This window comes from Streptomyces sp. NPDC001348 (assembly GCF_053597535.1).
On the sequence record NZ_JBSFIK010000006.1, the window covers coordinates 243,329 to 295,706 of the forward strand.

A 52,378-nucleotide genomic window follows, 5' to 3' on the forward strand; every position below is an offset into this window, starting at 1 on the left:
GTGCCGATGATGCTGGTCCAGCTGGCCAGCACCGGACAGCTGCTGGCGTTCATCCTGGGTTTCTCCAGCACGGCCCTGAAGACCGGCTGCATCGTCGGAGCGGGCGCGTTGATGATCGTGTACGCGGCCATCGGCGGTATGCGGGGCACGGCGCTGCTGCACATCCTGAAGATGGTGGCGCTGCTGGGATCCGGTGTCGTGATCGCCGTGCTCGTGCTGCGCACCTTCGACTTCAGCCCCTCGCACCTGTTCGGCGCGGCCGCCGAACGGAGCGGGGCGGGCGGGGCCTTCCTGCGCAGCGGTCTGCAGTTCGCCGGTGGTCCGCATCCGCGGCTGGACATGGTGACGACCCAGTTCGCCATCGTGCTCGGCGGCGCCTGCCTCCCCCATGTCACCATGCGCATGTACACCGCCGACAGCGCACGCCAGGTACGGCGGTCGATGTCCTGGGCGGTGTCGTCCGTGGCCCTGTTCGTCCTCGTCGTCACGGTGATCGGGGTCGGGGCGACGGCACTGGTCGGCCGCGCCGGGATCGCGGCCCAGGACCCCCGGGGCAACACGGCCTACCTGCTGGCGTCGCGGGCGGTCTTCGGCGAGCACGTGTCCCGCCCGGAGACCCTGCTGTTCACCGCGGTCACCACCGCCGTCTTCCTCACCCTGCTCGCCTCGGTGGCCAGCATGACGCTCTCCTGCGCCAACTCCCTGGCGCACGACGTGATCGCGTCCCGTCGCTCGGGCATGTCCCCGGTCGCCGAGTCGACCGTCGCGCGGGTGTCGGCGGTCGCGGTCGGAGCCCCGGTGATCCTGCTCGCCGCACTCGTCCAGCACCGCAGCCTGCAACCACTGGCGACCCTCTCGTTCTGCCTGGCGGCCTCCGCCATCGCGCCCGCGCTGGTCTACAGCCTGTTCTGGCGCCGCTTCACCCGCACCGGCCTGCTGTGCACCCTCATCGGCGGCTCGACGGCGGTCCTGGTCCTGATGCCGGGTACCAACCTGGTCTCCGGCTCCCCCACGGCGGCGTTCCCCGGCGCCGACTTCAACTGGTTCCCGTTCACCACCACGGGCCTGGTGTCCATTCCGCTCGGCTTCGCCTTCGGCTGGATCGGTACGATGCTGCCGGGGCGGCGCGCCCGGCAGGAGGCACGCGCACGGTACGAGGCCGTCGAACCGCTGATCCTCGCCGGTCCACGGCGCAGACTCCGGCAGTAGCACCGCGAAGCCGCTGCGCCATGCCGCCCAGTGGAGCAATCCCCGGTGCGCCGGGGCCCGGCACTGCAGGCTGGACCTCTTGTCGAGATCGTGTGCCAGGAGTCCCTTGTGCGCAGGCCGCATGAGCCGAGCCGTCAGGCATGTCGTCCGCCCGCCGACCCGTGCGAGCGCGCACGCGGGAGCGCGGGGTGAGGCACGGTCGTGGCTCCCCCGCGGACCGTTCCGAGTCACCGGCGGGCAGCACGGCGCGGACCCGGCCACCCGCTCCCCCGGCCTGGATGCGCCGGCTTCCGGTCCTGTACGTCGTCGCCGTTCTGCTGCTCGAGCCCGTCACGCCCGTGGACTGGCCGGTGAGCTTCGTACTGATCGCGCTGCCCCTGGTGACCGCCTTCGCCCACGGGCCCGTGGTCGTCGCCGGTACCACGGTGTTCGCCATCCTCTTCGAAGGGGTGCTGGCCGGCACCCCGTGCTGCGCGGGCCGCTCCGTCGGCTACCTGTGGGACCGCCACTACGTGGCCGCCTACGTGTGCACCGCCCTGGTGGGCACCCTCGGCACCATCCTCGCCGTGCACCGCGTCCGCCGTGAGCGCACGCTCGCCGACGTGCGCTTCGTCGCCGACATCGCCCAGCGCGTCCTGCTCAGGCCCGTTCCGCACCGGATCGGCGACCTGCTGCTGGAAAGCCTCTACCTCTCCGCCACCGCGGAGGCCCGGATCGGCGGGGACCTCTACGAGGCCCTCCCCACCGCCCACGGCGTCCGGCTCCTCATCGGCGACGTCCGCGGCAAGGGCCTGCTCGCCGTCGAGACCGCGGCCGCCCTGCTGGGCGCCTTCCGCGAGGCGGCCCACGACGAACCCGACCTGCCCTCCCTGGCGGACCACGTGGAGACGAGCATGACCCGCAGGGCGGCACAGCTCGCCGGAAACGAGAAGGACGAACGGTTCGTCACCGCCGTCTTCGCCGAGATCCCCGCCGACGGCCACCAGGTCCGCGTCGTCAACTGCGGCCACCCGCCCCCACTGCTCATCCGCACCGGCGAGGTACGGGAACTGGACCGGGGGCGGTCCGCCCCACCCCTCAACCTGGGCATGCTCGTCGACGACCCGTACCAGGTCGACACCTACCCGTTCCGCCCCGGCGACCAGCTCCTGCTGTACACGGACGGCATCACGGAGACGCGTGCCCCGGACGGCTCCTTCTACCCGCTGCTCGAGCGCCTCCACACCTGGGGCCCGCTGCCACCCCGTGAACTCCTGCAGCGGCTCCACCACGACCTGCTCGTCCACAGCCAGGACCGCCTGCAGGACGACATCGCGGCACTCACCGCCCGGCTGCTCCCCGACGAGCCGCCCGCGCCGCCCGCGCCGCCCGCCGAAGAGTTCCGCGGGGGTGGCGGATAGCGTGCTGTCATGCGCGTCGACCACTCACCGGAATCCATGGACCCCGGCTCGTTCTACCGTCTGCTCACGGCGGTGATCGTGCCCCGGCCGATCGCCTGGGTCTCGACCCTCACGGCGGACGGCCGGACGGCCAACCTGGCACCCCACTCGTTCTTCACCGTCGCCTCCACCGATCCGCCCGTCGTCCAGTTCACCTCCGTCGGGCGCAAGGACTCACTGCGCAACGTGGAGGAGACCGGTGAGTTCGTGGTCAACCTCGCTCCCGAGCCGCTCTTCGAGCAGATCAACGCCACCGCGACCGACTTTCCCAGTGACGAGGGCGAGTTCGACGCCGTGGGCATCGAGCGGGAGCCGTCGCTGCGGGTGCGGCCGCCCCGTGTGGCCGCGTCCCCCGTGGTGCTCGAGTGCACGCTGCACTCGACGCTGGGGCTGGGCAACTCGACGGTGGTGTTCGGCCGGGTCGTGCACGCCGCCGTGAGTGACTCCGTCCTGGTGGACGGCCGCCCGGACATCGGGCTGCTGCGCCCCCTGGCCCGGCTGGGCGGGAACGAGTGGGCCACGGTCGGGGAGATCCGCGAACTGGCGCGCATACCGTACCGGGACTGGTCCCGACCGGATGCGGTCCTCACTCTGACTAGTCTTGCCCCGTGACCAGCTTCGACCAGGCAGGCAGCGCCCCCAGGCCGCAGTCGCTGATGCTCAGTTTCTTCGGCATCCACGTCCTCGGCCGGGACACCGCTCTGTCGTCCAGCAGCCTGATCGACGTCTTCGCGCAGGCCGGGATCACCGAGGAGGCCGTACGGTCCACGCTCACCCGGATGGTCAAACGCGGCCTGCTGGAGCGGCACCGGCGGGGCCGCAAGACGTACTTCGGTCTGACTCCACGGGCCGTCCGTGTCCTGCAGGAAGGGCACGACCGGATCTGGCGGACGGGGGCGGTCAACCGGACCTGGGACGGTACCTGGACCCTGGTGGGTTTCTCGCTTCCGGAGGCCTGGCGCAGTGAGCGGCACGATCTGCGCTCCCGGCTGGTGTGGAACGGGTTCGGCCCGCTGCAGAACGGTCTCTGGGTGGCGCCCGGAACCGTGGACGTGCCCGAGGTGGTGGCGGGCCTCGGCCTGGACCCGTACCTGCGCGTGTTCCAGGGGGCCGTGGCCGGGGCCCCGACCGAGGCACGGACCGTGCTTCTGACGGCGTTCGACGTAGAGGCCATCGCCAAGGGCTACGAGGAGTTCCTCACCCGGTGGGGCTCGGACGCCGAGGTCCCGGACGGCGCCGACGACACGGGTGCGCTCGTGCGCCAGCTGTTGCTGCACACGGACTGGCTGGAGCAGGTACGCCAGGATCCGCACCTGCCTGCCGAGCACCTGCCCGAGGACTGGCCGGCGGGCCGGGCGGAGCACTTGTTCCGGACGCTGGCGCGGCGTTACGAGGGACCGGCCCGGCGGCAGGCGGCCGGCGCCCTGGACACGATCACCCCCGGCGCCCCGCCGGAGTGAGCCCGACCGTATCCGGGCCCGCGGCCGAGTTCCGGCGCGGGCCCGCTTCGGCATACCCGCGCACCCACCGCATCGCTCCCACGTCGATCGACATTGGGCACTCTATTGACCGTGGTCGAAAAACTGCCCTACATTCATCGCGTTCCCGGCGCCGTCGTCCCCGCAGCTCTCGCGCCTGCCGCGCATACCTCGCATCTCCGCCGCTCAAAGGGGAGCCCCACGTGTCCACAGAAACGCGCACCCAAGTCGACTCCACCGCCGCCCGGCCGGCGTCCGGTGGCCTGCCCGTCGGCACCCTCGTGGCCGGCTGCTTCGCCGTCCTGCTCGCCCAGATCGCCCTCGCCATGCCGGCCACCCTCAACGGGCTCTTCCAGGAGGACCTGCACCCGGTCGGCTCCCAGCTCACCTGGATATCGGACGCGTTCCTGCTGCCCGTCACCGTCCTGGAGCTGACCTTCGGCGTCCTCGGCGACCTCTTCGGACGCAAGCATCTGCTGGTCGGAGGCGGAGCACTGCTGGTCGTCGGTGAGGCCCTGGCCGCCGCCAGCAACGGCATCCACATGCTCTGGGTGGGCCAGGCGATCGCCGGACTGGGCGCGGCCGCGCTGATCCCCACGTCGCTCGCGGTCATCGCGGCGGGCACCCACACCACCCGTGACCGGGCCCGTACGATCGCGATCTGGGCCGCGTGCCTGTCCGGCGGCGGTATCGTCGCCCCGGTCCTGGGCGGAGTGACCGGGAACTACGGCTCCTGGCGCTGGGCCTTCATCGTGGTGACCGGGCTCGCCGCCGTCAGCACCCTGCTCAGCCAGTTCCTCGCGCAGAACTCCAGCGCTCCGGAAGGCCGTTCCCTCGACCTCGCGGGGCAGGTGACCATCGGTGTCGGCCTGTTCGCCCTGCTGTACGCGGTGATCCAGGGCCCGTCGGACGGCTGGACCGCGACTCCGGTGGTCATCGCGTACGCCGTCGCCGCCGTCTTCATCGGTCTGTTCATCGTGGCCGAGCTGCGCTCCGACGCGCCGCTGCTGCGCCTGGACCTGTTCACCAACCGTGCTTTCGCGGTGGCGTCGTTCGTGGCCGTGGTCGGCATGTTCAGCTACCTCGGCACCGCCTACGCGACCAGCATCCGGCTCGGCCCCATCCAGCACCAGAGCCCGCTGCGCGGCTCCTTCGCCTTCGTCCTCCTCAACGCCTGGACGTTCGTGCTGCTGCCGGTGACCGCCCGGCTGCTGGAGCGGGTCAGCGCGCGCTGGGTACTCGGCTCCGGTCTCGCGCTGATGGCCGCCGGTGACTTCGTCGCCGCCACGATGCCGGTCGACGACCGCGCCCTGACCTCACTCGTCCTCCCTCTCGGCCTGGTCGGCATCGGCTTCGCGCTCACCGTCTCCTCGATCACCGTGACCGCCGTCAACACGGTCCCCGTCCACTACGCGGGCATGGCGAGCGCCTCCACGAGCCTGCTGCGCGACTTCGGCTTCACGCTCGGCCCCGCCGTCATCGGGGCGATCGCCCTGAGCCGCGCGGCCGACGAGTTCCACCAGAAGCTGGCCGCCTCCGGCCTGAGCACCCAGGTCAAGGCGGCCGCCGGCCAGGTCGCGGCCGAGGGCGGACCGCTCGCGGTCAACTCGGTTCCCCCGGCCTCTCCGCCCGGGGGCGCCTCACCCATCGCCTTCGACGCCCTCGGCCACGGCTACTCGATCGGCTACGTGGTCTGCGGCGTCGCCGCCCTGGCCTGCTGCTTCCTGTCGCTGATCGCCCTGCGCGGCAAGGGCGACGAACAGACCGCGGCCGGCATCGCCGCGGAGGAGCAGCCCGCGGTGGTGTGAGGACGGCCGCGCCCGCACGGCCGACGCGGCTCGACATCGGTACATGACCGCGTTGCCTGGACCTTCCCCTGGCAACGCGGTCATGTCGTTCAGCCGTTCCTGCGCGCTACACCGCCGTAGAAGCCGATCTCGCCGGACCGGGCCGGCGGGGTTGTGTCGGGGCGCCAGAACGGAACCTGGGCGATCCCGGGCTCGACCACTTCGAACCCGTCGAAGAAGCGCTCGACCTCGGCGCGGGTCCGCAGGTTCAGGGTGGCGGTGGCGTTGCTGTACACGGCCTCCGCTCCGCTGCGGTCGGCGAAGTCGCCCGTGGCGTGCGAGAGCACCAGGAAGCTGCCGGGCGGCAGTGCGTCGCGCAGGGTGGCGACGATCCGCGCCGGCTCCTCCGCGTCGGTGAGGAAGTGCAGGACGGCGACGAGGAGCAGGGCGACCGGCTCGTCGAAGTCGATGACCCGGCGGACGTCGGGATGTTCCACGATGGCCTGCGGGTCGCGCAGATCGGCGAGCACGACGCCGGTCGTGCCGGAGCGGCTGAGCAGCGCGTTGGCGTGCGCGCTGACGATCGGGTCGTTGTCGACGTACGCCACGCGCACGCCGGGCGCCACCTCCTGGGCGGTCTCGTGGACGTTCGGCGGGGTGGGCAGCCCGGTGCCGACATCGAGGATCTGGCGCACGCCACTGCCCACCACGTACCGGACGGCGCGGCGCAGGAAGGCACGGTTGGCCCGCACGCCGCTGCGCGCCTCGGGGGCCGCGGCGGCGAGTTCGTCGCCCGCCCTGCGGTCCACCTCGTAGTTGTCCTTGCCGCCCAGGAGGTAGTCGTAGATCCGTGCGGGGTGCGGCCTGCTGGTGTCGATCTCGACCCTCACACCGTCCTGTGTCACGCTGCGCTCCTCTCGACGGACCCACCACGGTCCCCGACCGCTGCGGATCCCGGCAGTTTGCCACACCAACTTGCGGACGGGCGCGGGTGGTTCGGGGTACGGCCGGTCGGTGTGCTACCCAACGCCCCCGGGATCGTCCGTGGTTGGTAACAGATGTGCTGACGGCCTGGCGTCACACCACAGACCGTGGGCCCCGGAATCGCCCGGGGCCCACGGTCTTGATGTGCTGACTCGCAGCGTCACCATCGGTACCAGCGGCCCTTGCGGCCACCGGTGTCCGCGGTGCGCACGACGAAGCCGAGCAGCCAGACGACCAGCACGACGACCGCGATCCACCACAGTGCCTTCAGCGCGAAACCCGCGCCGAAGAGGATCAGGGCCAGCAGCAGAACGAGAAGCAGGGGAACCATGTTTATCAACCTCCGCCGCTTCTGGTGCCCGGCAATTGGGGCAACACACAGTCGATTTCCCGGGTTTCTTCACCAATTCCACGGGCACCGGTTGGAGTTCCTTCACGACACGACGTGACGCCCCGTCCCGATCGGCAGGCATATCCGGCGTGCAGCCAGGAACCCGGTTGGTCCCCGACAATCGAAGGAGGAACACCATCGTGTCCCAGGTCGAAGAATCCATCGAGGTCAACGTCCCGGTCCGCACCGCCTACAACCAGTGGACCCAGTTCGAGACCTTCCCTGAGTTCATGGACGGCGTGGAGCGCATCGAGCAGCGCAGCGACACACTGACCCACTGGGTCACCAAGGTCGGCGGTGTGCAGCGTGAGTTCGACGCGGAGATCACGGAGCAGGTCCCCGACGAACGCGTCGCCTGGACCACCGTGAGCGGTGAGGCCAGGCAGGCCGGCGTGGTCACCTTCCACCGGCTCGGCGAGGACCGCACCAAGGTCATGCTGCAGATGGAGGTGGCCCCCGAGGGCGTTGCCGAGACCGTCGGTGACAAGCTCGGCTTCGTCAAGCGGCAGGTCACCGGCGATCTCAAGCGGTTCAAGGGGTTCATCGAAGAGCGCGGGGGTCTGGAGACCGGCGCGTGGCGCGGAGAGGTCTGACCCGACGAGGTCGTCGGAGTCAGCCGAGTCCGAGGGTGCTCAGGGTCTGCTGAGCCATCCTCGACTCTCCGAGGGCGTTGGGGTGGACGGGGACGATGTTGGTGCCGAACAGGAGTGGTTCGATCCACCGGGTGCCGGGCGGCCTGCAGGCATCGTGACCTTCGGACGCCTGGGAGAAGTCCACGAAGGTGGCGCCGGTCTCCTCGGTGGCGCGTTCCACGACAGCGTTGAGGTGCGCCTGGATTCCCCGCAGGTACGGCACGTCACCGGAGGCGACCGGCAGCTTCGCGAAGCACGACGGGTCGGCGTCGGCGGGCACGATCCACGGGTAACCCAGCACGGCCACACGGGCGTTCGGCGCCTTCGCCCGGACGCTGCGCAGTGCGGTCCGCAGCGCGGGATAGGTGTCCTTGTCGATCTGCTCGTCGAACGAGCTGCCGTGCTGGTCCTTGCAGGGGCTGCCCCGTCCGCCGCTGAAGACCCCCGCCGAACCGCAGGCGAGCACGGCGTTGATGAAGGTGCCGTTGTCGTTTCCACCGATCGTCAGTGTCACCAGGCCGGTGTCCGGTCCGACGGCGTCGAGCTGCGGCGGCACTCCGGGGTACTGGGCCCCGGTGAAGTCCTTGGTCTGCGCGGCGCCGCAGCTGACGTCCGTCAGCGCGGCGCCCGTCCGGGCGGCGACGACGTGCGGGTAGTTCGCCGTGGAGCGCAGGCACAGCAGGTTGGTGACATCCACCGGCAGGACGCCGGAGCCGGCGCTGTAGCTGTCACCCAGGGCGGCGTACTCCAGGGGCGCGGCCGCGTGTGCGGCCGGGGCGGCGAGGCTGAGTGCGACGGCACCCACGGCTGCCATTGTCGCGGTCATGACACTATGAAGGGCATGCATCGGCGTGTGCTCTCTTCTCGGAAGCGGACGCGGCTGGTTCGGGCACGGCGGTGCCCCGCGGGCGTGCTGGTGGCGAGAGTTCAGCGGCTCGGGCAGGGGGAAGTGCCGACGGCCGCGCCGTGGGCACAGGGCGCACACGCCGACGACCGCGGAGAACGGCGCGTGGGGTGACCGCACGTCCTACCGATTAGTAATGTGCGGCCGGTTGGACACCGCGTCAACGCTGTTGACGGCACTTCTTCGATCCCGCAGGTGACGGGTGACGGGGCTGAGCGTCCCTGCACGGGGTAACCGAAGTTCAGGGAAAGGCAAAGTCCGCAGTACGAGAGGGAGATGTCATGCCGGGTGTGGTGGAGCGCATCAAGGAATTCGCCAGGAGCCCCCAGGGGCGGCGTACGGCCGAGCAGGTACGCCGCGCGGCGGCCGACCCCCGGCGACGGGCCCAGGCCCAGCGGCTGCTGGGCAAACTGCGGGGGCGTGGCTGACTCGGGCCGCCGGCGGCGGAAGACGAACGGGCCGGTCTCCGGCGGGGCGACGTCCCCCGGAGACCGGCCCGATGCCGGACGGCAGACCTACTGTGCGAGCAGTCCCTCGCGCAGTCGGGCCAACGTGCGGGAAAGAAGGCGGGACACGTGCATCTGGGAGCAGCCGAGGTGTGCGCCGATCTGCGCCTGGGTCAGTTCCTCGACGAATCGCCAGTGCAGGATCTGCCGCTCGCGCTCACTGAGCGCGGCGATGAGGGGAGCCAGCGAGTTGAAGTCCTCCACGAGCCCCAGCGTCGCGTCCTCCGCGCCGATGAAGTCGGCCAGCACGCTCTCGCCGTCCTCGCTGCTGTTGATCGCGGCGTCCAGGGAGGCGGCGCTGTACCCGTTCGAGGCGAGCCGGGCTTCGATGACCTCGTCCTCCGTGAGGCTCATCAGCTCCGCCAGCTCCTTGGCGGTCGGCGTACGGCCCATGCGGCTGCGCAGTTCCTCGGTGGCGCGCGCCAGCTGGACGCGGGCCTCCTGAAGTCGGCGGGGCACGTGCACGGCCCAGGAGGTGTCGCGGAAGAACCGCTTGATCTCGCCGACGATGTAGGGGACGGCGAAGGAGGTGAACTCCACCTCACGGGACAGCTCGAACCGGTCGATCGCCTTGATCAGCCCGATCATGCCGACCTGGACGATGTCCTCCATCTCCTCCGGGCCGCGGCTGCGGAACCGGCCGGCCGCGTAGCGGACCAGGGACATGTTCATCTCGATCAGCGTGTTGCGCGCGTGCTGGTACTCGGGCGTGCCCTCCTCCAGTACCGCCAGCCGGTCGAAGAAGAGCCGGGAGAGTTCACGGGCGTCCTTCGGCGCCACGGCCGAAGGGTCGGCGACCTCCGGCACATCGACCACTGTCTGCGGACCGGCGTTCCTCACCGTCGCGGCCGTCATATGCCCCTCCCCATGCCGAAATGTCCGACGTACGTTCGTACTGCCGATGAGCCGCGGCTACCCGGGTCCGCAGCGGATATGCACGGCACGTCGACTTTGCCGCGTGCGTGGAGCGCCGACGGTGCTGCCGGAGATGGCGTGGGCGAATCGGCTCAGGGCGGAGCACATCGGCATGCGTCGTGGCCATTGCGGCATGGCGCAGGTGACAGGCACACGAGCGACGCTCTGAGCAGCCGCACCGTGAAGGCGGCGGACTGCGAAGGAGTGATCTCATGGGACGGTACGATCTCGCCCTCATCGGATTCGGCGGCGTCAATCGCGCGCTTGCCGAGCTCGTGTCCCACAGCGGGGAGCGCCTGGCCGAGGAGCTGGGCTTCGCCCTGCGGGTGGTGGCGATCACCGATCTGCGGGCCGGTTCCCTGGTGCTGAGGCGGACGTAGTGGCCGACGTTCTTGTGGGCGACGAGCAGGCGGCCGTTCGGGATGAGCTCCTTGGCGCGTGCCTCCCCCAGCGGCTCGGTGACGACGATAAAGCTGCCGACGTTGATCAGCCGCTTCCGGAACCACGGCATCGACCTGTCGGTGTAGGCGTCCGTCGCCGCCATGACCTGCTTGGCACGGACGGTGCCGTGCAGGGTCTCCACCAGGAAGCCACCGCCGGGGAGGCGGGTGAGGCCGGTGGCCGCGTTGCGCTCGTGGATCTCGGCACCGGCGCGTTCGGCGGCGTCTGCCAGGCCGCCGACGAACTTGCCCACGTGCAGGCCCGCGCTGAGCGAAGGGCAGGTAGCCGATGGGTGTGCCGTGCAGGAGGCTGAGGGTCTCCTCGATCCAGGTGCCGCCCATCAGCCAGTCGACGCCGAGTTCGGTGGCCGTCCGCGCGGAGGAAAGAGCCTGGTCCCGGTGGGTGCTGACGACTTCGAGCCAGGTGGTGGCGCCCATGTCCCTGATGCGGGTGTGGAGTTGGGCGAGGGTGCGGGGGCCGACACCGATGTCCTTGAATCCGATGTGGGTGATGCCCAGGTCGGCGATGCACCGGAGTCAGCGCGATGGCGGTGGCGGCCCTCGCCTGGCTCGGCCGCTGACCGAGCAGCCTTCCCGAGGCGGTGCGGCCCTCTCTCGCCGATCGTCACACGGCCAAGGCGGCTGCCCGACAGCTTCGGCGCCGACAAGGGCACCAAGTCCGAGCGTTCGGCCCGGTCGCGTTGTTCGTATGCGGCGGCATCGGGGACCGGACCGCCGGGCCCGCCGCCGGTGTCCGACGGCCTGGTCGGAGGGCCGAGGAACGACGGTGCGGATCCCGCGCCGACCCAGGTGGCTTCCGAGGGCGCGGGACGAATAACCGCGGTCCGCCCAGGACGGCGTCCGGTCGGACCCTCGGTCCGGCGGGGCCCGTTGCGCGGAACACGGATGCCGGCCATGACGGCCTCCGGCGCCGCGGCGTCCTGCCCAGGACCGAGCGAAGCACTACTAGGCTCGCGCCATGTCCAAGACCGAGATCGACCTGGTGACAGCCGACTTCTTCGCCGCCTTCGACAACCGGGGCGGCCGGGCGGCCGACGTGGCACGGATACGCCGGCTGATGCTCCCGACGAGCGTGATCGTCAGGACCGGCCCGGAATTCGCGGTGTACACCGTCGACGAGTTCATCGAGCCCCGTCGGCGCCTGCTGGCCGATGGCCGCCTGGTCGAGTTCCACGAGTGGGAGACGTCCGAGGAGACGAGGATCGCCGGCGACATCGCCTCGCGGTTCAGCACGTACCGCAAGTCCGGACGGCTGGACGGTGCGGCGTTCAGCGGTGACGGGAACAAGACCCTGCAGTTCGTCCGCACCTCGGCGGGCTGGCGGATCTCTGCGGTCGCCTGGCACGACCAGCCGTGAGTCCTCGGGTGCGTTCCTCGGGTTTGACGTGGTCGATCGCGTCAAGGTGGACAGTATGGGCCAGTCGACACGAGAGATCGAACGCAAGTACGCGGCACCGGCTGCGGACGACATGGCGTGGCTGTCCGCCCTGGCCGGGGTGAAGAGCGCCGCGTCCCTGAACGACCGCGGCATCCAGGACCTGGACGCCGTCTACTACGACACCGCCGACCTGCGGCTGGCCCGCAGGTCGGCGACACTGCGGCAGAGGACGGGCGGCACGGACGCCGGCTGGCATCTCAAACTGCCCCTGGCCGGCGACAGCCGCGAGGAGATCCGCTGTCCGCCGGCCGACGAGGTGCCCGGGGAACTGCGTGAGCTGGTGTTGTCCCGGACGCTCGGTGCGCCGCTGCGGCCGGTGGTGCGGATCCGCACCACCCGTTCCGTGCGCGAGCTCGCCGATGCCGAGGGCGGCGTGCTGGCCGAGATCTGCCTGGACACCGTCCGCGCCGACTCCCTCCTCGAGGAGGGCGGGCACGCCGTGTGGACGGAGATGGAGGTGGAGCTCGCCGAGGGCGCCGACCCGGCGCTCCTGGACGACGTGGAGAAGGTGCTGCGCAAGAACGGCGTCGACCGCGCGCCCGCGCCGTCCAAGCTCGCCCGCGCACTGGCCGAGACGGCACCGGCCGGGTACGCCGGCCGGGAACCGCGCACCACGGAGGCCGCCCGCGGTTCGGTCGGCGAGCATGTGTCCGCGTATCTGAGTGCCCAGGTCCGGGCACTGGTGGATCTGGACCCGGCGGTGCGTCGCGGCACGGCCGACTCGGTGCACCGGATGCGCGTCGCGTGCCGCCGACTGCGCGGCGCCCTGCGCGTCCACCGCTCCGTCCTGGAGCGCGAGGCGGTCGACCCGCTCCGGGGTGAGTTGCGGTGGCTGGCCGGTGAGCTGGGCGAGGAGCGCGACCACGAGGTGCTGGCCGACCGCCTGGCCGCGGGCGTACGGGAACTGCCCGACGAGCTCGTCCTCGGCCCGGTCGCCGCACGTCTGCGGGCCTGGGACGTGGCGCGCGGGGACGCGGCCCGCCGCCGGACCCTCGACGCGCTGGCCTCGGCACGCTACCTCGCGCTGCTGGAGCGGCTGACCGGGCTGAGCGATCGACCGCCGCTGCGCGCCAAGGCCTCCCGCAAGCCGAAGAAGGTGATGGCCAAAGCCCTGCTCAAGGAGTTCGAGCGGCTGCGGCGACGGATGGACCGCGCCCTGGAGCTCCCCCCGGGGCCGGACCGCGATGCCGCCCTGCACCAGGCCCGCAAGGCAGCCAAGCGGTTGCGTTACACCGCCGAGACTGCCCGTCCCGCCCTCGGTAAACCGGCCCGGCGCCTCGGCAAGCGCGTCAAGGCCGTACAGCAGGTGTGCGGCGACCAGCACGACAGCGCCGTGGCCCGGGACATGCTCCGCCGGCTGGCCGTCGCGGCTCACGCGGCAGGCGAGCCCGGTTTCACGTGGGGACTGCTGCACGGTCAGGAGCGGGCCGCATCGCACACGCGGGAGCAGGACCTGCCGGAGGTCTGGCGGCGGGCCTCGAAGGCACGTTCGCGCAAGGCGCTGCGCTGACCGGTCGCATCCGCGGTCCAGGTTCGCCTGTGCCGGGGGGCGCTTGCCTCGAACGGCCTCCGGGCATGCTCCAGCGCTGTCCCGAGACGCCCCCGGGGCGATGCCACCAGGTCCGGGGCCGGGCGTCGATCCCGGACGTGCTCCCGCGCACGGCACTGCGCCGACCGGACGCTCGCCGGGGCCGGCGGTCACCAGTCCGGGCTCGCGGAGGCGACTCCGGGCCCGGGGTCGCCGGCGCCTGGACCGACGGTGAGCCGCGCACACGCGTCCCGCGCGGGGCAGCGCGCCGCCCGGGGCCCAGTGACCAGTGCCGGACCGGGCGCAGGCCTCGAACGACCCCGGCGCGCTGATCGGTGACGCCCCCGGGGCCGCGGTCACTGGTGCCTGGGCCGGGGGTGGGGAAGCTGTTCGCGTGCGCTGCGCCATTGTGAGCGCGTCTGCTCGACGACGTTGTCCCACTCCCGGCGGATCTCGTTCTCGGACGGTCTGAGCCCCTGCCGGATGCGGACGAGCTCGTCACGGACCTCCCTTCCCACCGCTGCCGACACCACGATGACGAACATGGCCCCGAAGAGCGCCGAGATCATGGCGAAAACCGCGCCGACGGTTCCGTACCGCGAGACGTAGGTGTCGAAGAGACGCGGCAGATAGACGGAGGCACCCAGCGAATACACGGCGATCAGCACCGCCGCGACGACGGCGAACGACAGCAGGGCCCTGCCGCCGATCCGCTTCGCCGAGAGGATCCAGCCGCTCCAGACGAGGAACGCGGCGGTCAACGGCACCTCGCACGCCACGGCCGCCAGACCGAGCCGCCCACCGGACAGGGCCGCGTGGATCCACCCGCTGATCGCCATGTAGCAGCTGACGGACAGGAGCCACCACAGACCGTTCCGCGTGTTGCGCACGCTGAGCGGTCTCAGTTCCCAGGCCTGCTCGAACAGCCGCTGTGCCGCCCGTGCGAAGCTGAGAGCGGAGATCACCAGGAACACGGCTCCGACCGCCCCGACGCTCTCGGACCCTCCCCCGGCCGGGGAGAACAGATCCCGGACCGCTTCGGCGCCGTCACCGCTGAGGCCGTACCACCCGATGATCGCGTCCGAGATGTCCTGGCCGAGAGCGTTGCCGAAAACGGCGCCGACGAGGATCCCGAGCGGGATCAGGGCGGTCAGGGCGCTGGAGGCCAGGGCCATCGAACGATCGAACCCGACGATCCGCTGGAAGCGGTAGATCACGCGCAGCACGAAGGCGGGGCGCAGCCAGAACGTCAGGGTTCTGATGACGCGTTCGCGGTCGATCACGGCCGGTTCGTCCTCCGTCGGCGCGCCTGGCCCCTGGTCACAGACCGAGCGTAACGGACAGTCAGAAGGTGGTGCGGGACGACACGAGTGGCCTCAGGACGCTCGAAACATTTCGAGCCCGGGAACGAATGATGCGAGAACCATTGACGCCCACCGGTGTCCTTGGCAGCCTCCTAGTCCTCGAAGAGCCCGAATGTCATGGCCTGATCAAGACAGTCGGAAGCTCGTATCTCTCACCCCGCACCCGACCGCACGAGGAGAGCCATGAAACACTTGAAGCCCCCCGGCCGGCACCGCGCCCTGTCCCTCGGCCTGGTCGTGGCGGCCACGCTCACCGGGGCCGGGACGGCGACCGCCGCCACCCCCGCGGTGCGGGCCGGCACGCTGGGCGCCCAAGCAGCCCAGTCGGGCCGGTACTTCGGTACCGCGGTGGCATCGGGCAAGCTCGGCGACACCACGTACTCGACCATCCTGGACCGCGAGTTCAACATGGTCACCCCGGAGAACGAGATGAAATGGGACACCACGGAACGGTCCCGCGGCTCGTTCGACTTCAGCGCCGCCGACCGGATCGTCAGCCACGCCACGGCCCACGGACAGCGCTTACGCGGCCACACCCTGGTCTGGCACTCCCAACTGCCCGGCTGGGTCAGTGGTATCAGGGACGCGAACACCCTGCGCAGTGTGATGAACGATCACATCACCAAGGAGATGACCCACTTCAAGGGCAAGGTGTACGCGTGGGACGTCGTCAACGAGGCGTTCGCCGACGGCGGCAGCGGTCAGCACCGCAGCTCGGTGTTCCAGAACGTCCTGGGTGACGGCTTCATCGAGCAGGCCTTCCGCACCGCCCGCTCGGCCGACCCGTCCGCCAAGCTCTGCTACAACGACTACAACATCGAGAACTGGAGCGACGCCAAGACGCAGGGCGTCTACCGCATGGTCCGCGACTTCAAGTCGCGGGGCGTCCCCATCGACTGCGTCGGCTTCCAGAGCCACTTCGGCACCGGCGGCCCGCCGGCGAGCCTGCAGACGACGCTGTCGAACTTCGCCGCCCTCGGCGTGGACGTGCAGCTCACCGAGCTCGACATCGCCCAGGCACCGGCGGCGGCGTACGCCAACACGGTGAAGGCGTGCATGAGGGTGGCACGTTGCGCCGGCATCACCGTCTGGGGCATCCGGGACAGCGACTCCTGGCGCAGCGGGGACAACCCGCTGCTGTTCGACCGCAACGGCAACAAGAAGCCCGCGTACCAGTCCACGCTGACCGCTCTGAGCGGTACGGCGGCGACACGCGGCACGAGGGGCTGAGCCCGCCCATGAGGGTTCCCGCGGACCTCTACCCGGAGACCGAGCCGTACGACAGCGGCATGCTCGATGTCGGGGACGGCAATCGCGTCCATTGGGAGGTCTGCGGGAACCCGCACGGCAAGCCCGCGGTCATGCTGCACGGCGGGCCCGGCTCGGGGTGCGACGCGGGGTTCCGGCGGTACTGCGACCCGGCCGCCTACCGCATCGTGCTCCTCGACCAGCGCGGCTGCGGGCGGTCCACTCCCCATGCCGGCGCGTACGACACCGACATGAGCGTCAACACGACGGCCCACCTCGTCGCCGACCTGGAGCTGCTGCGCCGGCACCTCGGAATCGAGCGGTGGCTGGTGTGGGGCGTGTCGTGGGGGTCCGTACTCGGGCTGCGGTACGCGCAGACGCATCCGCGGGCCGTGTCCGAACTGGTCCTCGCGGCGGTCGGGACCGGATCGAACGCCGAGGTGGCTCTGCTGACCAGAGGACTCGGCCGGATCTTCCCCGAGGCGTTCGAGAAGTTCCTGGCCGAACTGCCCGAGGGAGAACGCGACGGCAACCTCGCGGCCGCGTACAACCGGTTGATCGAGTCTTCCGACCCGGCGGTGCGGGCACGCGCGGCGCGGGCCTGGACGGACTGGGAGACGGCGACGATCCCGGCGCCGCCGCGTTCGGTCGCCCGCTACGAGGACCCCCTGTTCCGCACGGGTTTCGCCCGGACCGTCACCCACTACTGGGGCAACGACCACTTCCTGGGCGCGGGCAACGACGAAGGGGTGGTCCTCAGGGACGCGCACCTCCTCGAGGGCATCCCCGGCACCCTGGTCCAGGGCAGCCTCGACTTCGGCAACCTGCTCGGCACCGTGTGGCGTCTCCATCACGCCTGGCCCGGCAGCGAGTTGGTCGTGGTGGACGAGGTCGGGCACACGATGGGCGCGCCTGGTGTGGTGGACGCGCTGGTGGCGGCGACGGACCGCTACGCCCACTGACGGCCCGTCCCCGTTCGGCAGCCGGCACACCCTCCCGGCTCGTTCATCATCATGAAATTAAATCACGTGCACGTCTATTGACGCACGCATGACACCTCCCTAGCGTCTCCGGAAAGCGCTTTCTGCCCGGAGTGGTGGACACTCGGCCGCAGGACGCGTTCACGCACTCGAACAGACCCATGTTGCCGCACACAACCTGGAGACGAACGATGCACCTCAGACCAGTGATCGCGTCCGTCGGCCTGCTGGCAGGCACCCTCGTGGCGCTGTCGGGCACCGACGCGCAGGCCGCGTCCGCGCGTTACGAGGCAGAGAGCTCCCCGGCCGTCTGCACCGGCAGCGTCGACTCCGACTGGACCGGGTTCTCCGGCAGCGGATTCTGCAACGGGACCAACGCGACCGGCGCCTATGCGCAGTTCACCGTGAACGCCGCCACCGCCGGCACGGCGACACTGAACGTCCGCTTCGCCAACGGCACCACCGCAGCGCGGCCGGCCGACCTCGTCGTCAACGGATCCACCGTGCAGAGCCCGTCCTTCGAGGCCACGGGCGCCTGGTCGGCCTGGGCCACCAAGACCCTGACCGTGTCGCTGAAGGCGGGCAGCAACACCGTCCGCCTGGCCCCCACGGCCTCGGGCGGCCTGCCCAACATCGACTACCTCGACGTGGAGACGAGCGGCAGCACGACCCCGCCGACGAGCGGCGCACTGTACGTGGCGCCGAACGGCACCGACGGGGCGGCCGGGACGCAGTCCGCGCCGACCACGCTCACCTCGGCGATCAGCCGGGTCGCGCCCGGTGGGACGATCTACCTGCGCGGCGGTACGTACAACTACTCCTCGACGGTCACCGTCCCGGCCGGTACCGACGGCACCGCCGGCGCCCGCACCACCCTGTCCGCCTACCCGGGCGAGACCCCGGTGCTCAACTTCTCGGCCCAGAGCGAGAGTCCGTCCAACCGCGGGCTCCAGCTGAACGCCTCGTACTGGCACGTCTACGGCATCACCGTCGAGCACGCCGGCGACAACGGGATCTACGTCGGCGGCAGCAACAACGTCATCGAGCGCACGGTGACGGCGTACAACCGCGACACGGGGCTGCAGCTCGGCCGGATCGCCTCCAGCACTCCGAGCGGCCAGTGGCCGTCCAACAACCTCGTCCTGAGCTCCGAGTCCCATGACAACGCCGATTCCGACGGCGAGGACGCCGACGGCTTCGCGGCGAAGCTCACCACCGGCACCGGGAACGTGTTCCGCTACGACGTCTCCCACAACAACATCGACGACGGCTGGGACCTGTACACCAAGACCGACACCGGCGCCATCGGACCGGTGACCATCGAGTACTCCCTCTCGTACAACAACGGCACCCTCTCCGACGGCACCGTGAACGCCAACGGCGACCGCAACGGATACAAGCTCGGCGGCGACGGCATCGCGGTCGATCACGTCGTCCAGCACAGCATCGCCTACCACAACGGCCATCACGGGTTCACCTACAACAGCAACCCGGGGAGGATGACCATCTCGAACAACGTCGGCATCGACAACGCCGAACGCAACTTCTCGTTCGACAAGGGCACTTCGGTGTTCCGGAACAACACCTCGTGCCGGTTCGGCGTCAGCGGGTCCAACGACAAGACGACCGGTGACGCCGACAGCTCGAACCAGTTCTGGACCGGCTCGAACGGCCCCCGGTGCTCCTCGTACAGCGGTGCCCTCGGCTGGTCCTTCGCCGCGGACGGACACCTGGTGGTGACCTTCGGCGGTACTCCGGTGACGCCGTAGCTCCGCGGGCGGTCCGTCCGGGGCACCCGGGCGGGCCGCCCGAAGCGAATCCACGCGGCCCGACGCCGGTCCCCCGGCCGACGGCCCCTCCGCACGGCCCCGCCTGGTCCGGGGCGCCGGCTGGTGCGACGCTGGGTGGAGAGGTGTCCGAGGGGAAACCGGGAGGGCCGATGGGACGCGACGTCCCGGCGCTGGTCTTCACTCGTGAGGACCGCCGCCGGTACCGGGCCAAGATGCAGGCGTGCCTCGACGCGTTCGCGCAGATGCTGCGCGAATCACGGTTCGAGTCCGAGCGGCCCCAGGTGGGGCTGGAGATTGAGCTCAACCTGGTCGACGACCGGGCGGAACCGGCGATGCGCAACGTCGACGTGCTCGAGGCGATCGCGGATCCCGCCTGGTCCACCGAGCTGGGCCGGTTCAACCTCGAGATCAACATACCGCCCCGCCGGCTGACGGCGGGCGGACCCGACGCCTGGGAGTCCGAGATCCGCGCCGCGCTGAACCACGCGGAGCAACGCGCCAGGTCGGTCGGCGCCCGGCTGATCATGATCGGCATCCTTCCCACCCTCAGGCACGAGGACATGGGCGAGGCCGCACTGTCGGAGAACCCGCGTTACCGGCTGCTCAACGACCAGATCTTCGCGGCCCGGGGCGAGGACCTGCTCATCGAGGTCGACGGCGTCGACCGGCTGCGGACCTACGCGGACACGATCACCCCGGAGGCCGCGTGCACCAGCACCCAGTTCCACCTGCAGGTCTCCCCGGAGGAGTTCGCGGACTACTGGAACGCGGCCCAGGCGATCGCCGGCATCCAGGTGGCGCTGGCCGCCAACGCTCCGTTCCTGTTCGGCAAGGAGCTGTGGCACGAGACCCGCATCCCGCTGTTCGAGCAGGCCACCGACACCCGTCCGCAGGAGATCAAGGTGCAGGGGGTACGGCCCCGGGTCTGGTTCGGCGAGCGGTGGATCAACAGCGTCTTCGACCTGTTCGAGGAGAACGTGCGCTACTTCCCGGCGCTGCTGCCCCTGTGCGACGAGGAGGACCCCGGCGAGACGCTGGACCGCGGCGACATCCCCGAACTGGCCGAGCTCACCCTGCACAACGGCACCATCTACCGCTGGAACCGCCCCGTCTACGCCGTCGCCCACGACAAGCCCCACCTGAGGGTGGAGAACCGTGTGCTGCCCGCCGGCCCGACCGTCGCCGACACCCTCGCCAACGGTGCCTTCTACTTCGGGCTCACCCGCGCGCTGGTGGAGGAGGAACGGCCGGTGTGGTCGCGGATGTCGTTCTCGGCCGCGGAGGACAACCTGCACGCGGCGGCACGGCACGGCATCGAAGCCCGCCTGTACTGGCCCGGGATGGGCGAGGTACCGGCGTCCGAACTCGTACTGCGGCGGCTGCTGCCGCTGGCGCACCGGGGACTGATGCGCGCAGGCATGGACGAGGCCTGGCGGGAGCCGCTGCTCGGGGTGATCGAGCAGCGGTGCGTCACCGGCCGCAACGGGGCGGTCTGGCAGAAGGAGATGTTCCACCGGATCGACGCCGCCACCCGTACCGGCCGGCACGAGGCCCTGCGGCGGACGACCCGGCAGTACATCGACTACATGCATCTCAACGCCCCTGCCCACACCTGGCCGGTCGACTGAGCAGCGGCGACCGCCCTCGCCCGGGGCACCCCCGTCAGGGCAGCGGGGTACCGCCGGTGGCGTTGAGGATCTCCGCGGTGATGTAGCTCGCCTGTGAGGAGGCGAGATACACGTACGCCGGAGCCAGCTCGGCCGGCTGCGCGGGGCGGCCCAGCGGGCTCTGCTTGCCGAACTCCGCCGTCTCGGGCATCGTCGCGGGGATCAGGGGGGTCCACACCGGGCCGGGTGCGACCGCGTTCACCCGGATCCCACGGTCCGCGAGCTGCTGGGCGAGCCCCTGGGTGAAGGTGGCGATCGCGCCCTTCGTCGTCGCGTAGTCCAGCAGGTGCGGGCTCGGCTTGTACGCCTGCACCGACGTGGTGTTGATGATGCTGCCGCCCTCCGGGATGTGCGGCAGGGCGAACTTCGTCAGCCAGAACATCCCGTAGAGGTTGGTGCGCAGGACACGGTCGAACTGCTCGGTGGAGATCGCCTCGATGCCGTCCGGCTGGGACATCTGGTAGGCGGCGTTGTTCACCAGGACGTCGACGCGTCCGAACTCGGCGACCGCCCGCTCGATGAGCGCCCGGCAGTTGCCCTCCTCGCGGATGTCGCAGGAGACGGCGACCGCCTTGCGGCCCGCGTCCTCCACCAGACGGGACGTCTCATGGGCCTCGTCCTCCTCCTGTTCGAGGTAGGTGAACAGCACGTCGGCGCCCTCACGGGCGAAGGCGAGCGCCACGGCCCGTCCGATGCCGGAGTCCCCGCCCGTGATGACGGTCTTCCGCCCCTCCAGACGGCCCGAGCCGCGGTACGACTCCTCACCGTGGTCCGGCGGCGGGTCCATCGGCCCGGTCCAGCCGGGATGCGGCTGGTCCTGTGAGGGGAAGTCGGGGCGGGGGTGCTGTGTGGTCGGATCCTGCTGGGCGTTGTGCTCATCCGTCACGGCGGCCTCCTGTCTCTCGGGCGGTCGGACAGGCGACCGGGTTCCCGGATCGCGTCCGCCGAAAGCCCTCCGGCAGGATTCTCAGTGCTGCTTCCCCGTCTTGGCCGGACCCGGCTTGGCCGGACCCGGCTTCCCGGGCTTCTTCCGCTTCGGCGGCGGCTTGTGCTTGCCGGCCCCCGGCCGCGCGTCGGCCACCGTCGTCCGGGCCTTCGCCGTCTCCGGGTCGGGGCCCTGCTCCGCGCCCAGGACCGTGGTGGGCCCGACCGCAGCGGTGCCGGACGGCTCCTTCGGCGGCTGCCCGGCGAAGGTCTCCGGGGCCGGTGTCGTGCGGTGTGCCGGCGCCGAGTGGGGGCTCGACGGCTCGGTGGCCGGAGCGGTCGGTGCGTGACCGCCCGTACCCGAGGCAGTCGTGTCCCCGGAGCCCGCCAGGCCACCGATCGATCCCGTCAGGGTGACGCCGAGCAGCGTGGCCAGGGCGGCCCCGGCCGTCGCCAGGTGCCGTCCACCGCGTCGCCGGGCGGCGGGCACCTGCCTCGGGACCGCCATCTTTCCCGTCGGCCCGGGATCTGCGGCGCGGGCGGGGACACCACCGGTGTCCATCCGGACGCGGTGGTACGCCCCTGCCGGGAGCGCGGTGCCGGGCCCGCCCGGCAGCAGGGCGGCCAGCGCTTCGGCACACGCCTTGGCATCGGGGCGCTCGCTCTCGTCGAGAGCGGTCATGGCCTGCAGCAGACCGGACAGATCACGATCCAGGCAGGCCGGTACGACCGGGGTGCGGTGCAGGCGGGCGATCGCCGCCTCCAGCGGGGCGCCGTCGTACTCCAGCCGTCCCTTGAGGCACTCCAGCAGGGTCAGGCCCAGGGCGTAGACGTCCGCGGCGGGTCCCACCTCGCGGCCCATGACCTGCTCCGGGGCCAGGTACGCCGCGGTACCGACCAGCGCTCCCGTGGCGGTGTGCACGGTGGCGTCGATCAGCCGTGAGATGCCGAAGTCGGTCAGGTGGGGGCTGCCCGCCTCGTCCATGAGGATGTTGGACGGTTTGACGTCGCGGTGCACCACCCCGGCGGCGTGCACGTGGGCGAGGGCTTCGGCCACCGCCGCACCTGTGGCGCACACTTCGTCCCGGGGCAGAACGCCCGAAGCCGTGCGGGCGCGCAGTGTCGGCCCCTTGAGCAGCTGCATGACCAGGAAGGGCCGGCCCCCGTCCCGTCCGTAGTCGTGGACGGTGACAAGGCCCGGGTGCTGCAGACGGGCCAGCAGCAGGGCCTCCTCGGCGAAACGTTCCTCCGTCTGTGTGTCGCTGCCCGTACGGAACACCTTGACCGCCACGGCCCGTTTCAGCTGGAGGTCGAAGCCCTCGTGGACATCGGCGGCGCCGCCGCGGCCGAGCAGGGCGTCCAAGTGGTAACGGCCGGCCAGCACCGCGCCCCGAAGGGGCGATTCCGGCCCCGCGGACCAACGGCGTACTGGCATGTGTTCTCCCTGACGGACGGTTGTCTTCTCCGGCCGGTGAATCCGGCCGGAGACGTCCGCGTTCCCTGGACCGGCGACGTTATCCCTGGCGGGCCTCGGACGCCGGGACGGAGGGCCGACGCAGAGCCCCGGTCACCGGGCCGGTTCCGGCGGTCCGACTGCGCCTGTCGCGCTACCGCGGGCCGTCGTACTCGCGTGAGACCACCTCGACGCGCCCGGTGGCGTGGTCGAGGCGCACGGTGTCCAGTGCCAGCGACTCCAGCTCGGCGATCGACTCGGCGTGCGTGACGGTGTTCAGCGCGAGCATGCCCACCTTGGGGTCGCCCTCGCCGAGCACCACTTCCTCGGCGAGCAGCGTCTCCATCAGCCGCTGCGCGGAGGCCGACGGAAGCTGCTCGTCGACCGCGATGTGCAGCATCAGGTGTTCGACGCCGGTGCCGGTCCACCGCGCCTGCGACACCCACGCCGTACGGACCGCCGGGAACTCACGCACCCGGCGGGCCAGCGCGTCCCGGAAGGCCACCGCCACGGGACGGTTGGACCAGGTGAGCCGCAGCTCCTCGCCGGCGGCCTGGCGGCCGCGCCCGCGGAGGGTCCGGTACAGCAGGGGTACCGGCACGCCGGCCCAGCCCCGGTCGGAGTGGAGCACCAGCGACGTGACGCCGGTCTGCTCGACGATGTCCAGCAGCCGCACGGCATCGCAGTGGACCGCCGCCGCGGCCTGCGGCAACCGCTCCGCGCAACACGCCTCGCCGGTGTAGCCGGGCAGGGCCGGAGCGCCGTCCTCGCCGCGGAGGAACAGCACCGAGCCGTTCTCCCGGACGGGGACGAACACTCCGTGGTCGACCAGCGCGGCGAGCAGCCGGTCCGCCTCCGTCCCGGCGGCATCACGGTCGAGTATGTCGGCGAGCGCCGCGTTGACAGTCACGGCCGAAGCATAGGGCAGGCCTTACTCGCGCGTTGCGCCGCATCGGCCGGCCGGCTTGCCCTTACCGTGCTTCAGAGATGACCGGTGGTCAGAAACGGAGGGGAGGTGGGAGACGGCGTGGCCGATACGGGCGGGCGAACGGCCGGGCGGGGCCGCGGACGCCGGGCGGGCCGTACGGTGCTGGGCAGCCGGCCGGCGCACTCCGTGCGGTTCCCGGCGCGTTCACGTGGTGGCCCGGCGCTCCTCTCGCCGGCCGAGCGGACGGTGCCGTCCCTGCGGGTCGCCGCGGCCTACGCCTGGCGTCTCATCGTCGTCGGCATCGTCGTCTACGGTGTCTTCACCGTCCTCGGCCGCTTCCAGCTCATCGCCGTGTCCCTGTTCCTCGCGCTCGTCGTCACCTCGGTGCTGCGGCCCCTCGCCGACCTGCTGAACCGGGTGCTTCCCCGGCCCCTGAGCGTCGTCGTCGCCCTCGTCGGCAGCATGCTGTTGCTGTTCGCACTGCTCGCCCTCGTCGGCAACGCGGTGGCGGGCGAGTCGACGAGACTGACAGGTGAGTTCCGCGGCGGCGTCCACCGGATCGAACTGTGGCTGCGGCGACCTCCGTTCCGGCTCAGCCCCGGCAAGCTGACCGATCTGCAGGGCCAGGTGACGGACTACGTCAACACGCACCGGTCGAGACTGCTCAGCAGCGCCGTCAGCGGACTCGGCCGGGTCGTCGAGCTGGTCACCGCAGGAGTGCTCGCGCTCTTCTCCTCCCTCTTCTTCATCCACTCCGGCGAGAAACTGTGGGCCTGGGCCCGGGACGAGTTCCTGCCCCGTGGGGCCCGGCCGCGGTGGGACCTGGCGGGGCACGCGGCCTGGCGGACGTTCGCCGGATACACCCGCGGCATCATCATCGTGGCCGCCACCAACGCCGTACTCGTCGGCGTCGTCCTGCTCGTCCTGCGGGTACCTCTCGCGCTGCCGCTGACCCTGCTGGAGTTCTTCGCCACGTTCGTGCCCCTGGTGGGCTCGCCGATCGCGCTGGGCGTGGCGACGGTGGTCGCCCTGGCCGGGCGCGGTCCCCTCACGGCCGCAGCGGTACTGGTGCTCATCGTCGTCATCGGGCAGCTGGAGGGCCATGTGCTGCACCCGCTGGTGCTGAGCTGGGCGGTCAGCCTGCACCCGCTCGTCGTCGCGGTGTCCGTCATCGCGGGCAGCATCGTCGCCGGTGTGATCGGCGCCGTCGTGGCCGTCCCGTTCGTCTCGGTCGTCTGGTCGGTGCTGCGCGCCCTGCGGACGGCTCCGCCGTGAGATCCGGTCCGGCGCCGGACTTTTCGGGCGGCCCGGAAGGGGCACGCGTGCGGGGTACACAGCAGAGCCGAGGAACGGTGCCGCCATGGCAGAGTACGAACGTTCACGCACGATGCCCGCACAGGCCGAGGAGGTCTTCGACCGGGCGGCCGACGTCGACCGGCTCGACGCCTGGCTGCCGGACGCGCTGCACGTGCGGCCCGAGGATCCGCCCGCCGTCACCGTGCACGAGGACCGCTCCGACCAGGACACCTCGGCGCTGCTGCGCACCGAACGCGATCAGATGCGCATCGAGTGGGGCACCCGCGAACAGGGCGGTTACGCCGGCTGGCTGCAGGTCGCCGGTATCGGTAGCGGAGCCAGCGAGGTGACCGTCCACCTGTCGTTCTTCGAGGAGAGTCACGATCCGGGCGAGCAGGCGGCCCGCGACGCCCTCGACAACAGCCTGGAGCGGCTGGAGCAGCAGCTGCGGGCCGGCTAGTGCCCCGGCATGCGACGTTCGCCCGTGAAGGAGCGGCGTCCGGTGCGTGCTCTGGGGGTCCCCCGGCCGAAGGCTGGGGGAGTGCCGGCCGGAAGTCCTCGTACTGGATGTACCTGGGCTTTCGGCCGGTGCGGCGAGTGGGGGTGCCCCCTCTGGGGGAGCGTGCCGGGCGTCGCGACGGGGCGAACGTTGCCTGCCGGGGCACTAAGGGGTGCCCTCGCGCGCACGGGCCACCAGGAGGGCGACGTCGTCGTGGTCGTCGGGGTGGCGCAGGCCGTACAGCAGCAGGTCGCAGGTCTCCTCCAGGGGGCGGTGGGGCTCGTCGAGGAAGCTGAGGAGCAGGTTCAGGCGGTCGTCGATGGAGTGGTGACGGGTTTCGACGAGACCGTCGGTGTAGAGGACCAGGAGGTCGCCGGGGTCCAGGCACGTGGTCGTGATCTCGAAGGAGATGCCGCCGACGCCCAGGGGGGCTCCGGCGGGCAGGTCGAGCAGTACGGCGGGACGGCCGGGGCGGGCCAGCGCCGGGGGCATGTGCCCGGCGTTCGCCAGGCGGCACTGCCCCGTCCTGGGGTCGTACACGGCGTAGAGGCAGGTGACGATGTAGTGCTCCAGATCGCAGGTGATCTTGTCCAGGTGCTGGAGCACCGCGTCGGGGGCCAGGTCCAGGTCCGCGTAGGCGCAGGTGGCCGTGCGGAGCCTGCCCATCGTGGCGGCCGCGTCGATGCCGTTGCCCATCACGTCGCCGACGACCAGCGCGGTCTTGTCGTCGGCCAGCGGGATGACGTCGTACCAGTCGCCGCCGACCTCGCTGGTGGCCTGGGCGGGCTGGTAGCGGGAGGCGAGTTCCAGTCCGGTGTGGTGCGGCGGGTGGTCGGGCAGCAGGCTGCGCTGGAGGGTGAGGGCGGTGTTGCGCACGCTCTGGAACCAGCGGGCGTTGTCGATGGCGACGGCGGCGCGGCTGGCGAGCTCGCCGGCCAGGACGACGTCGTCCTCGTCGAACGGGAGCGGGTTGCGGGTGCGTTTGAGGTCGAGGGCGCCCAGCACCTCGCCGTGGGCGACCAGCGGCACGGCGAGATAGGAGTGGACACCGGCACGGGCCAGGAGCGTGACGGCCTCGGCGTCGCGTGCGATGCGCGGCAGATCCTTCTCTTCGACGTGCTTCACCATGACGGGTCTGCCGGTGTGGACGCACAGGGTGACCAGTCGGTCCCCGTCGTAGGCGGCCAGGTCGCCGGGAGGGTCCGCGGCGCGCAGGGCCACGGTGGGGTGGGACGCCCGGAGGGCGAGGGCACGGAAGAGTTCCGGGCCGCCGGCCGGTTTGCGGGTGCGGCGGCAGGCCAGCGCCTCGTCCAGGACGTCCACGGCGACCACGTCGGCGAGGTCGGGGACGGCTATGTCGGCGAGTTCGTGGGCGGTCTCCTCGACCTCCAGTGTGGTGCCGACGCGGGTCGACGCGTCGGCGATGAGTGCCAGACGGCGCCGGGCCCGGTCGGCCTCGGTGGCGGCGCGGTGCCGCTCGGTGACGTCGACGACGGAGGCGGCCGCGCCCAGGGTCCGCCCGCCGGGGTCCTCCAGACGGTAGAAGGACAGGGACCAGGCGTGGTCCTGGTCGGGGTCGGTCGGGGGGCGGCCCACATGGTACTGGTCGAGCAGCGGCGTGCCGGTGGTGAGCACCTGGCGCAGCGCGGACTCGATCGTCCCCACGTCGGAGAAGGGCAGGGTCTCGCGCAGGCGGCGGCCGATGTGGTCCTCGGCGGGTATGCCGTCGATGCGTTCCAGTGCGGGGTTGACCAGGAGGTAGCGCAGTTCGGGGTCCAGCAGGGCCAGGCCGATCGGGGACTGGCTGATCAGCCGGTCGCACAGCGCCAGGTCGGTCTCGACGCGCTGCAGCACGGTGTGTTCGGCCGCGATACCGAGGGCGAAGACGTCGCCCAGGTCGCTCAGCAGCCGCATGGTGCGGAACTCCATCAGGCGGTTGTCGCCGTTCTTGTGCCGGACGGGAAAGGCGCCCGCCCAGCTGCGGCCGGTCTCCAGCACGTCGGCGAACAGGCTCAGTACGGACTTGAGGTGTTCGGGGCGTATCAGCAGCCGTGCGGCGTACTGCCCCAGCGCCTCGTCCGCGGTGTAGCCGAACAGCTCCTCCGCCTGCGGGGTCCAGAACACGATGCGCCCGTCGGTGTCCAGGACCACCGCGGCGACGCTCAGCATGTCCAGCAGCCCGGTGGGCCGGGTGGCCTCGGGCTCGGACGCGTCACGGCCGGGCTGGGAGGATGACGCTGTCATCCCGGTCCCCCCTTCCGCGGGGTCGGCGGTCCGGCGGGGTCAGGCACCGTCTGGCAGTTGCTGCTCCGTCCAGATGGTCTTGCCGTCGGACGTGTGGCGGGTGCCCCAGCGCTGGGCGATCTGGGCGACGAGGAACAGGCCCCGCCCTCCCTCGTCGGTGATGCGGGCGCCTCGCAGGTGCGGGGAGGTGTGGCTGGCGTCCGAGACCTCGCAGATCAGGGCGCGTTCGTGGATGAGCCGGAGACTGATCGGCCCGTACGCGTGCTTGATGGCGTTGGTGACCAGTTCGCTGACGATCAGCTCCGTGGTGAACGCGATCTCGTCCAGGCCCCACACGGCCAGCTGGCGGACGGCGTTGTTCCGGGCCACGTGCACCGCCGAGGGGTCCGCCGGGACGTCCCAGGAGACGACACGGTCGGGGCTGAGCGCGTGGGTGCGCGCGATGAGGAAGGCGACGTCGTCGCGTGGGCGTTCCGGCAGCAGGGTGCGGACCATGGTGTCGCACAGTTCCTCGAGCGGCCGGTCGGGGTGGGCCAGGGTGAAGCACAGACGCTCCATACCGACGTCGACGTCCCGGTCCGACGCCTCGATCAGCCCGTCGGTGTAGAGCGCGATGACGCTTCCCTCCTCCACCGCTATCTCGGCCGACTCGAACGGGAGGCCGCCGAGTCCGAGGGGCGGGCCGGCGGGGATGTCGGGGAACTCCACCGGCTCCCTCAGGTGGGCGATCGCCGGACTCGGGTGCCCGGCGCGAGCCACCGCGATGGTGCGGGTGACCGGGTCGTAGACGGCGTACACGCAGGTCGCCCCGATGACGAGCGGACCCTGCGCGGCGGCCTCGGCCTCGTCGGACAGACGGACGACCAGGTCGTCGACGTGGGTGAGCAGTTCGTCCGGGGGCAGGTCCAGATCGGCCAGGGTCTGGACGGCGGCGCGCAGCCGTCCCATGCTGGCCGCGGCGTGCAGTCCGTGACCGACCACGTCGCCCACGATGAGGGCGACCCTGGCCCCGGAGAGCGGGATGACGTCGAACCAGTCGCCGCCCACGCCGGCCTCGGTGTCGGCGGGAAGATAGCGGTAGGCGACCTCGACCGCGTTGTGCCGGGGCAGATCGGGTGGCAGCAGGCTGGTCTGCAGGGTGAGCGCGGCCTGGTGCTGCCTGGCGAAGCGCCGCGCGTTGTCGACGCATACGGCGGCCCGCGCCACCAGTTCCTCGACGAGAAGCAGATCGTCCTCGTCGAACGGCTCGGGGTGCTTCCAGCGCAGCAGGGTCACCACGCCCATGGTGATGCCGCGGGCACGCAGCGGGACGACCAGGTGGGTGTGCACGCCGAGCCGGATGAGTTTGGTCCAGCGCTGGGCGTCGTCGACGAGCCAGGGTGTCGTGGCGCTGACGAGTTCACGGATGGGCTTGCCGGTGGCCAGGCAGCGTTCCTGCGGGGACCGGGCCGGATAGTGGGGGGCGGCTCCGACGTCCACGACCACTTCGGGGTGGTCCTCCTGGATCGACAGATGGGCGGCCCGGTGCAGCATCGCCTCGCCCGGCTGGCGTCCCCCGGGCCGGTCCGCCTCCGCCCGTACCTCGTCCAGGAGGTCGATCGCCACGAAGTCGGCGATCCGCGGGACCACGACCTCCGCCAGCTCCTGCACCGTCCGGTCGAGGTCCAGGGTGGTCCCGATGTGTTCGCTGGCCTCGTTCAGCAGGGTGAGCCGGTCGCGTGCCGAGTCCTGGCCGGTGGCGTGGAGGGCGACGAGGCAGACGCCCAGCGTCTGCCCTGCGGCGTCCCGCACGGGGAAGAAGGAACGCAGCCTGAAGTCCCGCTCCCGGCTCCGGCGGGAGATGCCGTGGCGCGGCACGTGATCCAGGGTGACCTGGGGCTGTCCGGTGATGAGAGCGCGCCTGGCATGACGGGTCACCCCGGGCGCCGGCCCACCGGCGTCGGCCGCGGTGCCGGACGGCTCCCGCTCGGCCGGCCGGTCCTCCTCCATGTCGGCCAGCGCACGGTTCGACCACTTCCGGCGCAGATCCGTGTCGAGTACGGCGATGCCCATGGGCGACCGTTCGAGCAGGCCCCGCGCGACCGCCTCGAAGAACTCGAACTCCGTCCGTTCCCTGGCGTCGCACGCGACGATCAGCCAGCCGTGGTGCCCGTCGGCGCCGAGGAGGGGGCAGGTCCGGACCGAGAGGTCGACGGGGTGACCGGCGCGGTGCCGGGCGGCGAGCACACCGGTCCAGCCGCGTTCCGTCCGGTGCAGGCCCGAGACGGCGGCGGCGAGGTCCCCGCCCGCCACGACGGACTCCGCGGGACGTCCGACCACGTCCCGGGCCCGGTAGCCGATCAGGCGCTCGGCACCGGGGCTCCAGGAGACGATGTGCCGGTCGGCATCGGTTATCACCACGGCCGCGGACTCGATGTCGAACGGATCGGCCGGATCTGTACTGCCGTGAGCGCGGCTGACGCCCATACGCACGTCCCATCCAGGGCGGGACCCCCACGAGCCCATTGTCGCACCGAGGGTCGGGCCGTGCCGCGCCGTGCGCACGGGACTCGGTGGTCCGTCGGCCCGCGGCGAAGTGCCGCCGGGCTCCGGTGGTCAGGCCCACCCGTGTCACGGTCACGGTCATCACGGCGGCCTCTTGCGGGGACTCGTGTCCGGCCTGTCACGGGCGGCGCTCGTCTCGGCGGGCGATCGCCGGTGCGCCCGGTGACTACATGTCAGGACGGACGAGGGTGCCGGACCTGCCGTGCACGATCTCGTACGCCGCGTCCAGACAGCCGATCGCGGCCAGGCCGCCGGTGTGCTCCACGAAGCGGGCGGCCGCCTCCGTCTTGGGCCCCATCGAGCCCTCGGCGTACCGCCCCTCGCGCAGCCCGGCGGGGGTCACGTCCAGGACGGGACGCTGGTCCGGGGCGCCGTAGTGGGCGTAGACGTTGGGCACGTCGGTGAGGATGAGCAGGAAGTCTGCCTTGACGTCCTCGGCGAGCAGGGCCGCCGCGAGGTCCTTGTCGACGATCGCCTCGGTACCGTGCAGGAGGCCCCCCTCGGCGGTCACGGGGACGCCGCCGCCGCCCGAGCAGACGACGAGGGTGCCGGTCGCCAGCAGCTCCCGGACGGTCTCCGTCTCCAGGATCCGCTCCGGGGCGGGTGAGGGGACGAGACGGCGTCCGGCGCCCGCGCCCTCGGTGTCCGGTCGGCCGCGTCCGCGGGCCGGCGACCGTGCCGGCCCGCGGGGCCCGGGCCGGCCGACCGGCTTGGTGGGCCGGTCGAACGCCGGGTCGTCGGCGCGGACGAGGGTGTGTGTGACCAGTACGGCGACCCGGCGGCCCGGCAGCGCGTCCCGCAGCGCGCGGGCCAGCAGTGAGCCGATCAGGCCCTGGGTCTGGGCGCCCAGCAGGTCCAGCGGATAGGGAGTGCTCAGCGCGGGGTCGGCCGCGCTCTCGCCGGCGAGCAGACCGAGCTGCGGCCCGTTGCCGTGGGTGAGGACAAGGTCGTGGTCGTGGGCGAGCGGGGCGATCGCGGTGGCCACCCGGACGACGTTCGCCCGCTGGAGCTCCGCGTCGGGGCCTTCTCCCCGCCAGAGCAGGGCGTTGCCGCCGAGGGCGATGACGATGCGCATGGGTGTCGGTCCTTCGGGTGCGTGACCCGCCGGGGTCCTCCGCGAGGCCGGCCGCCGGCGGGACGGACGATCGGCTCAGGCGTGCGGTACGACGGCCACCGGGCAGCCGACGTGGTGCAGGACGGCGTGGGCGACGGGACCGGTACGCGCTCCGGGCCCGCCTCCGCCGGCGCGGCGGCCCACCACGACGAGCCCGGCACCGGTGGCGGCACGTACCAGTTCCCCGGCCGGCCGGCCCTCGACGACGGTCTCGGTCACGGAGACTCCGGGGTACTTCTCGGCCCAGGGACGCAGGGCCGCGACGACCGCGTGTTCCCGGTCGGCGAGCCGCTCGGGTCCGGGGGCCGGAGGCGGGACGACTTCGGCGGGCGCCCCCTTGAAGACGTGGACCACCCGTAGTTCGGTGTCGCGGCGGTGCGCGGCGTCGAAGGCGAAGGCGATCAGGTCGTCGCAGGGCTGGGTGACGTCCAGGCCGAGGACGACGGCACGGTAGGGCGTCTCGGGGATCTCGTCCGGCGCCACACCGTCCACGGCGGGCAGATGCTCGTCGGCGGCGCTCCGCCCGGCTCGAACCAGTACCACGGGGCAGGCGGCGCGGCCCACCACGCGCTGGGACACCGAGCCGGTGACGAATCCCGCGGTTCTTCCCAGCCCCTGCGACCCGAGGACCAGCAGTTCGGCCTGCCCCGCCGCCGAGAGCAGCGCGGAGACCGCGGAGTCGCAGATCAGACGGCCCGCGACGGTCAGCGAGGGGTGCGCGGCACGGACGCTGTCGACCGCCTCCCGCAGAAGGTGCTCGGCCCAGTCGTGCTCGCTGCTGTCCAGGGGCACGTACGGCGCCGGACGCACATGCCGGTGCCAGGCGTGCACGAGGCTCAGCGCGGCGCCCCGGCGCAGCGCCTCATGGGCGGCCCAGTGTGCGGCCGCGAGGCCTTCGGGGGATCCGTCGACTCCCGCCGCGATGTTCCGGACCATGACGTGTCCCTCCCGTGCCCGGGCCGGTCGGCCCTCCTTCCTCGAGCCTGCGCCTGGTGGGCGCGTACGCCCAGGGGCCGACCGGCCCCCGCGGCCGGGACGCCCGGTACCCGTCCGGCGGGGCACCGGTGCGGGTGCCCGGGTTCCACAGCTGCGCAGGCGGATGCCCGGCCCGCGCCGGGGCCGCCGGGCCCATGTCCCCGGGGTGCGGGGACAGTTGGCCGCGCACGCGCCGGCCGGGCGGGGCGCCCGGCGCCGGCGGTCCGATCCGCGGAGCGCTTCCCGGCTGGCGCGGACCCGTGGGCACGGGCAGCGTGGACGTACGGACAACGACTGCTGAGCGAGGTGGCCATGCAACCCCCTGAGCCGGTACCCCGGGTGGTAGTGGGCGTGGACGGTTCTCCGTCGTCGTATGCGGCGCTGCGCTGGGCGGCGCGGTACGCGCAGCTGGTCGGCGGGGCCGTGGAGGCGGTCCACGTCTGGGACACGCCGTCGGACGTGGGCTGGAGCGGGCCCGCCATCGATCCCGACTTCGATCTGCAGCAGGCACGGGAGCGGTTCGCGCAGGAACTGCGCACCGTCTTCCCCGAGGAGCGCCCCGTCGACCTGGAGGAATGCCTGGTGGAGGGCGACCCCTCGGAAGTGCTGATCCAGGCCTCACGGGGTGCGGAGGTCCTCGTCGTGGGCGGCCGTGGACGGGGCCGGTTCGCCCGGGCGATGCTGGGCTCGGTCAGCCAGCGCTGCGCCCAGCACGCGGCCTGCCCGGTCGTCGTGGTGCGCCAGGAGCACGACCCCGCGCACTGATCTCACCTCCGCGGGCGCACACCGTCGTGAGCGCGCGGAACACGCGGGTGCGCCCGGGTGCGTGGAACTGCGCGGCGACCGCCCGTCGTCGTGTGCCGTCCGGGCCCGAAAGGGCAGGCGTTCGGCCCTGGGGAAGGGACCATCGGCACTGGTGCGCGCAGGACGGCCTGGACGACAGTGGACTCGGGAGCGGTACCGATCCCCCGCGGTGCCGCTCCCCTCGTGTGCCTCGTCCGGGCCGTGGGCGCCGGAGAAGACGGTGCGGGAGGCGGAGCAGGCGGTGCCGGGGAGACGCAGAAGGCGGGAAGGACCATCCGCTTCTCGCGGATCCGGATTGCGCGGTGCGCGGTGCGTGGCCGCTTCCCCGCGTCTGGTGGAGGTCCTTCCCGCCACCACCATGGAACCACCGCGCGGCCGTCGGCACGAGGGCCGAGTGGGCCTCCCGGGGGAGCCGGCCGGCCCCTTGCGAGGGCGCCGGCCGCGTCGGTGGGCGGTCACCACACGTCGATGCGGCGGCCCGTGAGGGCGGTGATCTCGATACGCACCCATACGTCACGCTCCCCTCCGGCCCACGGCGTGGTGTAGGCGCGCTCGGCGAGGTGGCGGGCGGACTCCGGGTCGGTCACCGACTCTGCGGGTCCGCGCACCAGGACGCTCCAGCCCTGGCTCAGCGCGTCGTCGACGCGGTCCACCTCGAAGGCCACCTCGTGGCCGAGCCCTCGGGCGGACACCGAACCGGGCTGGGTCCGAAAGACGATGGCATCGTCGACGACGCTGTAGTTGACGGGTACGACGACGGGTGCCTCCTCGGTGGAGATCGCGAGCCTGCCCACGCCGTGCGTCGACAGCAGCCGGCGGCACTCCTGCTCACCGAGTTCGCTCAGACGCGGGGAGCGGGCGGCGTGTCCGATCCCGGGCGGCAGGTCGAGGTGACCGCCGCCCAGCTCGGTGAGACTGGTCCGCAGCGCTCCGGCCAGCCTGAGCAGGGTCCCGGAATCCGGTGCGGCGGTGCTGTGCTCCTCCAGGTGCGCGAGGTAGCCGGGGGCCATACCCGCCCGGAAGGCGACCTCCTCCCGGGTGAGGCCCAGTTCCCTGCGCCGCCGCTCGATGCGGCGTCCGAGGTCGCCCTGGGGAGGCCGGTCCGCCGCAGTCGACGTCGTCTCTTCCGACGCTGGCCGTTCCGCCATGGCCACTCACTCCTCTCGTCCGGGAATGTTCGACAGGTTCACCGGGGTCGGTTCTTCCCGGCCCGCCCCGGGACGGCCGGGTCACGACCGCTGCGGTACGACCACCACCGGGCACTGGGCGTGGTGCAGCAGCCGGTGCGCCACCCGGCCGAGCTGCAGCCCGAAGTGACCGGGCCGGCGGCGGGCGCCGATGACGACCAGGTCGGCGGCGGCCGAGCGGTCCACGAGCACCTTGCGGGCCGTTCCCTCCACCGTGGTCCGGCGCACACGGAGGCCGGGACGGGCGGCCGTCGCGTCGTCGAGCAGCTTGTCCAGCAGGGCCGAGGCCCGCTGCTCGTGCTGGTGTGCGGGGCTCCCGGCCGGCAGGGAGTGGGCCGTGCCCTCGTGCGCGGGGCAGCGCCAGGTTCGTACGACGTCGAGCACGCATCCGCGTGCCTCGGCCTCCTGGAGGGCGAAGCGCACGGCCTCGCCCGCGGTGTCCGGATCCCCGGCGCCGAGCAGCACCCGTTCATGGGTGCCGGCCAGACCCGCCCGGTCGCCGCGGACGACGATCACCGGGCAGCGGGCGTGCGCGGCGACGCCCAGACCGGTCGAGCCGAGCAGCAGTCCCTTGATCTCGCCCCGGCCACGTGCTCCCGTCACCACGGCGAAGGCGTACTCGCTCTCGTGCAGGAGGGCGTCCACCGGTTCCTCGGGGAGGATGTCCGTGGCGGCCTTCACGTCCGGGTTGCGCAGCCGGGCCCGCTCCGCCGCCGAGGCGACGATGTGCTCGGCCATCACCTGCTCGGAGGAACGCTCCCGGCTGCCCGACGGCATCACCCCTTCGTAGCGCTCCCACAGGGAGGCGTACACGAGGCGCAGCGGCACGCCGTGGCGGGCGGCCTCGTCCACCGCCCAGTCGATCGCCGCCAGGCTGGACTCCGATCCATCGACGCCCACGACCAGGGGCAGTTCCGTCATCGAGCTCACCACCTTCCGCCGGGCTGCCGGGCAGGCAGCACGGGCTCCAGTTCCACCGTCGCACGAGCCCGGGCCCGGTGGTGAGGGCCACTCGGCCCGGTTCGGGGCCGCTCAGCCCATGGCCGGGCGGCGGGGGCCGGGTGCGGCGCCCCCGGCGTGCGGTTCCAGCCCGGACCCGCACAAGGGTCTCGGCGGTGTGGGCCGATCGGCCCACAGGGAGGACCGGGCGGCCTGTGGTGCCGGGCGCCGCTCACCCGGAAGGCTGGAACCAGCAGCCCACGACGCTCCGCCGTCCGGCTGCGACGGCGGCGACGAAAGGAGCCGGAGCGATGACCTCCACCACCACCCTGGGCGCGGCCCTCCCGGCCGACCAGCGCGAACGGCTGATGCGCTTCGCCCGCGAGGTCTCCTTCCCCGTCGGCGCCCGCCTGTTCGAGGAAGGCCGCCGCGCCGACCGGTTCTGGATCATCCGGACCGGGACCGTCGCCCTGGACCTGCGGGTCCCCGGGCGCCGCGCCGCCGTCATCGAGTCCCTCGGCCACAACGAACTCGTCGGCTGGTCCTGGCACTTCCCGCCCTGCATCTGGCAGCTCGGTGCCGAGGCCACCAGCCCGGTACGCGCCTGGGAGTTCGACGCCGACGCCGTTCGGGCGGAGTGCGCGAGCGACCCCGGGTTCGGCCGCGCCATCGCCGTCTGGGTCGGCCGCGTGGTCGCCCACCGTCTGCACGCCGCCCGCATCCGGCTCCTCGACCTCTACGCCCCCTACGGCAGCGGCAGCCGGTCCTGACAGTCGGGAGGAGATCATGCCCAGCAGCCCCTACACCGTCAGCGATGTGATGACCCACACCGTCGTGGCCGTGGGACGCGACGCCCCGTTCAAGGACATCGTCCAGCTCATGGACGAGTGGAAGGTCAGCGCACTGCCCGTGCTGGAGGGCGAGGGCCGCGTGGTCGGCGTCGTCTCCGAGGCCGACCTGCTGCCCAAGGAGGAGTTCCGCGACAGCGACCCGGACCGGTTCACCCAGCGGCGACGCCTCGACGACCTCGCCAAGGCCGGAGCGCTCAGCGCGGGCGAGCTGATGTCCGCCCCCGCCGTCACCGTGCACGCCGACGCCCCGCTCGCCGAGGCCGCCCGCATCATGGCCCAGCGCAAGGTCAAACGCCTGCCCGTCATCAACGACCAGGGCCTGCTCGAAGGAGTCGTCAGCCGCGGCGACCTGCTGAAGGTGTTCCTGCGCGGCGAGGAGGAGATCGCCGACGAGGTGCGTCACGAGATCGTCGACCGTCTCTTCCCCGCCCCCGTCGAACCGGTCCTGGTGCGGGTCCACGACGGCGTGGTCACGCTCACCGGCCGGATCCGGGACACCTCGCTGGTACCGGTGGCCGCCCGCATGATCCGCGCCGTCGAGGGCGTGGTCGACGTCGAGTGCGACCTGACCGCCGGATCGGTGCGCAGCGATCCGCCCTGACCAGCCTCTGGCCCGGGCCCGGGCCCGGATCCGGGGCCGTCCGGTTCCCCGGGATCCGGGTCCCGTCCGTCCGTTTCCTGCGGGTCCGCCCGCAGGAACGGGCGCGGAGGCCGGGACCCGGGTCCGAGGAGACAATGGGGCGCATGGCCGACAACAAGGCGGCGGTGCTGCCGCGCAAGACGTACGAAAGTGAAATGCTGCGCCTGCAGACGGAGTTGGTCAAGCTCCAGGAATGGGTGCGGGCGGCCGGCGCCCGGCTGGTGATCGTCTTCGAGGGACGGGACGCGGCCGGCAAGGGCGGCACGATCAAGCGGGTCACCGAGCACCTCAACCCCCGTGGGGCCCGCATCGCCGCGCTGCCGAAACCGACCGAGCGGGAGCGCACCCAGTGGTACTTCCAGCGGTACGTGGAACAGCTGCCCGCCGCCGGGGAGATCGTGCTCTTCGACCGGTCCTGGTACAACCGGGCCGGGGTGGAGCACGTCATGGGGTTCTGCACCAAGGAGGAACACCAGCTGTTCCTGCGCCAGTGCCCGATCTTCGAGCGGATGCTCGTGGAGGACGGCATCCTGCTGCGCAAGTACTGGTTCTCGGTGAGCGACGCGGTGCAGCAGGAACGCTTCCGGCGCCGGCTGGAGGATCCGCTGCGGCGCTGGAAACTGTCGCCGATGGACCTGGAGTCGATCACCCACTGGGAGGCGTACTCGCGGGCCAAGGACGAGATGATGGTGCACACCGACATCGCCGAGGCCCCCTGGTACGTCGTCGAGAGCGACGACAAGCGACGGGCCAGACTGAACATGATCGCCCATCTGCTGGCGTCGGTCCCCTACCAGGAGGTGCCGCCGCCGGTGCTCGAGCTGCCCGACCGGCCTCGGTCCACCGGGTACCAGCGTCCGCCGCGCGATCTGCAGACCTACGTGCCCGATCACACGGCGAACCTCTGAGCCGCCACGCCGGTGCGCCCTGGCCGAAGACGACGCGCGCCCCGGCCCCGCCGCGAGGTCAGCCGTGCGGGACGACCGCCACGGGCGCGGTGGCGTGGTGCAGGACGGCGTGGGCGACGGAGCCGATGTGCGGTCCGAGGGCGGCGCGGCGGGTGCGGCGGCCCACGACGACCAGTGACGCCTTCTGCGAGGCGTCGACCAGACGCACCGACGCGCTTCCGGCCACGCAGTCCTCCGTCACCTCGACGGACGGGTACTTGTGCCGCCAGGGGCGCAGTGCCTCGGTCAGCTCGGCCGCCACCTGTGCGGCGAGCTCGCCGTGGAGAGCCGGGTCCACGGCGAGCCCGTAGACGTAGTACGGCGGCAGGGACCAGGCGTGCACGGCCCGCAGGGCGGTGCCGCGCCGGGCCGCCTCCTCGAAGGCGAAGGCGAGCAGCGCGTCGTCCGGGGCGTCGATGTCGAGGCCGAGCACGACGGGCCGGTAGGGCGTCGCGGCGGACGGGGTTCCCGCGGAGTCCTTCTCGTGTTCGTCGGCGGCCTGTTCCCCGGTCCGCACCAGCACCACGGGCCGCTGGGCGTGCGCGACGGCCGACAGACCGACGGAGCCGACCAGGAAGCCACCGATCCCGCTCAACCCCCGGGAGCCGAGCACCAGCAGCTCCGCCTCCTCGGCGGCCGCGACGAGCGCCTCCCCGGGGGGTGCCCCCGCGCTGCTCGGCGACGACCTCCACTCCGGGGTGACGCAGCCGCAGATCCTCGGCCGTGTCGCGCGGGATCCTCCGCCGGCCCTCGGCGGGCAGTGAGGCCTGAGCGATCGGCGCCAGCGCCGGCTCCCGCACGTGCACCAGCCGCAGCGGCAGGCCGCGCAGCCGCGCCTCGCGGGCCGCCCACTCGGCGGCGGTGCGGCTCTCCGGGAATCCGTCGATGCCCACGGTGACGGTGCGGGACATGGTGTCAACCTCCTGTCGTCGGGCCCGTCGTCGGGGTCGCCTCCAGCTTTCCGGCCGGGGCGGCCGGCGGGCAGGGGCCTCCGGGTCCCTGTGCGGGCCCGACCGGCCCTACGCACGGCCACGGACCGCATGTGGCGGTATGCGGTCAGCAAGGCATGCCACACGGACATGTTCACCCGGCGTTCGAACGCGTTCAGGCCACCACTCGGACATGACGCGACAAGCGACGGCGGTGGTGAGCCGAATGCGCTGGGATGTCCGGAGGATCACGAGTGACCTGGCGGGTAGATATGAACGCTTTCGTGGACGGGCCGGCACGCTCGGCGGACCCGGCGCTCCTGGACCTGTGCCGCTGCGGGGCCCAGTTGCCCCAGGGCGGCCCGTCGGCCGCCGAGGAACGGTTCCGCGGATTGCTGGAGGCGGCGCCGGACGCCATGGTCATCGTCGATGACACCGGCATCATCAAACTGGTCAACGCCCAGACCGAGGCCCTGTTCGGCTACCGGCGCGAGGAACTGCTGGGCCGGCCGGTGGAGTTGCTGGTACCGAACCGTTTCCGGGCCCACCACACCCGCCACCGCGACGGGTACGCGGCCAACCGGCAGGTGCGCCCCATGGGCGCCGGGCTGGAACTGCACGGGCTGCGCAAGAACGGCAGCGAGTTCCCCGTCGAGATCAGCCTCAGCCCCATGGAGACCGCGGACGGCCTGCTGGTGTCGGCGGCCGTGCGCGACGTCAGCGACCGCAAGGCGGCCGAGGCCCGCATCAACGAACTCGCCGCGCTCGTGGAGTCCTCCCAGGACGCGATCCTCGCCAAGACCCTCGACGGGTTCATCACCTACTGGAACGCCGCGGCCGCGCGCCTGTACGGCTACACGGCCGAGGAGGCCATCGGCCGGCACGTGTCGCTGCTCGCCCCGGCGGAACTGCACGACGACGTCTGCGCACTGCTGGAGCGGCTGCGGCACGGGGAGAAGGTCGAGCACTTCGAGACCCTGCGGGTGACCAAGGGCGGGGCGCTGCTGGACGTCGATGTGACGCTGTGGCCGACCCGGGACACCCGCGGCAAGGTCGTCGGCGCCTGCGCGATCGTCCGCGACATCAGCGACCGCAAGCGCACGGAGGCCGAACTCACCGCCCTTCTGGAGCAGCAGCGGCACATCGCCCTCACCCTGCAGCGCAGCCTGATGGGGACGCCTCCCGCCCTGCCCGGCCTGGACACCGCCAGCCGCTACCGGCCCGCCACCCAGGGCGCCGGAGTCGGCGGTGACTGGTTCGACCTCATACCGCTGGGGGCCGGGCGGGTGGGTGTGCTCATCGGCGACGTGATGGGCCGCGGGCTGGAGGCGGCCGCCGTGATGGGGCAGCTGCGCTCGGCCGCGCACGCGCTCGCCAAGACCGGCATGCAGCCCCGGCAGCTGATGCAGGCCCTCGACACCGTCGTCGCCGACCTGGACGTCCCCGACCAGCTGGTCACCTGCTGCTACCTGATCATCGCTCCGGACGCCGGTACCGTGACGGTCTGCTCCGCCGGGCATCTGCCGACCCTCGTCGTCGGCCCCTGGGACGGCGTCCGCGCGCTTCCCACACCGGTGAACGCCCCGCTCGGTGTCGGCGGCGTCCTCTACGAGCAGTCCTGCACGGACATGGCGCCCGGTGCCACGCTCGTGCTGTACACCGACGGCCTGATCGAGACGCCCGGCAGCGACATCGAGGCCCGGCTCGGCGAACTCACCACCGTCCTCGACACGTTCTTCCCGCAGGCCAAGGAGCTGGAGGCGGCCGCCGACCATGTGCTCGCCCAACTGCTCCCCGACGTCGACGGCCACAACGACGACGTGACGCTCCTCCTCGCCCAGCTCCCGGCCGCACCGCTGGCCGCTGTCACCACCGAGCTTCCCGCGGCCCCCTCCTCCGTCCCGGAGGGCCGGGCCTTCCTCCGCCGGACCCTGGCCTCATGGGAGTGCGGCGCAGCGGCCGACGACGCCCTTCTGCTGCTGTCCGAGACCCTCACCAACGCGGTGCAGCACGCCGAGGGCCCCCTGGGGCTGCGCCTGTGCCGCACCGTCACCGACCTCACCGTGGAGGTCAGCGACCGCAGTCCGCACCTCCCCCAGCCCCGCCTCGCGGCCGAGGACGAGGAGTCCGGCCGGGGCCTGTTCCTGGTCCGCACCCTCGCCGAGAGCTGGGGTGTGCGGCCGACGGACGAGGGCAAGACGACCTGGTTCACGCTGAAGCTGTAGGTGCCGACCCCGGACGTCGTGCGCGCCGGGTGCCTTGGGCCGGACGGCCCTTCCCGGGTGCCCGCTCGTCCCGGGACGGGGCGGGGCACCGGGGCCGGAGGTCCCCTTCGTCCGGCCACTGGTCCCCGAGCGGGCCGCGACCGGCCGGGACCGCCGACTCGGGTTGCTATACAGGATCTGCCGCCGGCATCCGGACGGCGCCGACGCATCGTCACACACCCGCTTGCGCCGGCACGCACCCTCATGAACCCCTGTTCCGGGGGTTCCTTCTCCCCGCAGCCCGGGAGGCTTCATGCTGTCCGAAGAATCCGCAGCCGTGGTCCGCGCGACCCTGCCCGTCGTCGCCGGAGCACTGGACGAGATCACCACCCGCTTCTACGGCGCGATGTTCCGCGACCGGCCCGAACTGCTGGACGGAATGTTCAACCGCGGCAACCAGGCCGACGGGGGCCAGCGCCGGGCGCTCGCCGGGTCGATCGCGGGCTTCGCGAGCGCGTTGCTGGCCGACCCCGGGGCACGGCCGGACGCCCTGCTGGCGAGGATCGCGCACAAGCACACGGCCGTCGGTGTCACCGAGGACCAGTACACGATCGTGCACAAGTACCTGTTCGGCGCGATCGCCGAGGTCCTGGGCGACGCGGTCACCCCGGAGGTGGCCGCCGCCTGGGACGAGGTCTACTGGCTGATGGCCGGCGCCCTGATCGCCCGGGAGGCCCGCATCTACCAGGAGGCGGGCGTGGCCCCCGGGGCGGTGTGGCGGCCATGGACCGTCGTCGAGCGCCGTGAGGAGACGCCGGACGTGGTGTCCTTCCTGCTGCGCCCCGCCGACGGCGGTCCCGTACCGGCCGCCCGGGCCGGACAGTACGTCAGCGTGCGGATGCTCATGCCGGACGGCGTGCACCAGCTCCGCCAGTACAGCCTGTCGTCCGATCCGGGCGGCGAACTGCGACGCATCACCGTCAAACGGGTGACCGCCACCGAGGACGCCCCGGCGGGCGAGATGTCGAACCTCCTGCACCGCGTGGTGCGCGCCGGCGACGAGCTGACCCTTTCGGCGCCCTTCGGTGACATCGTCCTCGACGAGTCCGACGCGCCGCTGGTCCTCGTCTCCGCGGGCATCGGCAACACGCCCATGGTGGCCATGCTCGCCCGCCTCGCCGCGACCGGTTCCACCCGCCGCGTCCTGGTCCTGCACGCCGACACCTCACCCGCCGAGCACGCCCTGCGCGCCGAGACCCGGCGGCTGACCCGTGAACTCGCGCATGCACAGGCCGAGTTCTGGTACGAGCGACCCGATCCGGCCGAACCCGACGCGCACACCGGTCTGATGGACGTCCAGGCGGTGGACGTGCCGGCCGACGCCACGGTGTACCTGTGCGGCCCGCTGCCCTTCATGCGGGCCGTACGCAGCCGGCTCATCGCACGCGGGGTCCCGGCCCGCCGGATCCGCTACGAGGTGTTCGGCCCGGACCTGTGGCTCCCGGACGCCGCCTGACCCGTCCCGGGACGCTCACGCCCCCGGGGGAGCCGCCGGACCTGGCAGGGGGGCGTGCCACACCAGCCTGGTGCCCCCGCCCTCGGGGCGGGTGAACTCCATGTCGCCGCCCAGCTTCCGTGCCCGTTCCCGCATGTTGGCCAGGCCGCTGCGGCGGCCCCCCGGCGGGATTCCGACGCCGTTGTCGGTGACCGTGAGGCGGACTTCCTTCCCGTCGGTCTCCAGGGCCACCTCGGCGCGGTCCGCACGGGCGTGCCGGGCGATGTTGGTGAGGGACTCGGAGAGGACGGCCACGACGTGGTCGGCGGTCTCCTGCGGTACGTGGGTGTCGAGCAGGCCCTCCATCCGGACGCTGGGCGCGAAGCCCAGCACCTGCGCGGCCTCACCCGCGATGCGCACCGCACGGGCGCGCAGCCCGAGGGCCTCGTCGTCGTCACGGGTGCGCAGGCCGAAGATCGTCGACCTGATGATCTTGATGGTCTCGTCCAGGTCGTCCACCGCCCGCCGCACCCGCTCGGAAGCCTCGGCGTGCTGGATGAAGCGTCCGGCGCTCTGCAGCGTCATACCGGTGGCGAACAGCCGCTGGATGGCCAGGTCGTGCAGGTCCCGGGCGATCCGGTCCCGGTCCTCCAGCAGGGCGATCTGCTGGGCGTCCTGGCGGTGTTCCGCGAGTTCCATGGCGACGGCGGCCTGCCCCGCGAACACCTGCAGCGGCTCGGTCTGCTCCTCGGAGAACTCGTTCGCGCCCGTCTCCCGGGCCAGCAGGACCACCCCCCGGACCCGGTCGCCCGAGCCGATCGGCACCGCCACGGCCGGCCCGAGACCGGCGAACCGCGGCGGACCCGCCGAGATCCGGTCGTCATGGGTGACGTCCGCGCTGATCACCGGAGCGCCCGCGGCGAAGGCCCGGCCGGTGAGGGTGCCCTGCAGGGGCAGCACCAAGCCGCGGTGCGCGTCCGCCTCCCGGCCGATGGCCAGTTCCACGGCGAGGGTGTCGGTGTCCTTCATCGGGATCGCGACGGCGGCCAGCGCGGCACCGGTGATCTCCCGCGCCCGGTCGGCGATCAGGCCCAGTACCTCGTGCTGCCCGGCGCCGGACATCAGGCTGCGGGTGATCTCGGCGTTCGCCTGCTGCCAGCGCTCCCGCAGCCGGGACTCCTCGTACAGGCGGGCGTTGTCGATCGCCACACCGGCCGCCACGGCCAGTGTCGACAGCACCGACTCGTCGTCCTCGTCGAACTGCAGGCCACCGCGCTTCTCGGTCAGGTACAGATTGCCGAAGACCTGGTCGCGCACCCGGATGGGGACACCGAGGAAGGTGTTCATCGGCGGGTGGTGCGGGGGGAAGCCGTAGGAGGAGGCGTGCTCGGAGAGCTTCGCCAGTCGCAGCGGCTCGGGGTGGCGGATCAGCTCGCCGAGGATGCCGTGGCCCTCCGGGAAGGGACCGATACGGGCGATCTCCTCCTCACCGACCCCGACCGTGATGAACGCCGACAGTCTCCTGCCGTCCGGTCCGATCACGCCCAGCGCCGCGTACTCGGCGTCGACCAGGGCGGCCGCGGCCTCCACGATGCTGCGCAGCGCCTGCTCCAGGTCGAGCTCCCGGCCGACCGAGAGCACCGCCTCCAGCAGGCTGTGCACCCGGTCCCGCGTACCGCGGGCCGCGTCCAGACGGGCCTGCAGCTCCCCCAGCAGCTCGTCCAGCCGCAGCTGGGGCAGCCGTACCCGGGCCTCGTGAGCTCCTTCGGCGCCTGCCACCGCTGACCTCCCACAACCTGCGCGGTACCGACAGCCGCACCGCTCCTCGACCGAGGTAGCGGCCCCGGCAGGAGGGACGATACGGGATCACGGGGTCCGGCGGCACCTCGGGTCGCTCCGGCCGGGGGCGTGCCTGTCTCCTCTCCGCCGGCCGAGGCATGTGCCTACGCATCGAGGCCGGAATGGTCACCGGGCCTGTGCCGACCGGCGCATGACGGGGGGAACGCGGACGAGGCCCCCGCGGACGGTTGCCGTCCGCGGGGGCCTCCCGGTCCTGGCGGGCGTCCGGGCCGGCAGGCCTCAGCGCCCCTCGGCTCGCAGCCGGTCCTGGGCCTGGGTGGCGATGACGGCGGCCTGGATGCGGCGCTCGACGCCGAGCTTGGCGAGCAGCCGGGAGATGTGGTTCTTGACCGTCTTCTCGGCGAGGTACAGCCGCTGGCCGATCTGGCGGTTGGTGAGCCCCTCCCCGATGAGGGCCAGGATCTCCCGCTCCCGCTCGGTCAGACCGGGCAGCGCCTCCGGCGTCTCCTCCTGCTGCGCGCCGCCCCGCAGCCGGGCCATGAGCTTGGTGGCGGCACTCGGGTCGAGCAGCGACTGGCCACGGGCCACCGTGCGCACCGCCGAGACCAGGTCCGAGCCCTGGATCTGCTTCAGGACGTACCCGGAGGCGCCCGCCATGATCGAGTCGAGCAGTGCCTCCTCGTCGTCGAACGAGGTCAGCATCAGGCAGTTCAGCTCAGGCAGCCGCGAGCGCAGTTCACGGCACACGGTCACGCCGTCGCCGTCCGGCAGGCGGACGTCCAGGACCGCCACGTCGGGGCGCAGGGCGGGGACGCGCACCAGGGCCTGCTCGACGGTGGCGGCCTCCCCGACCACCGTGATGTCCGGTTCGTCGTTCAGCAGGTCGTGCACCCCGCGCCGGACCACCTCGTGATCGTCGAGGAGGAAGACCCGGATCGGGGTGTCGGGCCCGGCCTGCTCGCGCTCCGCCATCAGTCGCTCCTTGTGATGTGTTCGGTTCCCATCGGGATACTTCCCCGTGACCGGGACCGATGGCCAGGGCCGGTCGGCCCTGTTTCGCCCGGTCGGCCGGGGCCGTTCAGCCGTTCCAGGTCCAGTCCGCCACTTCAGGCAGGTCCATGCCGTGCTCGCGGATCCATGCGTGGTGGCGCTGCCGGGCGTCCTCCATGCGCTGGCGCACGGCCGCGGCGCGCACCTTGAGGCCGGGGACGCGGTCGATGACGTCCATCACGAGGCGGTAGCGGTCCAGGTCGTTGCGCACCACCATGTCGAACGGCGTGGTCGTGGTGCCGATCTCCTTGTAGCCGCGCACATGCAGGTTGGGGTGGCCGGCGCGCCGGTACGCCAGGCGGTGGATGAGCCACGGGTAACCGTGGTACGCGAAGATCACCGGCTTGTCGGGGGTGAACAGTCCGTCGTACTCGAAGTCGTTCATCCCGTGCGGATGTTCCTCGCTCGGCAGCAGCCGGGCGATGTCGACGACGTTCACCACCCGTACGGCCAGCTCGGGCAGATGCCGGCGCAGCAACTGGGCGGCGGCCAGCACCTCCTGGGTGGGGACGTCGCCCGCGCAGGCCAGCACCACGTCCGGTTCCCGGGAACCGTCCTCGGTGCCGGCCCAGTCCCAGATGCCGGCACCGCGCGCGCAGTGGACCCTGGCCTCCTCCATCGACAGCCAGTCGAAGCAGGGCTGCTTGCCGGCCACGACGACGTTGACGTAGTCGCGGCTGCGCAGCACGTGGTCGGCCACCGACAGCAGGGTGTTGGCGTCCGGCGGGAAGTACACCCGTACCGCTTCCGGGCTCTTGTTGAGGATGTGGTCCACGAAGCCGGGGTCCTGGTGGGAGAAGCCGTTGTGGTCCTGGCGCCACACGTGCGAGGTGAGCAGGTAGTTGAGCGAGGCGACGGGGGCGCGCCAGGGCAGGCGGCGGGTGGTGCGCAGCCACTTGATGTGCTGGTTGACCATGGAGTCGACGATGTGGACGAACGCCTCGTAGCAGGAGAACAGTCCGTGCCGGCCGGTGAGGAGGTAGCCCTCCAGCCAGCCCTGGCAGGTGTGTTCGGAGAGGATCTCCATCACCCGGCCGTGCGGGTCGAGGTGTTCGTCCACCGGCAGGGTGCCGGCCTGCCAGGCCTTGCCGCTGGCCTCGTAGACGGCCTGCAGACGGTTGGAGGCGGTCTCGTCCGGGCCGACCAGGCGGAAGTCGCGGCGGCCGGCGGTGGCCGCCATGACCTCCTGGAGCAGGTCGCCGAGGACACGGGTCGGTTCGTGCAGGGTCACGCCGGGCTTGTCGACGGCGACGGCGTAACGCTCCAGCGGCGGCAGGGGCAGTTCGCGCAGCAGCAGTCCGCCGTTGGCGTGCGGTGTGGCGCCGAGCCGGCGCGGGCCCCGCGGAAGCAGGGCTAGGACGTCGGGTCGTGGGGCTCCGTGTTCGTCGAACAGTTCCTCGGGGCGGTACGAGCGCAGCCACTGCTCCAGCTGGCGCAGGTGCTCGGGATTGTCCCGTACGGCGGCCAGCGGTACCTGGTGGGAGCGCCAGGTGCCCTCCACGGGCAGGCCGTCGACCTCGGCCGGGCCGGTCCAGCCCTTCGGGGTGCGCAGCACGATCACCGGCCAGCGGGGCCGGTCCGTCGCGCCGTCCTCGCGGGCGGCGCGCTGGAGGGCGGCGATGCGGTCCACCGCGGTGTCCATGGCGTCGGCCATGGCGCGGTGGACGGCCGCCGGGTCGTCGCCGGTGACGTGGATCGGGTCGTGGCCGTAGCCCCTGAGGAGGTCGTCGAGTTCCGGCTCGGGCAGCCGGGCCAGCACCGTCGGGTTGGCGATCTTGTAGCCGTTGAGGTGCAGGATCGGCAGCACGGCGCCGTCGTGCACCGGGTCGAGGAACTTGTTCGAGTGCCAGGACGCGGCCAGCGGCCCGGTCTCCGCCTCCCCGTCGCCGATCACGCAGGCGACCAGCAGACCCGGGTTGTCCAGGGCGGCGCCGTAGGCGTGCGAGAGGGAGTAACCGAGTTCCCCGCCCTCGTGGATCGAGCCCGGGGTCTCCGGGGCGACGTGGCTGGGCACCCCGCCGGGGAAGGAGAACTGCCTGAACAGCCGCGCCATGCCCGCCGCGTCCCGGGTGACGTCCGGGTAGGTCTCGGTGTACGACCCTTCCAGCCAGGAGTTGGCCAGGACGGCCGGGCCGCCGTGGCCGGGGCCCCAGATGCACAGGGCGTCGAGGTCACGGGCCTTGATGACGCGGTTGAGGTGGGTGTGGACCAGGTTGAGGCCGGGTGAGGTGCCCCAGTGGCCGAGCAGGCGCGGCTTGACGTGCTCGGGCCGCAGCGGTTCGGTCAGCAGGGGGTTGGCCATCAGGTAGATCTGGCCCACGGAGAGATAGTTCGCGGCGCGCCAGTGGGCGTCCAGGACGGCGAGCTCCTCGTCGGTGAGCCCGGCGGACGCCTGCTGCGTGTCGACGGACATCGGGGTTCCTTCCGGTCGGACGGCGGTCGGGGCGTGACATGTGCCGGTTCGGGCACAGCACTCACCCTCCGGCGGGCCACCGGGTACCCGACAGGGCCGTTCGACCCCACATGCCGGGCCGAGCCGTCCGTACGGGCCGGGCCTCAGGGCCCGAGGTCCACCCCGTACAGCGTGTGCCCGCCGACGAGCTCGCGCCCGGTGACCAGCTCCGGGTGGATGCGCAGGAACACCTCCCGCGGTGACGGCGCCCAGGACCGCGGCCCGACCCGGGTCAGACGCCGCTGCTCCGCGGGGTCGGTGACGACCGTGGCCCGGCCGGTGACGACGACACTCCATCCGGCGCGCCTGGCCGCGTCGACCTCGTCCGCCTCGAAGGCGACCACCGCGCCGTCGACCGCGCGGGCCAGCTCCGACGCCTCCGAGGTGCACAGCAGCACCGCGCCGTCGGTGTCCAGGCAGAAGTTGACCGGAAGCACCGCGGGCAGGGCGCGCCGCGTGTGGACGATACGGCCCACCGGCACCTTCGTCAGCAGACGGAGGCACTCCTGCCGGTCGAGCTCACGGAAACCGTCATTGGGATACATGGCCAGTCCGTCTTTCACCTGGTACGGCGGTATCGCTCCATCGTCGGCCGCGGCGGGGCGCCGGGTGAGGGTCCTTCGGTCCCCCGCTTCCGGAGAGCGGTCCTCCTGCGTGGCCCACCGCGAGTGGGGCCGAACGGCCCTGCGATGCCCTCTGGTCGGCCCAAGCCGGCACGTGCCCGGACCTGGCACCGTGCTGCACAGGGGCGGAAGTGGACCGGAGGAGGAGGTGGGGACCCATGACAGCACGGGCCGGGAGAACGACGAGTCCGCTGTGGCGGTGGCACGCCAATCCGCTGCGCCGGCACGACGACGTGATCGAGGCGTGGATCGTGCTGGCGGTCTGGCTGATCGTCGCGTTGGGCGGTGTGGCCGTGGGCCTGGTGACCGCCCGGTCCGCCGCCGACGGATTCGCCCGTGAGCGCGCCGAGCGCCGGCCGGTACGCGCCGTGCTGCTGGTGGACGTGCCGCAGACGGCCGGGGACCGCGTGGTCACCGACGGCGGCCGGGTCATGGCGAAGGTCCGCTGGACGGTCCCCGACGGCTCCTCCCGTAGTGGCCGTACCTGGGTGCGGCCCGGTCAGAGCGCCGGAGCCCAGGTCACGGTGTGGACGGACACACGGGGCCGGCCGGCCGCCCAGCCGCGCACCGGGACGCAGGCCGCGGTCGAGGCGGGAATGTACGGCGGCGCGGCGGCCCTGGCCCTCGCGGGTGTCACCGCCGGCGCCGGAGCCGGGGCGAGGTACTGGCTCGACCGGCGGCGCATCGAGGCCTGGGGCACGGAGTGGGAGCTGGTCGGTCCCCGCTGGAGCCACCGGGCCCGCTGACGGGAGCAGGACCGGAAGCACGGGCGACCCGGAGGCGCGGACGACCGGAAGCGCCAACGACCGGATGCACGGGCCGCGACGCCGAAGCACGATGGAGACGGCGGCCGGGGAGGGACGGCGGGCCGGCCCTTCACGCTGGAAGTGATGCGATGGCACAGCAGTCCGCGACCACAGAACGCGCCGCCTCACAGGTCGGGTTCGGCAGCGTCCTCCTCGGCTTCGCCCCGTGGATCGTGTTCGGGGTGCTCGCCGGGCCCAGCACCTGGGGGTACGCGGCGCCGGCCGGGCTGGTCGCCGCGGTGGTGCTGTCCGGTCAGGACCTCCGCCGGCGCCGGTTCATGCTCCTGGACCTGGCCGGCATCGTGTTCTTCGCGGTGATCAGCGTCCTGGCCCTGGTCCTGGGACGGGACCAGTTGCTCTGGCTGGAGACGTACGCGCAGGTGATCTCGAGCGGAGTGCTGGCCTGCGTGGCCCTCGGCTCGCTGTTCCTGGACCCGTTCACCGCACAGTACGCCCGGCGCACGACGCCGCCCGAAGTATGGGACTCCCCCGTGTTCCAGCACATCAACAGGGTGCTGACGGCTGTCTGGGGGGCGGCGTTCGCACTGATCGCGGTACTGGGCCGGCTGGCCGTCCGCACGCCCTCGGCCGACGACTGGCTGAACTGGGTCCTGCCGGTCGTACTGCTGGTGTCGGCCGTGGACTTCACCCGGCGGTACCCGGATTCCTACCTCGAGCGGCGCCGTTCCTTCAGCCCGGCCTCGTAGAGGTGGTCCCTGCCGTCGGCCAGTTCCTGACGCGCCTCGGCCTCCAGCGCACCGAACGGCCTGTAGTAGGTGGCGTTGTACGCCTCGACGATCTGGAACGTCCAGTGCCCGGGGATGACGTTGCGGCCCACGATCTCCCGCCGCACCCGGTCCGCCCAGGCGTCGTGACCGGCCGCGCGCAGCAGTCGTACCGCCCGGTCGAGCTCGAAGTCGGCGCTGCCCGTGAGCTGGTGGAAGGAGTACAGGTGGCCGCGGGCGCGCTCGGTGGTCTCCAGGGCCTTCGACAGGGACCCCAGGGCCTCCACCGTCTCCTCGGACACATGGGCGGGCCGCTGGTGGTCCCCGCCGGGGACGTCGTCGTGCACCGTCATGACAGGTCTCCCGGGAGCTCAGGGGATCAGTGGACGATGGTGAAACTGCGCCACAGTCCCGTGGCGCGGACCACCGCGTCCGACGTCTGGGTGGGCAGGTAGACGCTGTCTCCGCCCGGCGGCTCCGTGCAGTCGGCCGACTGGTAGAGGACGATGTCGTTCTCCGTGAAGTTGCGGACGTGGGTCACGCCCTCACGGAACCGGTGGCAGCCGCCGACCGACGGATTCGAGATGGTCTCGACGGGTCTGACCCCGTTGCGTGTGTCGATCGTACCGAGTGCCTGCTCGTCGCAGGCTGTCAGCGCCACGCCGAACAGTGCGATGCCGATGAGCGCGGCCAGCGACCGTGGAGCGGGCATCTGGCCTCCCTGTGCCGGGGCGGGAGCGGGCCGGCCCGTCACTCCCGTCGTCTCCCTCTCCACCACTATCCGTCGCGGTCGGGGCACGCGCCTGGCGGGGAGGTCCATTGCGGGCATGTGGAGGAGCGCCGTGAACGGCTGCGGGCGGTGACCACCCGCCCGCTGCTCCGGCTCCTGCTCGACGTGCACGTACTCGCGGTCGTCGGCGTGTTCGCCCTGTGTCCGCGGCGACGTCTGTGGCGGCGCGCGACGCGGGACGGCGGCTTACGCTGATCTGGGGGGTGCGTTCGGGTGGATCTCACTCCGGAAGGGACGCCCCGATGGACGACTACCCACTGATCGAGAACCACGGCCTGCTCGGCGATCTGCAGACCGCGGCGCTGGTGACCACCGACGGGATGGTCGACTGGTTCTGCTCCCCGCGGTTCGACTCGCCGAGTGTGTTCGGGGCGCTCCTGGACAAGGAGAAGGGCGGCCACTGCACGATCCGGCCGGCCCACACGACCCACGCGACCAAGCAGCTGTACCTTCCCGACACGGCGATCCTGGTGACCCGGTTCATGACCGAGGCGGGTACCGGCGAGGTGATGGACTTCATGCCGGTGACCGGAACGACGGTCACGCCCCGGCACCGGCTGGTGCGCCTGATCCGCTGTGTGCGCGGCACCATGACGTTCGATGTGGAGATCGCCCCGCGGTTCGACTACGGGCGCACGGCCCACCGCCTGCACATCACCGAGCACGGAGCGGTGTTCGCCGCGGACGACGGCACGAAGCTCACCGTGCACCCGGTCCGTGAACCGGAGGACGAGCGTCTGGTGGACGTTCTCACGGCCAGGGAGTCCGACCTGCACCTCTCGCTCACGCTGCAGGCGGGCCAGCAGCGCGGCATGGTCCTGGAAATGGGCGCCGAAGGGCCGCCCGCCGAGGTCCGCGAGGCGGAACACCGGCGGTTGTTCACCGATACCGTCGCGTTCTGGCGCTCCTGGCTGAGCCAGTCCCGCTACACGGGACGCTGGCGGGAGACGGTGGAGCGTTCCGCGATCACGCTGAAGCTCATGACCTTCGCGCCCAGCGGCGCCATGGTGGCCGCACCCACGGCGGCCCTTCCCGAGCAACTGGGCGGCGAGCGCAACTGGGACTATCGCTTCACCTGGATCCGCGACGCCTCCTTCTCCGTGTACGCCCTGTTGGGACTGGGGTTCACGGAAGAGGCCAGGGCGTTCATCCTCTGGCTGAGCGACCGGGTCCAGGAGCGCGCCGGCCTCGACGGGACGGGGCCGCTCAACATCATGTACAGGGTCGACGGCTCCTCCGACCTGGACGAGCAGATCCTCGACCACTGGGAGGGCTATGCGCGTTCCGCGCCGGTGCGGATCGGCAACGGCGCGGCCGCACAGCTCCAGCTGGACATCTACGGCGAGGCGATGGACAGCATCTACTTCGCGCAGCAGCACGGCTTCCACGTCGGGCACCGGGGGTGGACCTCGCTGCTGACGGACCTGGAGTGGCTGGC

Annotated in this window: 45 protein-coding genes and 3 pseudogenes (1 of these 48 only partly in view); 26 read left to right on the forward strand and 22 right to left on the reverse strand. The window is 72.1% G+C overall.

Annotation, left to right across the window (positions count from 1 at the left end; genetic code table 11):
- From ACWC21_RS09350 to ACWC21_RS09370, 5 genes are all read left to right on the forward strand, one after another.
- Positions 1 to 1,209, forward strand: partial view of a sodium/solute symporter gene (locus ACWC21_RS09350; RefSeq protein WP_450879758.1) — the 3' portion only. The gene continues 405 nt to the left of window position 1, outside the view; only the last 1,209 of its 1,614 coding nucleotides appear in the window; its start codon lies beyond the left edge, outside the window; the stop codon is at positions 1,207 to 1,209.
- A gap of 278 nt (positions 1,210 to 1,487) precedes the next feature.
- A complete protein-coding gene (locus tag ACWC21_RS09355) occupies positions 1,488 to 2,609 on the forward strand; it encodes a PP2C family protein-serine/threonine phosphatase (protein WP_450879760.1) in 1,122 nt (373 codons plus the stop codon).
- Positions 2,610 to 2,618: 9 nt separating this feature from the next.
- Entirely contained in the window at positions 2,619 to 3,260 is a 642-nt protein-coding gene (locus ACWC21_RS09360; protein ID WP_450879762.1) for a flavin reductase family protein, read from the forward strand.
- Positions 3,257 to 4,108, forward strand: coding sequence for a PaaX family transcriptional regulator (locus ACWC21_RS09365; RefSeq protein WP_450879764.1), 852 nt, complete (start codon positions 3,257 to 3,259; stop codon positions 4,106 to 4,108). Before ACWC21_RS09360 ends, ACWC21_RS09365 begins: the two co-directional genes overlap by 4 nt.
- Positions 4,109 to 4,329: 221 nt before the next feature.
- Positions 4,330 to 5,934, forward strand: a complete 1,605-nt coding sequence (locus ACWC21_RS09370) for an MFS transporter (protein ID WP_450879766.1) — start codon at positions 4,330 to 4,332, stop codon at positions 5,932 to 5,934.
- An 89-nt stretch (positions 5,935 to 6,023) separates the two neighbouring features.
- Here ACWC21_RS09370 and ACWC21_RS09375 read toward each other — a convergent pair whose 3' ends face one another.
- Positions 6,024 to 6,818, reverse strand: coding sequence for an SAM-dependent methyltransferase (locus ACWC21_RS09375; protein WP_450879768.1), 795 nt, complete (start codon positions 6,816 to 6,818; stop codon positions 6,024 to 6,026).
- 239 nt (positions 6,819 to 7,057) lie between these two features.
- On the reverse strand, positions 7,058 to 7,228 hold the full coding sequence (locus ACWC21_RS09380; protein WP_388793265.1) for a hydrophobic protein: 171 nt from the start codon (positions 7,226 to 7,228) through the stop codon (positions 7,058 to 7,060).
- 200 nt (positions 7,229 to 7,428) lie between these two features.
- Here ACWC21_RS09380 and ACWC21_RS09385 point away from each other — a divergent pair, with 200 nt between their 5' ends.
- On the forward strand, positions 7,429 to 7,881 hold the full coding sequence (locus tag ACWC21_RS09385) for an SRPBCC family protein (RefSeq protein ID WP_450879770.1): 453 nt from the start codon (positions 7,429 to 7,431) through the stop codon (positions 7,879 to 7,881).
- Positions 7,882 to 7,900: 19 nt separating this feature from the next.
- Here the strand turns inward: ACWC21_RS09385 and ACWC21_RS09390 are convergent, their stop codons facing one another.
- Entirely contained in the window at positions 7,901 to 8,746 is an 846-nt protein-coding gene (locus ACWC21_RS09390; RefSeq protein WP_450879772.1) for an SGNH/GDSL hydrolase family protein, read from the reverse strand.
- Between the two features lie 359 nt (positions 8,747 to 9,105).
- On the opposite strand from ACWC21_RS09390, the gene ACWC21_RS09395 reads away from it, so the two are divergent.
- Positions 9,106 to 9,252, forward strand: coding sequence for a hypothetical protein (locus ACWC21_RS09395; protein WP_389142747.1), 147 nt, complete (start codon positions 9,106 to 9,108; stop codon positions 9,250 to 9,252).
- Between the two features lie 87 nt (positions 9,253 to 9,339).
- On the opposite strand, the gene ACWC21_RS09400 is transcribed toward ACWC21_RS09395, so the two are convergent.
- Positions 9,340 to 10,185: an RNA polymerase sigma factor SigF gene (locus tag ACWC21_RS09400; RefSeq protein ID WP_450879774.1), complete on the reverse strand. Its 846-nt coding sequence runs from the start codon at positions 10,183 to 10,185 to the stop codon at positions 9,340 to 9,342.
- A 272-nt stretch (positions 10,186 to 10,457) separates the two neighbouring features.
- Here ACWC21_RS09400 and ACWC21_RS09405 point away from each other — a divergent pair, with 272 nt between their 5' ends.
- On the forward strand, positions 10,458 to 10,625 hold the full coding sequence (locus tag ACWC21_RS09405; RefSeq protein ID WP_450879855.1) for a hypothetical protein: 168 nt from the start codon (positions 10,458 to 10,460) through the stop codon (positions 10,623 to 10,625).
- On the opposite strand, the pseudogene ACWC21_RS09410 reads toward ACWC21_RS09405, so the two are convergent.
- Positions 10,625 to 10,939 (reverse strand): annotated as a pseudogene (locus ACWC21_RS09410) (FAD-dependent oxidoreductase); the annotation flags it as partial. The gene ACWC21_RS09405 and the pseudogene ACWC21_RS09410 sit on opposite strands and share 1 nt — an antisense overlap.
- A 725-nt stretch (positions 10,940 to 11,664) precedes the next feature.
- On the opposite strand from ACWC21_RS09410, the gene ACWC21_RS09415 reads away from it, so the two are divergent.
- Complete coding sequence (locus ACWC21_RS09415; RefSeq protein ID WP_450879776.1) at positions 11,665 to 12,063, forward strand: DUF4440 domain-containing protein; 399 nt, start codon at positions 11,665 to 11,667, stop codon at positions 12,061 to 12,063.
- Between the two features lie 55 nt (positions 12,064 to 12,118).
- The gene (locus tag ACWC21_RS09420; RefSeq protein WP_450879778.1) at positions 12,119 to 13,654 is read left to right on the forward strand and encodes a CYTH and CHAD domain-containing protein; all 1,536 of its coding nucleotides are present in this window, start codon (positions 12,119 to 12,121) and stop codon (positions 13,652 to 13,654) included.
- 374 nt (positions 13,655 to 14,028) lie between these two features.
- Here ACWC21_RS09420 and ACWC21_RS09425 read toward each other — a convergent pair whose 3' ends face one another.
- Positions 14,029 to 14,955 (reverse strand): hypothetical protein, encoded by a 927-nt coding sequence (locus ACWC21_RS09425; protein ID WP_450879780.1) that lies wholly within the window; start codon positions 14,953 to 14,955, stop codon positions 14,029 to 14,031.
- Positions 14,956 to 15,219: 264 nt separating this feature from the next.
- Between ACWC21_RS09425 and ACWC21_RS09430 the strand changes: the two are divergent.
- The 4 genes and pseudogenes from ACWC21_RS09430 to ACWC21_RS09445 form a co-directional block, all read left to right on the forward strand.
- Positions 15,220 to 16,257, forward strand: a pseudogene (locus tag ACWC21_RS09430) (endo-1,4-beta-xylanase); the annotation flags it as partial.
- Positions 16,258 to 16,274: 17 nt separating this feature from the next.
- A complete protein-coding gene (gene pip / locus ACWC21_RS09435; protein ID WP_450879782.1) occupies positions 16,275 to 17,246 on the forward strand; it encodes a prolyl aminopeptidase in 972 nt (323 codons plus the stop codon).
- 209 nt (positions 17,247 to 17,455) lie between these two features.
- A complete protein-coding gene (locus ACWC21_RS09440; RefSeq protein ID WP_450879784.1) occupies positions 17,456 to 19,033 on the forward strand; it encodes a carbohydrate-binding protein in 1,578 nt (525 codons plus the stop codon).
- A gap of 170 nt (positions 19,034 to 19,203) precedes the next feature.
- The gene (locus ACWC21_RS09445; protein WP_450879786.1) at positions 19,204 to 20,682 is read left to right on the forward strand and encodes a glutamate--cysteine ligase; all 1,479 of its coding nucleotides are present in this window, start codon (positions 19,204 to 19,206) and stop codon (positions 20,680 to 20,682) included.
- 34 nt (positions 20,683 to 20,716) lie between these two features.
- On the opposite strand, the gene ACWC21_RS09450 is transcribed toward ACWC21_RS09445, so the two are convergent.
- The 3 genes from ACWC21_RS09450 to ACWC21_RS09460 all read right to left on the reverse strand — a co-directional run bounded on the left by ACWC21_RS09450 (position 20,717) and on the right by ACWC21_RS09460 (position 24,008).
- The gene (locus tag ACWC21_RS09450; protein ID WP_450879788.1) at positions 20,717 to 21,607 is read right to left on the reverse strand and encodes an SDR family oxidoreductase; all 891 of its coding nucleotides are present in this window, start codon (positions 21,605 to 21,607) and stop codon (positions 20,717 to 20,719) included.
- A gap of 81 nt (positions 21,608 to 21,688) precedes the next feature.
- Positions 21,689 to 23,080 carry a protein kinase domain-containing protein gene (locus ACWC21_RS09455; protein ID WP_450879790.1) on the reverse strand — a complete coding sequence of 464 codons (1,392 nt, stop codon included), beginning with the start codon at positions 23,078 to 23,080 and terminating at the stop codon, positions 21,689 to 21,691.
- Between the two features lie 172 nt (positions 23,081 to 23,252).
- On the reverse strand, positions 23,253 to 24,008 hold the full coding sequence (locus tag ACWC21_RS09460) for a hypothetical protein (protein ID WP_450879792.1): 756 nt from the start codon (positions 24,006 to 24,008) through the stop codon (positions 23,253 to 23,255).
- Positions 24,009 to 24,125: 117 nt separating this feature from the next.
- On the opposite strand from ACWC21_RS09460, the gene ACWC21_RS09465 reads away from it, so the two are divergent.
- Entirely contained in the window at positions 24,126 to 25,301 is a 1,176-nt protein-coding gene (locus tag ACWC21_RS09465; RefSeq protein ID WP_450879794.1) for an AI-2E family transporter, read from the forward strand.
- Positions 25,302 to 25,386: 85 nt separating this feature from the next.
- Positions 25,387 to 25,782: an SRPBCC family protein gene (locus tag ACWC21_RS09470; RefSeq protein ID WP_450879796.1), complete on the forward strand. Its 396-nt coding sequence runs from the start codon at positions 25,387 to 25,389 to the stop codon at positions 25,780 to 25,782.
- A gap of 204 nt (positions 25,783 to 25,986) precedes the next feature.
- Here the strand turns inward: ACWC21_RS09470 and ACWC21_RS09475 are convergent, their stop codons facing one another.
- From ACWC21_RS09475 to ACWC21_RS09490, 4 genes are all read right to left on the reverse strand, one after another.
- A complete protein-coding gene (locus ACWC21_RS09475) occupies positions 25,987 to 28,065 on the reverse strand; it encodes a SpoIIE family protein phosphatase (RefSeq protein ID WP_450879798.1) in 2,079 nt (692 codons plus the stop codon).
- A gap of 39 nt (positions 28,066 to 28,104) precedes the next feature.
- The gene (locus ACWC21_RS09480; RefSeq protein ID WP_450879800.1) at positions 28,105 to 30,531 is read right to left on the reverse strand and encodes a SpoIIE family protein phosphatase; all 2,427 of its coding nucleotides are present in this window, start codon (positions 30,529 to 30,531) and stop codon (positions 28,105 to 28,107) included.
- A 244-nt stretch (positions 30,532 to 30,775) separates the two neighbouring features.
- Positions 30,776 to 31,684, reverse strand: a complete 909-nt coding sequence (locus tag ACWC21_RS09485; RefSeq protein WP_450879802.1) for an amino acid kinase family protein — start codon at positions 31,682 to 31,684, stop codon at positions 30,776 to 30,778.
- Positions 31,685 to 31,759: 75 nt separating this feature from the next.
- Positions 31,760 to 32,659, reverse strand: coding sequence for a universal stress protein (locus ACWC21_RS09490; RefSeq protein WP_450879804.1), 900 nt, complete (start codon positions 32,657 to 32,659; stop codon positions 31,760 to 31,762).
- A 351-nt stretch (positions 32,660 to 33,010) separates the two neighbouring features.
- Between ACWC21_RS09490 and ACWC21_RS09495 the strand changes: the two genes are divergently transcribed.
- Positions 33,011 to 33,463, forward strand: a complete 453-nt coding sequence (locus ACWC21_RS09495; RefSeq protein WP_450879806.1) for a universal stress protein — start codon at positions 33,011 to 33,013, stop codon at positions 33,461 to 33,463.
- 494 nt (positions 33,464 to 33,957) lie between these two features.
- Here ACWC21_RS09495 and ACWC21_RS09500 read toward each other — a convergent pair whose 3' ends face one another.
- Together ACWC21_RS09500 and ACWC21_RS09505 are read right to left on the reverse strand one after the other, a co-directional pair.
- Entirely contained in the window at positions 33,958 to 34,650 is a 693-nt protein-coding gene (locus ACWC21_RS09500; protein WP_450879808.1) for a helix-turn-helix domain-containing protein, read from the reverse strand.
- 81 nt (positions 34,651 to 34,731) lie between these two features.
- Positions 34,732 to 35,610 (reverse strand): universal stress protein, encoded by an 879-nt coding sequence (locus ACWC21_RS09505; RefSeq protein ID WP_450879810.1) that lies wholly within the window; start codon positions 35,608 to 35,610, stop codon positions 34,732 to 34,734.
- Positions 35,611 to 35,939: 329 nt separating this feature from the next.
- On the opposite strand from ACWC21_RS09505, the gene ACWC21_RS09510 reads away from it, so the two are divergent.
- The 3 genes from ACWC21_RS09510 to ppk2 all read left to right on the forward strand — a co-directional run bounded on the left by ACWC21_RS09510 (position 35,940) and on the right by ppk2 (position 38,027).
- Positions 35,940 to 36,398: a Crp/Fnr family transcriptional regulator gene (locus tag ACWC21_RS09510; RefSeq protein ID WP_450879812.1), complete on the forward strand. Its 459-nt coding sequence runs from the start codon at positions 35,940 to 35,942 to the stop codon at positions 36,396 to 36,398.
- A gap of 16 nt (positions 36,399 to 36,414) precedes the next feature.
- Positions 36,415 to 37,080, forward strand: coding sequence for a CBS domain-containing protein (locus tag ACWC21_RS09515; RefSeq protein WP_450879814.1), 666 nt, complete (start codon positions 36,415 to 36,417; stop codon positions 37,078 to 37,080).
- Between the two features lie 143 nt (positions 37,081 to 37,223).
- A complete protein-coding gene (gene ppk2 / locus ACWC21_RS09520) occupies positions 37,224 to 38,027 on the forward strand; it encodes a polyphosphate kinase 2 (protein WP_450879816.1) in 804 nt (267 codons plus the stop codon).
- Between the two features lie 58 nt (positions 38,028 to 38,085).
- Here ppk2 and ACWC21_RS09525 read toward each other — a convergent pair.
- Positions 38,086 to 38,977: pseudogene (locus ACWC21_RS09525) on the reverse strand (universal stress protein).
- Between the two features lie 290 nt (positions 38,978 to 39,267).
- Between ACWC21_RS09525 and ACWC21_RS09530 the strand changes: the two are divergent.
- Both ACWC21_RS09530 and ACWC21_RS09535 read left to right on the forward strand, forming a co-directional pair.
- Positions 39,268 to 41,220, forward strand: coding sequence for a PAS domain S-box protein (locus ACWC21_RS09530; protein WP_450879818.1), 1,953 nt, complete (start codon positions 39,268 to 39,270; stop codon positions 41,218 to 41,220).
- 292 nt (positions 41,221 to 41,512) lie between these two features.
- On the forward strand, positions 41,513 to 42,715 hold the full coding sequence (locus ACWC21_RS09535) for a globin domain-containing protein (protein WP_450879820.1): 1,203 nt from the start codon (positions 41,513 to 41,515) through the stop codon (positions 42,713 to 42,715).
- A 15-nt stretch (positions 42,716 to 42,730) separates the two neighbouring features.
- On the opposite strand, the gene ACWC21_RS09540 is transcribed toward ACWC21_RS09535, so the two are convergent.
- From ACWC21_RS09540 to ACWC21_RS09555, 4 genes are all read right to left on the reverse strand, one after another.
- Positions 42,731 to 44,473, reverse strand: coding sequence for a sensor histidine kinase (locus tag ACWC21_RS09540; protein WP_450879822.1), 1,743 nt, complete (start codon positions 44,471 to 44,473; stop codon positions 42,731 to 42,733).
- 300 nt (positions 44,474 to 44,773) lie between these two features.
- Positions 44,774 to 45,466, reverse strand: coding sequence for a response regulator (locus ACWC21_RS09545; protein ID WP_450879824.1), 693 nt, complete (start codon positions 45,464 to 45,466; stop codon positions 44,774 to 44,776).
- A 106-nt stretch (positions 45,467 to 45,572) separates the two neighbouring features.
- Complete coding sequence (locus ACWC21_RS09550; RefSeq protein ID WP_450879826.1) at positions 45,573 to 47,957, reverse strand: phosphoketolase family protein; 2,385 nt, start codon at positions 47,955 to 47,957, stop codon at positions 45,573 to 45,575.
- Positions 47,958 to 48,100: 143 nt separating this feature from the next.
- Positions 48,101 to 48,541, reverse strand: a complete 441-nt coding sequence (locus tag ACWC21_RS09555) for a pyridoxamine 5'-phosphate oxidase family protein (protein WP_450879828.1) — start codon at positions 48,539 to 48,541, stop codon at positions 48,101 to 48,103.
- A 236-nt stretch (positions 48,542 to 48,777) separates the two neighbouring features.
- Between ACWC21_RS09555 and ACWC21_RS09560 the strand changes: the two genes are divergently transcribed.
- Both ACWC21_RS09560 and ACWC21_RS09565 read left to right on the forward strand, forming a co-directional pair.
- Positions 48,778 to 49,365 carry an Rv1733c family protein gene (locus tag ACWC21_RS09560; protein ID WP_450879830.1) on the forward strand — a complete coding sequence of 196 codons (588 nt, stop codon included), beginning with the start codon at positions 48,778 to 48,780 and terminating at the stop codon, positions 49,363 to 49,365.
- Positions 49,366 to 49,514: 149 nt separating this feature from the next.
- Positions 49,515 to 50,132: a hypothetical protein gene (locus tag ACWC21_RS09565; protein WP_450879832.1), complete on the forward strand. Its 618-nt coding sequence runs from the start codon at positions 49,515 to 49,517 to the stop codon at positions 50,130 to 50,132.
- On the opposite strand, the gene ACWC21_RS09570 is transcribed toward ACWC21_RS09565, so the two are convergent.
- Complete coding sequence (locus tag ACWC21_RS09570) at positions 50,093 to 50,503, reverse strand: hypothetical protein (protein WP_450879834.1); 411 nt, start codon at positions 50,501 to 50,503, stop codon at positions 50,093 to 50,095. The two genes, ACWC21_RS09565 and ACWC21_RS09570, sit on opposite strands and share 40 nt — an antisense overlap.
- A gap of 26 nt (positions 50,504 to 50,529) precedes the next feature.
- On the reverse strand, positions 50,530 to 50,862 hold the full coding sequence (locus ACWC21_RS09575) for a hypothetical protein (protein WP_450879836.1): 333 nt from the start codon (positions 50,860 to 50,862) through the stop codon (positions 50,530 to 50,532).
- A 117-nt stretch (positions 50,863 to 50,979) separates the two neighbouring features.
- On the opposite strand from ACWC21_RS09575, the gene ACWC21_RS09580 reads away from it, so the two are divergent.
- Both ACWC21_RS09580 and ACWC21_RS09585 read left to right on the forward strand, forming a co-directional pair.
- Positions 50,980 to 51,135 (forward strand): hypothetical protein, encoded by a 156-nt coding sequence (locus ACWC21_RS09580; protein WP_450879838.1) that lies wholly within the window; start codon positions 50,980 to 50,982, stop codon positions 51,133 to 51,135.
- 47 nt (positions 51,136 to 51,182) lie between these two features.
- Positions 51,183 to 52,378: glycoside hydrolase family 15 protein (locus ACWC21_RS09585; protein ID WP_450879840.1), on the forward strand; the 1,196-nt coding region annotated here is incomplete at its 3' end.

Coding starts and splice junctions, on each gene's coding strand:
- ACWC21_RS09355 (WP_450879760.1), top strand. CDS start 1,488: ATGCGCCGGCTTCCGGTCCTGTACGTCGTCGCCGTTCTGCTGCTCGAG.
- ACWC21_RS09360 (WP_450879762.1), top strand. CDS start 2,619: ATGCGCGTCGACCACTCACCGGAATCCATGGACCCCGGCTCGTTCTAC.
- ACWC21_RS09380 (WP_388793265.1), bottom strand. CDS start 7,228: ATGGTTCCCCTGCTTCTCGTTCTGCTGCTGGCCCTGATCCTCTTCGGC.
- ACWC21_RS09390 (WP_450879772.1), bottom strand. CDS start 8,746: ATGACCGCGACAATGGCAGCCGTGGGTGCCGTCGCACTCAGCCTCGCC.
- ACWC21_RS09395 (WP_389142747.1), top strand. CDS start 9,106: ATGCCGGGTGTGGTGGAGCGCATCAAGGAATTCGCCAGGAGCCCCCAG.
- ACWC21_RS09400 (WP_450879774.1), bottom strand. CDS start 10,185: ATGACGGCCGCGACGGTGAGGAACGCCGGTCCGCAGACAGTGGTCGAT.
- ACWC21_RS09405 (WP_450879855.1), top strand. CDS start 10,458: ATGGGACGGTACGATCTCGCCCTCATCGGATTCGGCGGCGTCAATCGC.
- ACWC21_RS09415 (WP_450879776.1), top strand. CDS start 11,665: ATGTCCAAGACCGAGATCGACCTGGTGACAGCCGACTTCTTCGCCGCC.
- ACWC21_RS09420 (WP_450879778.1), top strand. CDS start 12,119: ATGGGCCAGTCGACACGAGAGATCGAACGCAAGTACGCGGCACCGGCT.
- pip (WP_450879782.1), top strand. CDS start 16,275: ATGAGGGTTCCCGCGGACCTCTACCCGGAGACCGAGCCGTACGACAGC.
- ACWC21_RS09440 (WP_450879784.1), top strand. CDS start 17,456: ATGCACCTCAGACCAGTGATCGCGTCCGTCGGCCTGCTGGCAGGCACC.
- ACWC21_RS09445 (WP_450879786.1), top strand. CDS start 19,204: ATGGGACGCGACGTCCCGGCGCTGGTCTTCACTCGTGAGGACCGCCGC.
- ACWC21_RS09455 (WP_450879790.1), bottom strand. CDS start 23,080: ATGCCAGTACGCCGTTGGTCCGCGGGGCCGGAATCGCCCCTTCGGGGC.
- ACWC21_RS09470 (WP_450879796.1), top strand. CDS start 25,387: ATGGCAGAGTACGAACGTTCACGCACGATGCCCGCACAGGCCGAGGAG.
- ACWC21_RS09475 (WP_450879798.1), bottom strand. CDS start 28,065: ATGACAGCGTCATCCTCCCAGCCCGGCCGTGACGCGTCCGAGCCCGAG.
- ACWC21_RS09480 (WP_450879800.1), bottom strand. CDS start 30,531: ATGGGCGTCAGCCGCGCTCACGGCAGTACAGATCCGGCCGATCCGTTC.
- ACWC21_RS09485 (WP_450879802.1), bottom strand. CDS start 31,684: ATGCGCATCGTCATCGCCCTCGGCGGCAACGCCCTGCTCTGGCGGGGA.
- ACWC21_RS09490 (WP_450879804.1), bottom strand. CDS start 32,659: ATGGTCCGGAACATCGCGGCGGGAGTCGACGGATCCCCCGAAGGCCTC.
- ACWC21_RS09495 (WP_450879806.1), top strand. CDS start 33,011: ATGCAACCCCCTGAGCCGGTACCCCGGGTGGTAGTGGGCGTGGACGGT.
- ACWC21_RS09500 (WP_450879808.1), bottom strand. CDS start 34,650: ATGGCGGAACGGCCAGCGTCGGAAGAGACGACGTCGACTGCGGCGGAC.
- ACWC21_RS09505 (WP_450879810.1), bottom strand. CDS start 35,610: ATGACGGAACTGCCCCTGGTCGTGGGCGTCGATGGATCGGAGTCCAGC.
- ACWC21_RS09510 (WP_450879812.1), top strand. CDS start 35,940: ATGACCTCCACCACCACCCTGGGCGCGGCCCTCCCGGCCGACCAGCGC.
- ACWC21_RS09515 (WP_450879814.1), top strand. CDS start 36,415: ATGCCCAGCAGCCCCTACACCGTCAGCGATGTGATGACCCACACCGTC.
- ppk2 (WP_450879816.1), top strand. CDS start 37,224: ATGGCCGACAACAAGGCGGCGGTGCTGCCGCGCAAGACGTACGAAAGT.
- ACWC21_RS09530 (WP_450879818.1), top strand. CDS start 39,268: ATGAACGCTTTCGTGGACGGGCCGGCACGCTCGGCGGACCCGGCGCTC.
- ACWC21_RS09535 (WP_450879820.1), top strand. CDS start 41,513: ATGCTGTCCGAAGAATCCGCAGCCGTGGTCCGCGCGACCCTGCCCGTC.
- ACWC21_RS09545 (WP_450879824.1), bottom strand. CDS start 45,466: ATGGCGGAGCGCGAGCAGGCCGGGCCCGACACCCCGATCCGGGTCTTC.
- ACWC21_RS09550 (WP_450879826.1), bottom strand. CDS start 47,957: ATGTCCGTCGACACGCAGCAGGCGTCCGCCGGGCTCACCGACGAGGAG.
- ACWC21_RS09555 (WP_450879828.1), bottom strand. CDS start 48,541: ATGTATCCCAATGACGGTTTCCGTGAGCTCGACCGGCAGGAGTGCCTC.
- ACWC21_RS09560 (WP_450879830.1), top strand. CDS start 48,778: ATGACAGCACGGGCCGGGAGAACGACGAGTCCGCTGTGGCGGTGGCAC.
- ACWC21_RS09565 (WP_450879832.1), top strand. CDS start 49,515: ATGGCACAGCAGTCCGCGACCACAGAACGCGCCGCCTCACAGGTCGGG.
- ACWC21_RS09570 (WP_450879834.1), bottom strand. CDS start 50,503: ATGACGGTGCACGACGACGTCCCCGGCGGGGACCACCAGCGGCCCGCC.
- ACWC21_RS09575 (WP_450879836.1), bottom strand. CDS start 50,862: ATGCCCGCTCCACGGTCGCTGGCCGCGCTCATCGGCATCGCACTGTTC.